Here is a 57,671-nt window from a genome sequence, read left to right as displayed (position 1 = left end):
GTCCGCGGGCACGGCAACTCCGAGGGCATGCCGGGCGACGAGTACGACGAGACCGAACTCGCCGACGGCGAAGCCGTCATCGCCTGGCTCGCCGCGCAGCCCTGGTCGACCGGGAAGGTCGGCATGTTCGGCATTTCCTGGGGCGGGTTCAACAGCCTCCAGCTCGCCGCCCGCGCCCCCGAGGCACTGAAGGCCGTCGTCACCGTCTGCTCCGCCGACGACCGGTACGACAACGACGTGCACTACATGGGCGGCTCCGTCCTCGCCGTCGACATGCACGCCTGGGCGTCCACCATGCTCGCCTTCGTCTCCCGCCCGCCGGACCCGGCGCAGGTCGGCGACGCCTGGCGCGGCATGTGGCGCGACCGGCTCGAAGCCGTCGACCCGTTCATCCACACCTGGCTGGACCACCAGACCCGCGACGACTACTGGAAGCACGGCAGCGTCTGCGAGGACTACTCCGCCGTACGCGCCCCCGTCCTCGCCGTCGGCGGCTGGCACGACCCGTACCGCGACACCGCGCTGCGCCTCGTCGAACAGCTCCCCCGGCACAGCACAGCCCCCGTGCGCGCGCTGATCGGCCCCTGGTCGCACCAGTACCCCGACCGCGGCCTGCCGCCCGGGCCCGCCATCGGCTTCCTGCAGGAGACGCTGCGCTGGTGGGACCACTGGCTCAAGGACGAGGACACCGGCGTCATGGACGAGCCGCTGCTCCGCGCCTGGATCAGCGAATCCCACCCGCCGGCCACCGTCTACCCCGAACTGGACGGCCGCTGGGTCGGCGAGGACCACTGGCCCGACGCCGTCACCATGACCCCGCACACCCTCCCCGGCGCCCCCGGCGAACGCGTCCGGGTGTGCTCGCCGCAGCAGACCGGCCTCGACGCGGGCCGCTACTTCCCCTTCGGCAACGACTCCGACCTGCCGCCCGACCAGCGCGAGGAGGACGGCCGCTCCGTCTGCTTCGACCTGCCCGAACTCACCGGCCGGCTGGAGATCCTCGGCCGCCCCCGCGTCACCCTGCGCCTCACCTCCGAGGTCCCGCGCGGCCAGGTCATCGCCCGGATCTGCGACGTGGCGCCCGACGGCTCCTCCACCCTCGTCACCCGCGGCGTGCTCAACCTGTCCGCGCGGCACGGCCGCGACACCGTCCACACCTGGGAACCGGGCACCACCGAGGACGTCTCCTTCGAACTCAACGGCATCGGGCACGCCTTCCCCGCCGGACACCGCATCCGCGTCGCCCTGTCCTCCGCGTACTGGCCGTGGATCTGGCCGCAGCCCGGCAGCGAAGCCGGCTGGAGCGTCGAACCGGCCGCCAGCGGCGTCGAGTTCCCCGTCCGCGACACCTCCGGCGACGCGGAGCGGGCACCGATCACCTTCGAGGCGCCGGAGCAGGCGGAGCCGCTCGGCGTCGAATACCCGGAGGTGCCCGACCAGCGGCCCGAACGGCTCGTGGTGCGGGACGTCGCCGCCGGCACCTGGAAGCTGGAGGTCGACCCGCGCTACGGCGGCACCCGGATCTACCCGGACGGCCTGGAGTTCACCGAGGACGCGCTGGAGACGTACACCGTCCAGGAGTCCGACCCGCTGAGCGCCCGCACCCGCTCCGACTGGTCGATCCGCCTGCACCGCCCCGACCTCGGCTGGGACGCGCGCGTACGGGTCCGCTCCGAGATCACCACCGACGGCGCCGACTTCATCACCGACAACGAACTGCTGTGCAGCGAGGGCGACCAGGAGTTCTTCCACCGCACCTGGCAGCGCCGCATCCCGCGCACGGCGGGGTGACCCTGCCGTGCGGGGGCCGGCGCCGTCCGGCCCCCGCACGGCCCACTGCCACCGGCCCCGGATAGCGTCCCCGTATGGAGCAGAACGTGGACGGGCCGAGCGACGGCGTGTACGTGGGCAACGCGGGAGCCGACGCGGCGCTGGACCGCGGCTGGCTGCTGGGCCACTTCAAGGACGCCGGCGACCCGCGGCACAGCGAGGACGTCGAGATCAAATGGGGCGTCCACCCGCCCGGCGACGAGCGCGCGCAGTGGGCCACCGGCGAGGTACGCACCGCGCTGCTCGTCCTGATCAGCGGCCGCTTCCGCGTCGAACTCCCCGGCCGCAGCGTGCTCCTGTGCGCACAGGGCGACTACGTGGTGTGGGGCAAGGGCACCGACCACTCCTGGTACGCCGAGGAGGAATCCGTCGTCCTCACCGTCCGCTGGCCCTCCGTCCCCGGCTACCGGATCCCCGACGCACCCGCCTAGCCGTCCCCCTCCGCCCCGGCACCGGCCACCACCGCGAGCACACCCTCGCCGTACGTCGTCAGCTTCTTCTCACCGACCCCGCTCACCTCGCCCATCTCGGCCAACGAAGCGGGACGGCGGACGGCGAACTCGCGCAGCGTCGCATCGTGGAAGATCACGTACGCCGGGACGCCCTGCTCCCGCGCCTGCTCGGCCCGCCAGGCCCGCAGCGCCTCGAACAGGGCGAGATCGGCACCCGACAGATCCTCCGCCGCGGCCGGCGCCGAAGAACGCGAGCGCCGCTCCCGCGGCAGCGCGGCCGCCTTCGCCTCGTGCCGCAGCCGCACCTCGCGGTCGCCCCGCAGCACCAGCTGACTGTCCTCGGACAGCACCAGCGTGCCGTGCTCGCCCTCCACCCGCAGCAGACCGCCCGCCAGCAACTGCCGTACGACACCGCGCCATTCGGCCTCGCTCAGATCGGCCCCGATCCCGAAGACCGACAGCTCGTCGTGCCGGAACTGGCCCACCTTCGCCGTACGCCGCCCCCGCAGAATGTCCACGATCTGGCCCGCGCCGAACTTCTGCCCCCGCTCCCGCTGGAGCCGCACGATCGTCGACAGCAGCTTCTGCGCCGGAACCGTGCCGTCCCACGACTCGGGCGGGTTCATGCAGGTGTCGCAGTTCCCGCAGGAGGTGGCGCCGCCCTCCAGCTCCTGCCCGAAGTAGGCCAGCAGCTGCCTGCGGCGGCACTCGACCGTCTCGCACAGCGCCAGCATCGCGTTCAGATGCGCCGCCGCACGGCGCCGGAACGCCTCGTCGCCCTCACCGCTCTCCGTCAGCTTCCGCTGCTGGATCACGTCCTGGAGGCCGTACGCCATCCACGCCGTCGACGGCAGCCCGTCCCGGCCGGCACGGCCCGTCTCCTGGTAGTAGCCCTCGACTGACTTGGGCAGATCGAGATGGGCGACGAAGCGCACGTCCGGCTTGTCGATACCCATGCCGAACGCGATCGTCGCCACCACCACCAGGCCGTCCTCCCGCAGGAACCGCGACTGGTGCCGCGCACGCGTCCCCGCGTCCAGTCCCGCGTGGTACGGGACGGCCGCGATGCCCTGCCGGGACAGGAACTCGGCGGTCTTCTCCACCGAATTCCGCGACAGGCAGTAGACGATCCCGGAATCGCCCGCGTGCTCCTCCCGCAGCAGCTTCAGCAGCTGCTTCCTCGGGTCGCTCTTGGACACGATCCGGTACTGGATGTTGGGCCGGTCGAACCCGGCGACGAAATGCCGGGCCCGGTCCATGCCGAGCCGCTGCGTGATCTCCTGGTGCGTGGCCTCCGTCGCCGTCGCCGTGAGCGCCACCCGCGGCACGTCCGGCCAGCGCTCGCCGAGCAGGGACAGGGCGAGATAGTCCGGCCGGAAATCGTGCCCCCACTGGGACACGCAGTGCGCCTCGTCGATCGCGAACAGCGAGATCTCGGTGCTGCTCAGCAGCTCCAGCGCCGACTCCGTACGCAGCCGCTCGGGCGCGAGATACAGCACGTCGAGCTCACCGGCCCGGAACTGGGCCTCCATCACCCGGCGTTCGTCCAGATCCTGCGTGGAGTTGATGTACCCCGCGCGGACGCCCAGCGCCTCCAGCGCCTTGACCTGGTCCTGCATCAGCGCGATCAGCGGCGAGACGACGACGCCCGTACCGGGCCTGACCAGGGCCGGGATCTGGTAGCACAGCGACTTGCCGCCGCCGGTCGGCATGAGCACGACGGCGTCGCCCCCGTCGACCACGTGGTCGACGATCGCCTCCTGCTCACCGCGGAACGCCTCGTACCCGAAGACGCGGTGCAGCACCCGCCGCGCCCGGCTCTCCCCGTCCCCCGGCGCCGTCTCCAGCGCCGCGGCCACCGGGCCCGGGGCAGCCGCGCCGGCGTCCGCCTCCGCGCCCGGCCCGTCCGCCCGGCCCCAGTCGGCCTCCGGCACCGGCTCGTCCCACGGGGGTTCCTCACCCCACATCCCGGGGTCGTCACCCCACGTGGCCGGGTCGTCGCCCCACATGCCCGCGTCGTCGTGCACGCCCGCACCGCTCCCGGCTGTCTCGCCCCTGCTACCCATGCCAGCCACCCTAGGCCGCCCGACCGACACCCTTCACACCCTTCCCGCCACACCAGCCGCCCCGGTCACGAGCCGGCCCGGTGCACAGACCCCGCGCCCCAGCGTCCCCACCGGAGCCACCGCACGCACCGCACCGCGACGGAGCCGAAGCCGTCGGCCCGGAGCCCGCCAACGCGCCTCCCCCACAGCCCTGTTGACGCGCCGCCCCGGCGAACGGAGCGCCCGCCCCGCACATACCTCGCCCGCAGCGCACGGCGCGGAGGCCGCACACCACCGGCATGACCACCCGTCTCGCGGAACCGGCCGCACCGCTCCCGCCCGAGCACCAGGACGTCCCGGCGGCCCGGACCGCCGGGCCGCACCCCGCTCCGTACGCGCCTGACCACAGGACGCGACGGCCGGTGAACGATGCCGGACGGTTCCGGTGCGGGACCGGGCGCTGCTTTCCGGTCACGTCGCTTTCTTGTGGGCGGAAACAGCCGAACCAGTAGTGCGCCCACCGCACAGCGGATAGATTCCCGAACTGTCATCGACTCTCTTCCAGTAGTTGAGGGTGACCAGCCCCGGGGCAGTGGCCGCTGCCGCCGGGGCACTCCCGTGCCCAGGGGGCCGGGTGCACCTGAATCGCGAACCTTCGGAACGGGGCGCCAACTCCCCCTATTCGACGGCCGCGTGGGCGCCGAGACCTATGAGCGAGACGCCCGTGACGCGTTCGGCGTTACGCAGGATCTTCGGACGGCGCAGGTACGGCAGGAGCAGCGCCGCCAGCGAGGCGAGGACCGCCATGTAGGCGACGACGACCGCGGCGTCGACGACGGCGAACAGCAGCGTCGAGGACAGGACGGGCGCGTCCTTCGGCAGCACCTGCGGGAGAACCGCGACGTAGAACAGCCCCGTCTTCGGGTTGAGGATCCCCGCTATCAGCCCCGTACGCAGCCCGGACCACGCCGAACCGGACGCCGGCGCCGGACCACCCGCGGACGGCTCCGCCGGTGCCTCCGCCTCGCTCCCGCCGTCCGGCTTCCGGGCGGCGCGGGCCGACCGCCGGGCGTTCCACAGGGTGTGCGCCCCGAGCCAGAGCAGATACGCGGCACCCGCGATCTTCACCACGGTGAAGGCCACCGCCGACTGCTGGAGAACGACGGCCAGACCGAACGCCGCGGCAACACCCCAGGCCAGCGCGGACACGGCCGTACCCGCACCGACCGCGAACGCCTCCGCCCTGCCACGCAGCCCACTGCGGACGACGAGCAAGGTGTCGGGCCCGGGCATGGCCGTCAGAACGAGAGAGACGCCGAGGAATGTCAGCAACATCGACAACATGCCGCCCAGACTGCCTCATCTCCGGCCCCGCAGCACCGAGTTATCCACAGGCAGCCACTTATCCACAGCAAGAGACTCCTCTTCTCCCCCTCCCCAGAAATCCCCGTACGTTGTCCGCATGACGGAGGGGACAACGCGACCGACGCACGGCGCACCGACGGAGAACGACCACAGCACGGATCCCAACAGCGCAGGCCGCGGCCTGCGCCGCTCATCGATCCTGATGGCAGCGGGAACGGTGGTCTCCCGCGCGACGGGCATGCTCCGGACGGTGCTGCAGGCCGCCGCCCTCGGCACGGGCCTGCTCGCCACGACGTACAACCAGGCCAACACCGTTCCGACGAGCCTCTACTTCCTCCTCATCGGCGGCGCGCTGAACTCCGTCCTCGTACCGCAGCTCGTCCGCGCCAGGGCCGAACACGCCGACGGCGGGCGGGCGTTCGAGCAGCGGCTCGTGACCCTCGTGATGTGCGTCCTGGGCGTGGGGACGGCGCTCGCCGTATGGGCGGCACCCCAGATAGTCAGCCTCTACCAGCAGGACACCCCGGAGAACCACGAAGCCTTCGAACTGACCGTCGTCTTCGCCCGGTTCCTGCTCCCGCAGATCTTCTTCTACGGACTGTTCAGCATGCTCGGCCAAGTGCTCAACGCCCGGGAGCGGTTCGGGGCCATGATGTGGACGCCGGTGCTCAACAACATCGTCCTGCTGACCATGTTCGGCATCTACCTCGGCATGATGACCGTGCCCGACAGCGTCTCGGACATCACCCCGGCACAGGTGACCCTGCTCGGCCTCGGCACCACGGGCGCCCTCGCCGTACAGGCCCTCGCCCTCGTGCCCTACACGCGAGCCGCCGGCTTCCGCTTCCGGCCGCGCTTCGACTGGCGGGGCACAGGACTGCGGAAGAGCGTCACCGCCGCACGCTGGACCCTGCTGTTCGTGCTCGCCAACGTCGTCGCCAGCACCCTCGTCACCCGCTACGCCTCGGCCGCCGACCAGGCCCTGCCGAAGGACGGCGTCGGCTTCACCGCGTACAGCTACGCACAGACGATCTGGATGCTGCCGCAGTCCGTCATCACCGTCTCGCTGATCACCGCCCTGCTGCCGCGCATGAGCCGCGCCGTCGTCGAGCACCGGCTGGACGACCTGCGCGCCGACCTCTCGCGGGCCCTGCGGGTGAGCGGTGTCGTCATAGTCCCGGCCGCGTTCTTCTTCGTCGCGTTCGGGCCGCAGACGGCACAGCTGCTCTTCTCGCACGGGACCGCCGACGCGGCCTCCGCCCAGCCACTCGGCCACATGCTCCAGGCGTTCGGGCTCGGGCTGATCCCCTTCTCCGCCCAGTACCTGCTGCTGCGCGGCTTCTACGCCTTTGAGGACACCCGCACCCCGTTCTGGATGGCCGTGTGGATCAGCGGCGCCAACATCCTGCTCGCCACCGGCTGCCACCTGCTGCTGCCCGCCCGGTGGTCGGTGACGGGCATGGCCGCGGCGTACGGCGCCAGTTACGCGATCGGGCTGCTCGTCACGGCGCTGCTGCTGCGGCGGAAGCTCGCCGGCCGGCTCGACGGCAAACGGCTGTGCCGCACCTACGGCAAGCTCACCGCCTGCGCCGCGGCCGCCGCCGGAGCGGGCTGGCTCGTGGCACGCGCCGCCGCGGGCACGGCGATACCGGAGAGCTGGACGGCAGACAAGAGCTGGGAGACGTGGGCACCCGTACTGGGCGTGACCGCGGGCGGCGTCACCATGCTGCTCCTGTTCGTGCTCCTCGCCCGGCTGCTGCGGATCACCGAACTCCGCGCCGTCCCGGGGCTTCGGTAAGGGGGAGGGGCAGAGGGAGGGGGTGGGGGGCGGGGGGGGGGACCCCACCCACCCGACATGCCCGGAATCCGGTACCCCCCGTCCGCCCACAGAACATCCGCCCCCGTGAACCAGTGACCACGACGTGTTCGCGGTCGTAGTCTGAGCTGGCCCGTGACCGACGATCTCGAAGGCGAGGCTGCGCCCATGACGGCCCAGAGGGACACCACGGCGACCGCCGGAGCTCACCCGCTCGACCTGCCCCACGACGACCCCTTCGGCCCGGACAACCTTCCCTACGGTGTGTTCACCACCGGCGGGGAGCAGGATGCCGCGCAGGCCCGGGTCGGTGTCCGGTACGGCGCGTATGTCCTGGACGCGGCGGCGGTCGCCGAGGCGGTCGGTTCCGCGCACGCCCCGCTGCTGCGGCAGCCGCTGCTCAACCCGTTGATGGCCGCGGGCCGCCCCGTCTGGCAGGCCGTCCGGGCCGAGCTGCGCGGCTGGCTGACCGATCCGGCGCACCGTGACACCGTCACCCCGCACCTGCACCCGCTCGAACAGGTCCGGCTGCGCCTGCCTTTCGAGGTCGCCGACTACGTCGACTTCTACGCGAGCGAGCACCACGCCACCAACGTCGGGAAGATTTTCCGGCCGGACAGCGAGCCGCTGACGCCCAACTGGAAGCATCTGCCGATCGGTTACCACGGCCGGGCGGGCACGGTCGTCGTCTCGGGGACGCCGGTCGTCCGCCCGCAGGGCCAGCGCAAGCCGCGGAACGAGGCCGTCCCGTCGTTCGGGCCCTCGCAGCGGCTGGACATCGAGGCGGAGGTCGGCTTCGTCGTCGGCACCCCGTCGGGCATGGGTGAGGCCGGTGTCCCGCTGTCGGGCTTCCGGGAGCACGTGTTCGGCGTGACGCTGCTCAACGACTGGTCGGCGCGGGACATCCAGGCGTGGGAGTACGTGCCGCTCGGCCCGTTCCTCGGCAAGTCCTTCGCCACCTCGGTCTCGCCGTGGGTCACGCCTCTCGACGCGCTGGACGCGGCCCGGACGGCCCCGCCCGCGCGGGACGCCGACGCCCCGCTCCTCCCCTATCTCGACGACTCGGCGAGCGCCGATCCTGAGGGCCTGGACCTGCGGATCACCGTCACCCTGAACGGCCACACCGTCGCCGAGCCGCCGTTCTCCACCATGTACTGGACGGCGGCGCAGCAGTTGGCGCACATGACGGTCAACGGTGCTTCGCTGCGTACCGGCGATCTGTTCGCGTCCGGCACCGTGAGCGGGCCGGAGCCGGGGCAGCGCGGTTCGCTGCTGGAGCTGACCTGGGGCGGCAGCGAGCCGCTCGAACTCCCGGACGCCAAGCGGACGTTCCTGGAGGACGGCGACGAGGTCACCCTCTCGGCCTGGGCGCCGGGCCCGAACGGCACCCGCATCGCTCTCGGCGAGGTCACGGGCACCGTCCACCCGCCCGCGACGGCCTGACACCCCTCCCCCGGGCCCGGGCCGGTCACGGACCGGCGCGGGCCCGGGCGGCAGCCCAACCCCTCCGCGACCAACCCGAGTTCGCCCGGTGTCCCAGCCCCGTCACGGTACGGCTGCGGGCGCACGATCCCGCACGTCCTGTCGGTGCCCGCTGCTAGATTGACGCGTACCTGAAATCCGCCTGACCGGCGCGACGCGGACCCGGCGCCGATGCGGCCCGTCCCGTCCGGCCGACGCGGCGGACGGATGACGCATCACGTACTCAACGGAGGGAAAGACGTGCGCACTTCGGCACGGATCACGGGGGTCGCCGCGGCAGCGGCCGCCGCTGCACTGCTGGTCGGCGGTTGCAGCAGCGGCAGCGACAAGGGCGGTTCCGACTCGCCGGGCGACAGCGGCGGCAGCAGCCAGGGTTCGCAGGAGGGCGGCGGCGGTTCGCACGTCGACGCGAAGGCGCTCCAGGGCGGTTGGGCGACCAGCCTCACGGGGGACTCGTCCAAGGACACCCTGATCCTGGCCGTGGCCAAGGACCGGGTCGTGCTGCTGGGCAAGGCGAGCTGCTCCGGCACGGTCGCCGCCGACAGCAGCCCGGTGTCGCTGGATCTCACCTGCCAGAAGGGCGGGGACTACAGCAAGGGCACCGTCGAGCACGCGGACGCGAAGAAGATGACGGTCAAGTGGGAGTCGGGCGAGACCTCGGAGTTCACCAAGGCGTCCGACACGGAGGGCAACCCGGCCGAGGGTCTGCCCACGGATCTGCCCACCGAGCTGCCCTCGGGCGCCGGCGACCTGCCGTCGGATCTGCCGACCGACGCGGCGCAGCTCCCCAACTGAGCGGGCCCCGGCCCCGGAGAACCAACTGAACCGGCCGGGCAGCGTCCCGACACACGCGTGCCCGGGAGGTCCTGGCGACCTCCCGGGCACGTGTCGTGCGGTGACCGGCGCTCAGCGTGCGGTGTCCAGTACCTCGCTGAGCTTGTCCCAGCGTGCGATCTCGCAGCCGTTGGACCGCTCGAAGTCGGCGTCGACGGGGCGTCCCTGCCAGGTGCCCTCGACGTGGGCGGTCTCGGGGCCGCCGTGGATCATGGTGCACTTCTGGTTCTTGGGCGTGGCGGCGAAGGCGTCCTTGCCCCACTCGGTGTTCTCGTCGAGCTGGTCGCAGGCGCCCTGGGCGTTGGGGTGGTTGCCGCCGACGGGGTGGCACTTGAGCCGGTAGGTCCGCTGGTCGGCGGCCTGGCCGGTCTTCGAGACGGTGACGGTGAGGCTGTCGGGCGCGGCTTCGGAGGGGGCGCCGAGCAGCTGGCCGCCGAGGGACTGCGTGGGTCCGTCCGGTGCGTGGTGGACGGGCGGCAGCGGGAGCGGCGCGGCGGTGGCCGGTGCCAGTGCGGCGGTGAGGGTGGCGGCGGAGGCGAGGACGGTGACGGCGGCGAGTCTGCGGATCAGCATGACGGGTTGCTCCTGGAGCGGGACGTTCCTACGGGACGGTGCGGGGCGCATACACACACCTGGCATGCACACCCCATACGCCCCGTGAACGCCCCGTACCGCCCCCGGTCACGCCCCGGGCCTCCACGCCACCCGAACGTGTCACCCCCGGCGCCGGTTGCCGTCCGCGCATGTCACCCGCCCGTGTCCGTCCGCAAAAACGGGTACGCCCGGCCCCCGCGAGGGGAGCCGGGCGTACCCGTGCCGGTTCAGCGTACGAAGGTGCTCGCCTGGGATGCCAGGTCGAGGAAGTACTGCGGGGCGATGCCGAGGACGAGGGTGACGGCGACGCCGATGGCGATGGCGCTGCTGGTCATCACGGAGGGCACGGCCACGGAGGGGCCGTCGGCCTTCGGTTCGCTGAAGAACATCAGCACGATGACCCGGATGTAGAAGAACGCGGCGATGGCCGAGGCGATGACGCCGACGACGACGAGTGCGCCCGCGCCGCCCTCGGCGGCCGCCTTGAAGACGGCGAACTTGCCCGCGAACCCGGAGGTGAGCGGGATTCCGGCGAAGGCCAGCAGGAACACCGCGAAGACGGCGGCCAGCAGGGGTGAACGGCGGCCCAGTCCGGCCCATTTGGACAGGTGGGTGGCTTCGCCGCCGGCGTCCCGGACGAGGGTGACGACGGCGAAGGCGCCGAGCGTCACGAACGAGTAGGCGCCGAGGTAGAAGAGCACCGAGGAGATGCCCGCGTCCGAGGTGGCGATGACGCCGGCGAGCAGGAACCCGGCGTGTGCGATGGACGAGTAGGCGAGCAGCCGCTTGATGTCGGTCTGGGTGATCGCGATGACGGCGCCGGCGAGCATCGTCAGGATCGCCACGCCCCACATGACGGGCCGCCAGTCCCAGCGGAGGCCGGGGAGGACGACGTACAGCAGCCGGAGCAGGGCGCCGAAGGCGGCGACCTTGGTGGCGGCGGCCATGAACCCGGTGACGGGAGTGGGTGCGCCCTGGTAGACGTCCGGGGTCCACATGTGGAACGGGACGGCGCCGACCTTGAACAGCAGGCCCATCAGGACCATGGCGCCGCCGATGAGGAGCAGCGCGTCGGTGGCGGTGGTGCTGGCGAGGAACGGGGTGGTGGTCTGTTCGGCGCCGGAGATGACGCGGGCGATGCCGCTGTAGTTGACGGTGCCGGCGTAGCCGTACAGCAGGGCGACGCCGAACAGCAGGAACGCGGAGGAGAAGGCGCCGAGCAGGAAGTACTTGACCGCGGATTCCTGGGAGAGGAGCCGGCGGCGGCGGGCGAGGGCGCAGAGCAGGTAGAGCGGGAGGGAGAAGACCTCCAGGGAGATGAACAGGGTGAGGAGGTCGTTGGCGGCGGGGAAGATCAGCATGCCGCCGACGGCGAAGAGGAGCAGCGGGAAGACCTCGGTGGTGGTCCAGCCGGCGCGGTTGGCCTCGCGTTCGCCGTCGCCTCCGGGGACGGCGGCGGGCTGTGCGGCGAAGGAGTCGACGCGGGCGCCGTGCGCGGCGGGTTCGAGGCGGCGTTCGGCGAAGACGAACACGGAGACGAGGGCGACGAGGAGGGTGACGCCCTGGAGGAACAGCGCGGGCCCGTCGACGGCGATGGCGCCCATGCCGGCGACCTGGGCGCGGCTGGTGCCGTGTCCGGCGACGGCGAGTCCGACGACGGCGGCGAACGCGGCGGCCAACCCGAGTGCGGAGAGCAGGAGTTGGCTGACGTACCGGGCGCGGCGGGGTGCGAAGGCTTCGACGAGGATGCCGAGGACGGCGGCGCCGAGCACGATCAGGGTGGGTGAGAGCTGCCCGTACTCGATGCTGGGTGCCTGGAGCTGTTCGGCGCCGAGGGTCCACCTGCCGGGGACGGGTGCTGCTGTGCCGAGGGCGCTGTGTGCGGCGGTGTGGATGTCTGCCGCTGTGGTGAGTGCGCTCACTCGTGGTCACCTCCGGGCGTGTAGTCGAACCAGCCCTTGTCGGCGACTGGATGCTCCGGTTTCGGGTCGGTCTTCCGTACGTCGGACAGGGTGTGTTCGACGGCGGGGTTCACGACGTCGGTGAGCGGCTTGGGGAAGACGCCCAGGAAGATCAGGAAGGCGATCAGCGGGGCGACGACGGCGAGTTCGCGGGCCCGCAGGTCCGGCAGCCGCTTGATCTCTTCCTTCTCCAGCGGTCCTGTCATGGTGCGCTGGTAGAGCAGGAGGACGTAGAGGGCGGCGAGGATGATGCCGGCGGTGGCGACGATTCCGGCGACCGGGTAGCGGCTGAACGTGCCGACCAGGACGAGGAATTCGCTGATGAAGGGTGCGAGTCCGGGCAGTGACAGGGTGGCGAGTCCGCCGACGAGGAAGGTGCCGGCGAGGACGGGTGCGGCCTTCTGCACGCCGCCGTAGTCGGCGATGAGCCGGGAGCCGCGCCGGGAGATGAGGAATCCGGCGACGAGCATGAGGGCGGCGGTGGAGATGCCGTGGAAGACCATGTAGAGGGTGGCGCCGCCCTGGCCCTGGCTGGTCATCGCGAAGATGCCGAGGACGATGAACCCGAAGTGGGAGATCGAGGCGTAGGCGATGAGCCGTTTGATGTCGCGCTGGCCGACGGCGAGCAGCGCCCCGTAGAGGATGCTGACGAGGGCGAGGCCGATGACGACGGGGGTGGCCCATCCGCTGGCGCCGGGGAAGAGGCCGAGGCAGAAGCGCAGCATCGCGAAGGTGCCGACCTTGTCGACGACGGCGGTGATGAGCACGGCGACGGGTGCGGTGGCTTCTCCCATGGCGTTGGGCAGCCAGGTGTGCAGCGGCCACAGCGGGGCCTTGACGGCGAAGGCGAAGAAGAAGCCGAGGAAGAGCAGGCGTTCGGTGCCGGTGGCCATGTCGAGTTCGCCGGAGGCGCGGGCCTCGGTGATGGCCTGGAGGGAGAAGGTGCCTTCGCCGAGCTGGTCGGCGGTGACGACGTACAGGCCGACGACGGCGGCGAGCATGATCAGGCCGCCTGCCAGGTTGTACAGCAGGAACTTGACGGCGGCGTAGCTGCGTTGTTTGGCGCCTTCTTCCTCGCCGGCGCTGTGGGCGCGGTCTCCGAAGCCTCCGATGAGGAAGTACATCGGGATGAGCATGGCTTCGAAGAAGATGTAGAAGAGGAAGACGTCGGTGGCGGCGAAGGAGATGACGACCATCGCCTCGACGGCGAGGATCAGCGCGAAGAAGCCCTGGGTGGGTCGCCAGCGCCGTCCGGTGGGGGCGTCTCCTTCGGCGGGGTCGGCGTCGTGCCAGGCGGCGCCGATGACGAACGGGACGAGCAGGGCCGTGAGTCCGATCAGGGCCGCGCCGATGCCGTCGACGCCGAGTTCGTAGCGGACGCCGAAGTCGGCGATCCAGGCGTGTGATTCGGTGAGTTGGTAGCGGTCGCCGCCGGGTTGGAAGCGGAGCAGTACGGTGGCCGCGAGGGCGAGGGTGCCCAGGGAGACGAGCAGGGCCAGCCATTTGGCGGCGGTGCGCCGGGCCGCGGGTACGGCCGCGGTGGCGACGGCGCCGACTGCGGGCAGTGCGGCGGTGACGGTGAGCAGGGGGAATCCTGCGGTGGCTGTGGACATGACTCAGACCGCCCTCATCAGCAGGGTCGCGGCGACCAGGACGGCCGCGCCTCCGAACATCGAGACCGCGTAGCTGCGGACGAAACCGTTCTGGACCTTGCGGAGCCGTCCGGACAGTCCGCCGAAGGAGGCGGCGGTGCCGTTGACCATGCCGTCGACGGTTTTGTGGTCGATGTAGACGAGTCCGCGGGTGAGGTATTCGCCGGGCTTGACGAGCGCGACGTGGTTGAAGTCGTCCTGGAGGAGGTCGCGTCGGGCGGCGCGGGTGAGGAAGCTGCCGCGCGGCGCGGTCTTCGGTACGGGGCGCTGCCCGTACTGGGTCCAGGCGACGGCGACGCCGGCGAGCAGGACGACGATGGTGGCCGCGGTGACGGTGAGGGCGCTGACGGGCGGGTGTCCGTGCTCGAAGGTGGTGACGGGTTCGAGCCAGCCGACGAAGGAGTCCCCGGCCTTGAAGAGTCCGCCGGCGAAGACGGAGCCGAAGGCGAGCAGGATCATGGGGATGGTCATGGACCTGGGGGATTCGTGCGGGTGCGGTGCGTTGCCTTCCGCGTCGGGTTCCCAGCGCTTCTCGCCGAAGAAGGTCAGCAGCATCACGCGGGTCATGTAGTAGGCGGTGATGCCGGCGCCGAGGAGGGTGACGGCGCCGAGGATCCAGCCCTGGGTGCCGCCCTTGGCGAAGGCGGCCTCGATGATCTGGTCCTTGGAGAAGAATCCGGAGAGGCCGGGGAAGCCGATGATGGCGAGGTAGCCGAGGCCGAAGGTCACGAAGGTGACGGGCATGTACTTCCGCAGGCCGCCGAATTTGCGCATGTCGACCTCGTCGTTCATGCCGTGCATGACGGAGCCGGCGCCGAGGAAGAGTCCGGCCTTGAAGAAGCCGTGGGTGACGAGGTGCATGATGGCGAACGCGTAGCCGATGGGGCCGAGTCCGGCGGCGAGGACCATGTAGCCGATCTGGGACATGGTGGAGCCGGCGAGGGCCTTTTTGATGTCGTCCTTGGCGCAACCGACGATCGCTCCGAAGAGGAGGGTGACGGCGCCGACGATGACGACGACGGTCTGCGCGTCGGGGGCTCCGTTGAAGATGGCTCCGGAGCGGGTGATGAGGTACACGCCGGCGGTGACCATGGTGGCCGCGTGGATCAGTGCGGAGACGGGGGTGGGGCCTTCCATGGCGTCCCCGAGCCAGGACTGGAGCGGCACCTGGGCGGACTTGCCGCAGGCGGCGAGGAGCAGCGTCAGCCCGATGGCGGTGAGCATGCCTTCGCTGGCGGCGCCGGCGTCGGAGAGCACGGGCGCGAAGGCGAAGCTGCCGAAGGTGGTGAACATCAGGAAGATGGCGATGGCGAGTCCGGCGTCGCCGACGCGGTTGACGAGGAAGGCCTTCTTCGCCGCGGTGGCCGCGCTGGGCTTGTGCTGCCAGAAACCGATGAGGAGGTACGAGGCGAGGCCGACGCCTTCCCATCCGACGTACAGCAGCAGGTAGTTGTCGGCGAGGACGAGCAGCAGCATCGCCGCGAGGAACAGGTTGAGGTAGCCGAAGAAGCGGCGGCGGCGTGCGTCGTGCTCCATGTAGCCGACCGAGTAGAGGTGGATGAGTGTGCCCACCCCGGTGATCAGCAGCACGAAGGTCATGGACAGCTGGTCGAGCTGGAAGGCGACGTCCGCCTGGAAGCCGCCGACCGGCACCCAGCTGAACAGGTGCTGGTGCATGGCCCGTCCGTCGGCGGGCCTGCCGAGCATGTCGAGGAAGAGGACCGCGGCGAGGGCGAAGGAGGCGGCCGCGAGCAGGGTGCCCAGCCAGTGCCCGGTGCGGTCGAGTCGCCGCCCGCCGCACAGCAGCACGGCAGCGCCCAGCAGCGGGGCTCCGACGAGCAGTCCGATCAATGACTCCACTGGTTCGTACCCCTTACAGCTTCATCAGGCTGGCGTCGTCGACCGAGGCCGAGTGGCGGGAGCGGTAGACCATGACGATGATCGCCAGCCCGACGACGACTTCGGCGGCGGCGACGACCATGACGAAGAACGCCATGATCTGGCCGTCGAGGTTGCCGTGCATGCGGGAGAAGGCGACGAGCGTCAGGTTGGCCGCGTTCAGCATCAGCTCGACGCACATGAACACCACGATGGCGTTGCGCCGCAGCAGTACTCCGGCGGCGCCGATGGTGAACAACAGGGCGGCGAGGTAGACGTAGTTGACGGGGCTCACTGGCGGGCTTCCTCCTCTGCGGGCGTGTCCGCGCGGGCGCCCGCCGGGGGTGCCTCGACGGGTGTGGCGCCGCTTCCCCTGCCCGCGGTGCCCGGCCGGTCGGGTGCGGCGGTCTTGAGCGGCCGGCGCGACGGGGGCTTGCCCTGGTAGTCGGCGGTGCGCTGTTCGAGGGCGGTGAGCGAGGCCATCTCGTCCTGGGCGACTTCGCGGATCTGGCCGCGTTCGCGGAGGACGGCGCTGACGGTGAGTTCGGACGGGCTGCCGTCGGGCAGGAGTCCGGGGCGGTCGACGGCGTTGTGCCGGGCGTAGACGCCGGGTGCGGGGAGCGGCGGCAGCTGGTGGCCGCGGCGGACCCGCGCTTCGGCCTGTTCCCGCTGGGACTTGCTCTTCTCGATGCGTTCCCGGTGGGTGAGCAGGGTGGCGCCGACGGCCGCGACGGTGAGCAGGGCGCCGACGATCTCGAAGGCGACGACGTACTCGGTGAACAGCAGGGCGGCGAGGGCGTGCACGTTGCCCGGTGCGTTGGCCTGGGCGAGTCCGGCGTAGGAGCCGACGGTGACCTGTCCGATGCCGGCGATGAGCAGGATGCCGAGGCCGAGGCCGCAGGCGGCGGCGAGCCAGCGCTGGTGCTTGAGCGTCTCCTTGAGGGAGTCGGCGGCGCTGACGCCGACGAGCATCAGCACGAACAGGAACAGCATCATGACGGCGCCGGTGTAGACGACGATCTGGACGATGCCGAGGAAGTAGGCGCCGTTGGCGAGGTAGAACAGCGCCAGGATGATCATGGTGCCGGCGAGGCAGAGCGCGGCGTGCACGGCGCGGCGCATCAGGACGGTGCCGAGGGCGCCGAGGACGGCGACGGTGCCGAGCACCCAGAACTGGAGGGTCTCGCCGGAGGAGACGCCGGTCGCCGCGAGGGTGGTGAGCGTGCTGTCGGTCATGACCTGCCCTCCCCGGTGCCGCCGGCGCCGCCGTGGGTGCCGGTGGCGGACTGGGTCTCGGGGCCGCCGGTGCGGGAGCCGCCGAGCACGGTGCCTTCGAGGGGCTCGTGCACGTCGGCCTCGTCGGCGGGTTCGTCCGGGCCGAAGGTGCCGGCGGAGGGCTGCGGGGTGCCGGTGTCGTGCACCGTCTGCTGGACGGTGCCGGGTGCGGCCTCGGTGACCAGGCCCCGGTAGTAGTCCTTCTCGGTCATGCCGGGGTAGATGGCGTGCGGGCTGTCGACCATGTCCTCGGTGAGGCCGGCGAGCAGCTCCTCCTTGGTGTAGATGAGCGATTCGCGGGAGGAGTCGGCGAGTTCGTACTCGTTGGTCATGGTCAGTGCCCGGGTGGGGCACGCCTCGACGCACAGGCCGCACAGGATGCAGCGCAGGTAGTTGATCTGGTAGACGCGGCCGTACCGCTCGCCGGGCGAGTAACGCTCCTCGTCGGTGTTGTCGGCGCCTTCGACGTAGATGGCGTCGGCGGGGCAGGCCCAGGCGCACAGTTCGCAGCCGACGCATTTCTCCAGCCCGTCCGGGTGCCGGTTGAGCTGGTGACGTCCGTGGAAGCGGGGTGCCGTCGGTTTCTTGTATTCGGGGTACTGCTCGGTGAGCCGCTTCTTGAACATGTCCTTGAAGGTCACGCCGAAGCCGGCCACGGGGTTGTCAGGCACCGTCGGCCTCCTTTCCCTGGAGTCCCTCGGAGTTCTGGGGCGAAGTCCCGCCCGGGGAGCCGGAGTTACCGCCCGCGCCGACCAGCGGCCGGTCCGCGTCGTGGGCGCGGGAGCGGCGGCGCGGGACGGGCGGCAGAGTCTGTCCCGGCAGCGGCGGTACGGGGTAGCCGCCGGCCATGGGGTCGAAGACCTCGCTCTTCCGCTCGGCCTCGGCGGCTTCCTCCTCGGCGGCTTCCTTCCTGCCGCGTACGGCGTCGAAGACGAAGGACAGCAGCAGGATCGCGAGTGCGGCGCCGCCGACCCAGTAGACGATGTCGCTGAAGTCGTAGCCCTCGTTCCGCATGGCCCGCACGGTGGCGACGAGCATCAGCCACACCAGCGAGACGGGGATGAGGACCTTCCAGCCGAGCTTCATGAACTGGTCGTAGCGGACGCGGGGCAGGGTGCCGCGGATCCAGACGAAGACGAAGAGCAGCACCAGCAGCTTCGCCATGAACCACAGCATCGGCCACCAGCCGTGGTTGGCGCCCTCCCAGACGGAGGAGATGGGCGCGGGCGCCCGCCAGCCGCCGAGGAACAGCGTCACCGCGAGCGCGGAGACCGTCACCATGTGGACGTACTCGGCGAGCATGAACATCGCGAACTTGATGGACGAGTACTCGGTGTTGAAGCCGCCGACGAGGTCGCCCTCGGACTCCGGCATGTCGAACGGCGCCCGGTGCGCCTCACCCACCATCGACACGAGGTAGATCAGGAAGGACACCGGCAGCAGCACGCCGAACCAGGTGTCGGACTGGGCGTCGACGATCGCGGACGTCGACATGGAGCCGGAGTAGAGGAAGACGGCCGCGAAGCTGAGGCCCATGGCGACCTCGTAGCTGATGGACTGGGCGACGGCGCGGACGCCGCCGAGCAGCGGGTACGTCGATCCGGAGGACCAGCCGGCGAGGACGGTGCCGTACGCGGCGATGGAGGACGTGGCGAGGATGAACAGCAGGGCCACGGGGAGGTCGGTCAGCTGGAGCGCGGTGCGCGTCCCGAAGATCGACACCTCGTTGCCCGGCGGCCCGAACGGGATGACCGCGATGGCCATGAAGGCGGGGATCGCGCCGAGCACCGGGGCCAGGATGTAGACGGCCTTGTCGGCGCCGGAGACGACGACGTCCTCCTTCAGCATCAGTTTGATGCCGTCGGCGAGGGACTGGAGCATGCCCCAGGGGCCGTGCCGGTTGGGCCCGACGCGCAGCTGCATCCAGGCGACGACCTTGCGTTCCATGACGATCGACAGCAGCACCACGACCATCAGGAACGCGAAGCAGAACACTGCCTTGAGGGCGACCAGCCAGAAGGGGTCGGTGCCGAAGACGGAGAGGTCCTCGGCGGCGAGGTGTGCCGGTGCCGCCCCGGCGGGGGCGAGTGCGAGGGCGCTCATGCGTCCACCTCCGCCTGGTCGTCGGTGCCCGGAAGGGGTGCGGGGCCGATGCGGACGAGTTCGCCCTGGCGGGCCCCGGTGTCGCCGGTGACGCCGCCGCCGGTGGAGTTCATCGGCAGCCACACCACCCGGTCCGGCATGGGCGTCACCCGCAGCGGCAGGGCCGTCGATCCGGCGGGTCCGGTGACGGCGAGCAGGTCGCCGTCCTTGACGCCGGTCTCGGCCGCGGTGGCGGCGGACAGCCGGGCGACGGCGGCGTGCCGGGTGCCGGCGAGTGCCTCGTCACCCTCCTGGAGCCGGCCCTGGTCCAGCAGCAGCCGGTGTCCGGCGAGGACGGCCTCGCCCCGGGCGGGCTGCGGGAGTTGGGGCGTGCGGGGTGCGGCCGGGGTGGCGCCGGGGGCGGTGTCGTGGGTGTTCCGTTCCCAGACGCCGATGCGGTCGATCTCGGTGCGGGCCGCGGTGACGTCGGGCAGGCCGAGGCCGCCGTGTCCGGTGCCGCCGCGCTGTTCCTGCGCGTGCGCGAGCGCGTCGGTGAGCATGTGCAGGACCCGGCCGTCGGGCTGGACGTGCCGCCTGGTCATCTGGTCGGGCTTGAGCGCGGCGGCGAACGGCCGTACGCGGCCTTCCCAGTTGAGGAAGGTGCCGTCCTTCTCGGCGACGGCGGCGACGGGGAGGACGACGTCGGCGCGTTCGGTGATCTCGCCGGGCCGCAGTTCCAGGCTGACGAGGAAGCCGACCTCGTCGAGCGCCTGCCGGGCCCGTGCCGGGTCGGGCAGGTCTTCGACGCCGACGCCGCCGACGACGAGGGCGGCGAGTTCGCCGTTGGCCGCGGCCTCGACGATCTGGCCGGTGTCCCGCCCGTATCCGGTGGGGAGTTCGGCGACGCCCCAGGCGCGGGCGATCTCCTCGCGGGCCCGCGGGTCGGTGGCCGGGCGGGCGCCCGGCAGCAGCGAGGGCAGCGCGCCCGCCTCGACGGCGCCGCGTTCGCCGGCCCGGCGCGGGATCCACACCAGGCGGGCCCCGGTCGCGGTGGCGGTGCGGACGGCCGCGGTGAGGGCGCCGGGTACGCCGGCGAGCCGCTCGCCGACGAGGATCACGGAGCCCTCGGCGCGCAGCGCCTCCGCCGCGCGGACGCCGGTCTCGTCGAGGCCGACGCCGCCGGCGAGGGCGTCCAGCCACTCGGTCTCGGTGCCGGGGGCGGCGGGGAGCAGGGTGCCGCCCGTCTTGGCGAGGCCGCGGGTGGTGTGCGCGGCGAGGGAAAAGGTGCGCAGCCCGTGCTTGCGCATGCCCTTGCGGAGCCGCAGGAAGACGCCGGGGGCCTCCTCCTCGGCCTCGAAGCCGACGAGCAGCACGGCCGGGGCGTGTTCGAGCGCGGTGTGGGTGACGCCGTCCCCGTCGAGGTCGCGGCCGCGTCCGGCGACGTGTGCCGCGAGGAAGTCGGCCTCCTCGGCGGAGTGGACGCGGGCGCGGAAGTCGACGTCGTTGGTGCCGAGCGCGATCCGCGCGAACTTGGCGTACGCGTAGGCGTCCTCGACGGTGACCCGGCCGCCGGCGAGGACACCGGCCCGGCCGCGGGCGCCCGCGAGCCCGGCGGCCGCGGCCTCCAGGGCCTCGGGCCAGCTGGCGGGGGCGAGTTCGCCGTCGGTGCCGCGCACCAGCGGGTGGGTGAGGCGGTCGGGGCGCTGCGCGTAGCGGAACGCGAAGCGGCCCTTGTCGCACACCCATTCCTCGTTGACCTCGGGGTCCTCGGCGGCCAGGCGGCGCATGACCTTGCCGCGCCGGTGGTCGGTGCGGGTGGCGCAGCCGCCGGCACAGTGTTCGCACACGGACGGGGAGGAGACGAGGTCGAAGGGGCGGGAGCGGAAGCGGTACGCGGCGGACGTCAGCGCGCCGACGGGGCAGATCTGGATGGTGTTGCCGGAGAAGTACGACTCGAAGGGGTCGCCCTCACCGGTGCCGACCTGCTGGAGGGCGCCGCGTTCCAGGAGTTCGATCACCGGGTCGCCGGCGATCTGGTTCGAGAAGCGGGTGCAGCGGGCGCAGAGCACGCAGCGTTCGCGGTCCAGCAGCACCTGCTTGGAGACGGGCACCGGCTTCTCGAAGGTGCGCTTGACGCCCTCGAACCGGGAGTCCGCCTGCCCCGCCGTCATCGCCTGGTTCTGCAGCGGGCACTCGCCGCCCTTGTCGCAGACGGGGCAGTCCAGCGGGTGGTTGATCAGCAGCAGCTCCATCACGCCGCGCTGTGCCTTCTCCGCGACGGGGGAGGTGAGTTGGGTCCGTACGACCATCCCGTCGGTGCAGGTGATCGTGCAGGACGCCATCGGCTTGCGCTGGCCCTCGACCTCGACGATGCACTGGCGGCAGGCGCCGGCCGGGTCGAGCAGCGGGTGGTCGCAGAAGCGCGGGATCTCGACGCCGATCTGCTCGGCGGCGCGGATCACCAGCGTGCCCTTGGGGACGCTGATGTGGACGCCGTCGATGGTGAGCGAGACCAAGTCCTCGGGCGGGGGCGCCGGTTGTCCACCGGAGGTCTGACCGGTGCTGGTCACTGTCACGCGTTCACCTCCAGGTGAGGGTTGCTGCCGCGGTCGGCCCACGCGGTCGACCTGGCGGGGTCGAAGGGGCAGCCGCGTCCGTTGACGTGCTCCTCGTACTCCGCGCGGAAGTACTTCAGGGAGGAGAAGATGGGGCTGGCGGCGCCGTCGCCGAGGGCGCAGAAGGACTTGCCGTTGATGTTGTCGGCGATGTCGTCGATCTTGTCGATGTCGGCGAGGGTGCCGGTGCCCGCCTCGATGCCGCGCAGCACCTGGACGAGCCAGTAGGTGCCCTCGCGGCAGGGGGTGCACTTGCCGCAGGACTCGTGCGCGTAGAACTCCGTCCAGCGGGTCACGGCGCGCACCACGCAGGTGGTCTCGTCGAAGCACTGGAGGGCCTTGGTGCCGAGCATGGAGCCGGCTTCGCCGACGCCCTCGTAGTCGAGCGGGACGTCGAGGTGTTCCTCGGTGAGCATCGGGGTCGAGGAGCCGCCCGGGGTCCAGAACTTGAGCCGGTGGCCCGGCCGCATGCCGCCGCTGAGGTCGAGCAGCTGCCGCAGGGTGATGCCGAGCGGTGCCTCGTACTGGCCGGGGCTGGCGACGTGCCCGCTGAGCGAGTAGAGCGTGAAGCCGGGGGACTTCTCGCTGCCCATCGAGCGGAACCAGTCCTTGCCCTTGAGCATCAGCATCGGCACGGACGCGATGGACTCGACGTTGTTCACCACCGTCGGGCAGGCGTAGAGGCCGGCGACGGCGGGGAACGGCGGGCGCAGCCTGGGCTGGCCGCGGCGGCCCTCCAGCGAGTCGAGCAGCGCCGTCTCCTCACCGCAGATGTAGGCGCCCGCGCCGGCGTGGACGGTGAGTTCGAGGTCCTTGCCGGGCCCGAGCGCGTCCTTGCCGAGGTATCCGGCCTCGTACGCCTCGCGGACGGCGAGGTGCAACCGCCGTAGTACGGGGACGACTTCGCCGCGCAGGTAGATGAAGGCGTGGCTGGAGCGGATCGCGTGGCAGGCGATCACGATGCCTTCGATCAGGGAGTGCGGGTTGGCGTACAGCAGCGGGATGTCCTTGCAGGTACCCGGCTCGGACTCGTCGGCGTTGACCACGAGGTAGTGCGGTTTGCCGTCGCCCTGCGGGATGAACTGCCACTTCATCCCGGTGGGGAAGCCGGCGCCGCCGCGGCCGCGCAGGCCCGCGTCCTTGACGTAGGCGATGACGTCGTCCGGGTCCATGGCGAGTGCGGTGCGCAGGCCGTCGTAGCCCTCGTGCCGCCGGTAGGTGGCCAGCGTCCAGGGCTCGGGCTCGTCCCAGAAGGAGGAGAGGACCGGGTGCAGGACCTTCTCCGGTGATTCGGTGGTCATCACTGGTTCGTGTCCCTTCCGTCGGCTCCTTCGTCACCGGTGACCGGGCCCGAGGGGTGGGACGGGTCGGATGCGGCGGTGTCGCGGGGCGCGTCGTGCGAGGAGGGGTGGGTCGGCGGGGCCTCGCCGGGTGCGGTGCCGTTCTCGCCGGTGCCGCGGGTGCCGGGCTCGCCGGGCTGCGGTTCGGCGCGGGGGCTGACGACGCGGCCGGTGGGCGCCTCGCCCTTGGCCAGGCGCAGCCCGACGAGGGAGGCGGGGCCGGCGCCGCCGCCGGACTCGACGGCTCCGGCGCGCTGGTCGGGGAAGCCCGCGAGGATGCGCGCGGTCTCCTTGAAGGTGCACAGGGAGGCGCCGCGGGTGGGGACGACCTCGCGTCCGGCGCGCAGGTCGTCGACGAGCCGCTTCGCGGAGTCCGGGGTCTGGTTGTCGAAGAACTCCCAGTTGACCATCACCACCGGGGCGTAGTCGCAGGCCGCGTTGCACTCGATGTGCTCCAGGGTGACCCTGCCGTCGCCGGTGGTCTCGTCGTTGCCGACGCCGAGGTGGTCCTTGAGCTCGTCGAAGATCGCGTCGCCGCCCATCACGGCGCACAGCGTGTTGGTGCACACCCCGACCTGGTAGTCGCCGGAGGGCTTGCGGCGGTACATCGTGTAGAACGTCGCGACGGCGTTGACCTCGGCGGTGGTCAGGCCGAGCGTCTCGGCGCAGAACCGCTGGCCGGTGCGCGTCACATGGCCCTCCTCCGACTGCACCAGGTGCAGCAGGGGCAGCAGCGCGGAGCGGCTGTCGGGGTAGCGGGCGATGATCTCCTTCGCGTCCCGCTCCAGCCGCTCCCGCACCTCGTCCGGGTAGTCGGGCGCGGGCATCTCGGGGATTCCGAGCGGCACTTCGGTCATCGGTCGACGCCTCCCATCACGGGGTCGATGGACGCGACGGCGACGATGACGTCGGCGACCTGGCCGCCCTCGCACATCGCCGCCATGGCCTCCAGGTTGGTGAAGGAGGGGTCGCGGAAGTGGACGCGGTAGGGGCGGGTGCCGCCGTCGCTCACCACGTGCACGCCCAGCTCGCCCTTCGGGGACTCCACGGCCGCGTACGCCTGTCCCGGCGGCACCCGGAAGCCCTCCGTCACCAGCTTGAAGTGGTGGATCAGGGCCTCCATGGAGGTGCCCATGATGTTCTTGATGTGGTCCAGCGAGTTGCCGAGACCGTCGGGGCCGAGCGCCAGCTGCGCGGGCCAGGCGATCTTCTTGTCGCCGACCATCACGGGCCCGGGCTCCAGCCGTTCCATGCACTGCTCGATGATCCGCAGCGACTGGTGCATCTCCTCGACGCGCAGCAGGAACCGGCCGTAGGAGTCGCAGGTGTCGACCGTCGGCACCTCGAAGTCGTAGTTCTCGTAGCCGCAGTACGGCTGCGCCTTGCGCAGGTCGTGCGGCAGTCCGGCGGAGCGGAGGATCGGGCCGGTGGCGCCGAGGGCCATGCAGCCGCTGAGGTCGAGGTGGCCGATGTCCTGGAGGCGGGCCTTGAAGACCGGGTTGCCGCTGCAGAGCTTGTCGTACTCCGGCAGGTTCTTCCGCATCGTCTTCACGAACTCGCGCAGCGCGTCCATCGATCCGGGCGGCAGGTCCTGCGCGAGTCCGCCGGGGCGGATGTACGCGTGGTTCATCCGCAGGCCGGTGATCTGCTCGTACACGTCGAGGACGTGTTCGCGGTCCCGGAAGCCGAAGATCATGACGGTGGTGGCGCCGAGTTCCATGCCGCCGGTGGCGATGGCCACGAGGTGCGAGGAGAGCCGGTTGAGCTCCATCATCAGCACCCGGATGACGTTCGCGCGGTCCGGGATGTCGCCGGAGATGCCGAGCAGTTTCTCCACGGCCATGCAGTACGCCGTCTCGTTGAAGAACGGCGTCAGGTAGTCCATGCGCGTCACGAACGTCGTGCCCTGGGTCCACGTCCGGTACTCGAGGTTCTTCTCGATCCCGGTGTGCAGATAGCCGATGCCGCAGCGGGCCTCGGTGACCGTCTCGCCGTCGATCTCCAGGATCAGGCGGAGCACGCCGTGCGTGGACGGGTGCTGGGGCCCCATGTTGACGATGATGCGCTCGTCGTCGCTCTTCGCCGCCGCGGCGGCGAGCTCGTCCCAGTCACCGCCGCTGACGTCGTAGACGGTGCCCTCGGTGGTCTCACGGATGCCCGCGGTCGCGTGGGTCTGGCTGGTAGACATCAGGTGTACGACCTCCGCTGGTCGGGAGCCGGGATCTGGGCGCCCTTGTACTCGACGGGGATGCCGCCGAGCGGGTAGTCCTTGCGCTGCGGGAAGCCCTGCCAGTCGTCGGGCATGATGATCCGCGTCAGCGCCGGATGGCCGTCGAAGACGAGACCGAAGAAGTCGTACGTCTCGCGCTCGTGCCAGTCGTTGGTCGGGTACACGTCGACGATCGACGGCACGTGCGGGTCGCTGTCCGGGGCGCTGACCTCCAGCCGGATCACCCGGTTGTGGGTGAGCGAACGCAGGTGGTAAACGGCGCGCAGCTCGCGGCCCTTGTCGTCGGGGAAGTGGACGCCGCTGACGCCGGTGCACAGCTCGAAGCGGAGCGCCGGGTCGTCGCGGAGGGTGCGGGCGACGCGGAGCAGGTGGCCGCGGTCGATGTGGAAGGTGATCTCGCCGCGGTCGACGACGGTCTTCTCGATCGCGTTCTCGGGGAGCAGTCCCTGTTCCTCCAGGGCGCCCTCCAGTTCGTCGGCGACCTCGTCGAACCAGCCGCCGTACGGCCGGGAGGAGGCGCCGGGCAGCCGGACCGTACGGACCAGGCCGCCGTAGCCCGAGGTGTCGCCGCCCTGCACCGGGCCGAACATGCCCCGGCGGACGGTGATCGCCTCGGCGGGCTCGCTGCCCCGCGCCGCGGGAACTCCCGCGCCGTTCTGCCCGTTGGCGCCGTTTCCGTTCGCGCCGTTGCCGTTTTCCCCCGGTCCGGGTTTCTTCTCGTCGCTCACCGGAGCAGTCCCTTCATCTCGATCGTCGGGACCGCCTTCTGTGCCGCTTCTTCGGCTTCCCGGGCGGCCTTCTCCCGGTCGACGCCGAGCTTTTCGTTCTGCACGTGCTGGTGGAGCTTGAGAATGGCGTCCATCAGCATTTCCGGACGCGGCGGGCACCCGGGCAGGTAGATGTCGACGGGGACGATGTGGTCGACGCCCTGGACGATCGCGTAGTTGTTGAACATCCCGCCCGAGGAGGCGCAGACGCCCATCGAGATGACCCACTTTGGATTGGGCATCTGGTCGTAGACCTGCCGCAGCACGGGCGCCATCTTCTGGCTCACCCGTCCCGCGACGATCATCAGGTCCGCCTGCCGGGGCGAGCCGCGGAAGACCTCCATGCCGAACCGGGCCAGGTCGTACCGGCCCGCGCCGGTGGTCATCATCTCGATGGCACAGCAGGCGAGTCCGAAGGTCGCCGGGAACATCGACGACTTGCGCACCCAGCCGGCGGCCTGCCCGACGGTGGTCAGCAGAAAGCCGCTCGGCAGCTTCTCTTCGAGTCCCATTACCTATCCAGCCCCTAATCCCATTCCAGGCCGCCGCGACGCCAGTCGTAGGCGTAGGCGACACCGATGAGGGCGACGAAGACCAGCATTTCGAGAAGGCCGAACATCCCGAGGGAATCGAAGTGGACGGCCCACGGGTAGAGAAAAACGATTTCGATGTCGAAGACGATGAAGAGCATCGCCGTGAGGTAGTACTTGACGGGGAAACGTCCACCGCCTGCGGGCTGCGGAGTGGGCTCGATGCCGCACTCGTACGCTTCCAGTTTCGCGCGGTTGTAGCGCTTGGGCCCGACGATCGTCGCCATGACCACGGAGAAGATCGCGAAGGCTGCCGCAAGCGCTCCCAGTACAAGGATCGGCGTGTAGGCGTTCACCGCTCCCCACTCCTTCCCGTCGACCCGGAGTGACCCCCAGGGGCTTCCGGGCCCAGGTCGGGCCCGGAAGGCGAGTCGACGCTCGTCTGCCGGCTGTCTGCTGGGCCCGCGGCCCGCCCCAAGAAGATCGCTCCTATGTGAGGCAGTTCACAAGCCCTCGCCGGAGGCATCTTATGCCCGAGCCATGTGATCTGCGACACGGGGTGCCCCAACAGCTTTGTGATCTCCGCCACCTGACGAACAATCATCCGGTCCGATGAGAGTGGATCTTCACACGCGAAGCACCGGAACGATCACCCCTGGTGATCACTTACCCGTGGTCACACGCCTTTCGATGCGATCGCACTATCAACTCGGCGCGTGCAGTGGCAAATTCGCAATGAGACGGCGGGAGCTGATAGACGCGCGGGCACGCGTTTCAAGACAGAAGGAGGCACCCCGGCACCTCGGGCACTGCCGACGGACACAGGTCACGGGCAGATCACGGCGCACCCCACCCGCCCCAACTCCCCGCTCGCGCCACCGCTGTTCACTCCGCCCGCACCGGGTCGTGAACGCCGGCACAACCTCACGGCCACCCTCCGGGTCACTCCCGCCCCGCACGCGACGGACCTCCTCCGCCCCTCCCCCGGCGGCGATCTGGCGGGGCGTCACCTCTTGCACGGGCCACGCGCACACGGCCGTCACATTCGGACGCCCCGGGATTCACCGCAAACCGGCACAAACACCCACTACGGCCGAAGCGGGCCACCGGTACGTGCCGGATGGTGCGGCTTCGCCGCCCAACGTCCGCTTTGGTACGGGAGTTGAGGAGTATGCCGTGAGCTGCGCCACTGCCTTCCGTGGCAGCCTCTGCCACCTTTGCGCGCCGCCTCACAGGGTGGTAAGCCAAAAGATCAATTCGGTCATACTGGACAACTACGTGGTCAGAGGCGCGTAGTTGGGCATTGATCTTGTCCCGCACACCCCCGGAACAAGATCCACTGACCCCCAACTGGCCGTGTACGCGTCGACTGTGGCGCATCGCACCTTTCTTGAGCGGAACGTCCGGCTCCTGCTACTCATGCACCCATGTCCCCGAGAGCTCAGATACCCAGCCACCGGAAGCCCCGCTCCAGCAAGATGAACAAGGCGCTGCGTGCGGGTATGACGGGCGGCGTCATGGGCACCATCGCCCTGACCGCCGCGGCTGCGCCCGCGTCCGCCGCGGACAAGAACGCCCCCGCCGAGACGGTCGAGATGCCGACCCTCTCCAGCGACATCGCCACCTCCTCCCAGCAGGCGGTGGACTCGCTGGAGAAGTCCGCCCTCCAGTACGAGCTCCAGGACGCTCAGGAAGCGGCCATCGCCGAGGCCAAGGCCCAGGCGAAGGAGACCAAGGAGAAGGCCGAGGCCAAGGCCCGCGCCGAGGCCAAGAAGAAGGCCGAGGAGGCCCGCGAGAAGGCCGAGGCCATGGAGGCCCGCGCCGACCGCAGCAGCGACCGCGCCGACCTCGGTCTCGGCGACGGCTCCGGCTCCTCCGTCGAGGTCCCGTCCGGCAGCGGCAGCGTCTCCAGCGTCATCAGCTTCCTGAAGGCGCAGATCGGCAAGTCCTACGTGCTCGGCGCCAGCGGCCCGTCCGCGTACGACTGCTCCAGCCTGACCCAGGCCGCCTTCAAGCAGGTCGGCGTCGACCTGCCGCGCGTCTCGCAGGACCAGTCCACCACCGGCACCCAGGTCGGCCTGGACTCCCTGCAGCCCGGCGACATCCTCTACTGGGGCGGCGCCGGCTCCGCTTACCACGTCGGTGTCTACATCGGCGACGGCAAGTTCATCGGCGCCCAGAACTCCTCCACCGGCGTGGTCGAGCGCCCGCTCAGCTACGACCAGCCGACCGGAGCGGTCCGCGTCCTGTAAGAACCCCGCGTACGAAGGCCCCGCCCCCACCCAGGGCGGGGCCTTCGTCGTCCGCGGGCGCGCCCGTACGCACAACGCGCCGTCGCCGCCTCCCCGGTGGGGAAGCGGCGACGGCGCGCTGCGGGGATGCCGGGAGGGTGCTCAGGCCCTCGGGGCGACCTTGGTGAGGCCGTTGATGATGCGGTCCATCGCGTCACCGCCGGTGGGGTCGGTGAGGTTCGCCAGCATCTTCAGCGTGAACCGCATCAGCAGCGGGTGGGACAGGCCGCGCTCGGTGGCGAGCTTCATGACCTTCGGGTTGCCGATGAGCTTCACGAAGGCGCGGCCCAGGTTGTAGTAGCCGCCGTAGGTGTCCTTGAGGACCTTCGGGTAGCTCCGCAGGGCGAGTTCACGCTGCGAGGGCGTGGAGCGCGCGTGGGCCTGCACGATGGTCTCGGCCGCGATCGCGCCCGACTCCATGGCGTACGCGATGCCCTCGCCGTTGAACGGGTTGACCAGCCCGCCCGCGTCCCCGACGAGCAGCAGCCCGCGCGTGTAGTGCGGCTGACGGTTGAACGCCATCGGCAGCGCGGCGCCGCGGATCGGCATCGTCATGTTCTCCGGCGTGTAGCCCCACTCCTCGGGCATGGAGGCGCACCAGGCCTTGAGGATCTCCCGCCAGTCCAGCTCCTGGAAGGCGGCGGAGGTGTTCAGGACGCCGAGGCCGACGTTGCTGGTGCCGTCGCCCATGCCGAAGATCCAGCCGTAGCCGGGCAGCAGCCGGTCCTGCGCGCCGCGCCGGTCCCACAGCTCCAGCCACGACTCCAGGTAGTCGTCGTCGTGTCGCGGGCTGGTGAAGTAGGTGCGCACCGCGACGCCCATCGGGCGGTCCTCGCGCCGGTGCAGGCCCATCTTCAGCGACAGCCGCGTGGAGTTGCCGTCGGCGGCGACGACCAGCGGGGCGCGGAAGGTGACCGGGGTCTTCTCCTCACCGAGCTTGGCGTGCACGCCGATGATCCGGCCCGTCCGCTCGTCGAGCACGGGCTCGCCGACGTTGCACCGCTCGTACATCCGCGCGCCGGCCTTCTGGGCCTGGCGGGCGAGCTGCTCGTCGAAGTCGTCGCGCTTGCGGACGAGTCCGTAGTCCGGGTAGCTGGCGAGGTCGGGCCAGTCGAGCTGGAGCCGCTGGCCGCCGCCGATGATGCGCAGGCCCTTGTTGCGGAGCCAGCCCGCCTCCTCGGAGATGTCGATCCCCATGGCGACGAGCTGCTTCGTCGCGCGCGGCGTGAGGCCGTCGCCGCACACCTTCTCGCGCGGGAACGCGGTCTTCTCCAGCAGCAGCACGTCCAGGCCGCTGCGGGCGAGATGGTAGGCGGTGGTGGCCCCCGCTGGGCCCGCCCCGACGACGATCACATCGGCGGTCCGCTCGGAGCTGACGTTCTCGGCGGTCTCGACGGTCTCGGTCACGAGGGCTCCCGCAAGCTAGGCACTGGACAGGTTTGCAGTCTAAGAGGCACCGGGGCGCGGACGGAGCGGGGTCACCCGCGCCGATCCGGCACCGCGGGACCGGAGTTCACCGCGCGCACGGCGTACGCGCGACCCGGTCAGCGGCGGATGCCGCGGTGCAGCGCGACGATGCCGCCGGTGAGGTTCCGCCAGGCCACCTTCGACCAGCCCGCCTGCTGCAACAGCCGGGCCAGCGCGGGCTGGTCGGGCCACTCGCGGATGGACTCGGCGAGGTAGACGTACGCGTCGGGGCTGCTGGAGACGGCCTTGGCGACCGGCGGCAGCGCCCGCATCAGGTACTCGGTGTAGACGGTGCGGAACGGGGCCCAAGTGGGCTGGCTGAACTCGCAGATGACGACCCGGCCGCCCGGCTTGGTCACGCGGTGCAGCTCGCGCAGCGCGGCGTCGGTGTCCTGCACGTTGCGCAGCCCGAAGGAGATGGTGACGGCGTCGAAGACCTCGTCCCGGAACGGCAGCCGCGTCGCGTCGCCCGCGGTCAGCGGCATCCAGGGCTGCCGCTTCTTGCCCTCGGTGAGCATGCCGAGGCTGAAGTCGCAGGGCACGGTGTACGCGCCGGCGGCGGCGAAGGGCATGGACGAGGTGCCGGTTCCGGCCGCGAGGTCGAGTACGCGTTCGCCGGGGCGCGCGTCGACCGCCTGCGCGACGGCCTTGCGCCACAGCCGCGCCTGCCCGAGGGAGAGCACGTCATTGGTGAGGTCGTAGCGGGCGGCGACGTCGTCGAACATCGCGGCGACTTCGTGCGGCTGCTTGTCCAGGGATGCGCGGGTCACCCGCCCATTGTCACCGCTGCCCCCGGGCGCCGGGCCCGCGGGGTGCCGCCCGGCGCGCTGCGCGGACTACCTGCGGTGCACGATGCGGCCGCCGAGCACCGTGGCCAGGCAGCCGCCGTCCTCGGTGCGCACCGCGAAGTCCGCGGCGCCGGACGGCAGCAGCGCCCGCTCGCGCGGCGCGGACAGCACCCGGATGCGGGAGCGTTCGACGGCGATCCGGACGGTGCCGCGGCTGAAGTGGCCCGACATCGCGGTCGTCCCGCAGGCCATCAGCCGTTGCAGGCCGCGCCGCGCGCTCGCGCCCCAGCGGGTGTCCGTCATCTCCAGCGCCGCCAGCGCGGCGCCGGTCAGCGGCTCGTCGCCGAGTTCGGCCGCCTCCCGCGGGTCCGGGTGGTAGGCGGCCTCCAGCCAGGCGCCGGCGTCCGGTTCGTACCGGCCCGGGGTGAGCTCACCGGCCCACTCGCGCACCCGGGCACGGGCGCCGTAGCGCTCGTACAGCTCGTCGTACGGGCCGACTTCGGCGAGCCGGTCACCGTTCACCAGCAGGGCGTGCCCGGGGTCGAGGGGGCAGTCCTCCTTGGAGGAGACCCTCACGCCGGTTCCCTTGTGCAGCGTCAGCATGGCGGCTCCTCGCCCGGTGGCTTCAGTTCGCTTCGATGAGCGTGAGCTCGGGGTGCGCGGAGCCTCCGTCGATCGCCGTCGAGGAGAAGTGCGAGACGACCTTGTCGTCGACCGGGTCCATCGCCGGGTCCTCGTGCACCACGAGGTGCTCGTAGGTGGTGGCGCGCTGCGCGGGGACGCGGCCGGCCTTGCGGATGAGGTCGATCAGCTCCATGCGGTCGGAGCGGTGCTTGGCACCGGCGGAGGAGACGACGTTCTCCTCCAGCATCACCGAGCCGAGGTCGTCGGCGCCGTAGTGCAGGGACAGCTGGCCGATCTCCTTGCCGGTGGTCAGCCAGGAGCCCTGGATGTGCGCGACGTTGTCGAGGAAGATCCGCGCGATGGCGATCATCCGCAGGTACTCGAAGATGGTCGCCTGCGTCTGACCCTTCAGCGTGTTGTTCTCCGGCTGGTAGGTGTACGGGATGAACGCGCGGAAGCCGCCCGTCCGGTCCTGCACGTCGCGGATCATGCGGAGGTGCTCAATGCGCTCGGCGTTGGTCTCGCCGGTGCCCATGAGCATCGTCGCGGTGGACTCGACGCCGAGCCCGTGCGCCGTCTCCATGATCTCCAGCCAGCGCTCGCCGGACTCCTTCAGCGGGGCGATCGCCTTGCGCGGCCGCTCGGGCAGCAGCTCGGCACCGGCGCCGGCGAACGAGTCGAGGCCCGCGTCGTGGATGCGGCGGATCGCCTCCTCGGGCGTGACGCCCGAGATGCGCGCCATGTGCTCGACCTCGGAGGCACCGAGCGAGTGGATCACCAGCTGCGGGAACGCCTTCTTGATCGCGGCGAAGTGCTCCTCGTAGTACTCCACGCCGTAGTCCGGGTGGTGACCGCCCTGGAACATGATCTGCGTGCCGCCCAGCTCGACCGTCTCGGCGCAGCGGCGCAGGATGTCGTCGAGGTCGCGGGTCCACACCTTGTCGCTCTTGGGCGAGGCGTAGAAGGCGCAGAACTTGCAGGCCGTCACGCAGGCGTTGGTGTAGTTGATGTTCCGCTCGATGATGTACGTCGCGATGTGCTCCGTACCCGCGTACCGCCTGCGCCGCACCGCGTCGGCCGCCGAGCCGAGCGCGTGCAGGGGCGCCGACCTGTACAGGTCGAGCGCCTCTTCCGGGGTGATCCGGCCGCCCTCGGCGGCACGGTCGAGTACGGACTGCAGGTCGGCGTTCTCGGGCACCGGGGCGTCCCTCCGAAGTGACAAGTGGGCGTGCATCGACCGATCCAGCGTACGCCAGGGGGTCCGGGCCGGTTCGTGTCGCCCGGTCCCTCACCGGCGGTGTCCCACCGCACGGCTCAGTCGCCGGTCCGGACCGCTTCGGGCGGCGTGACCTCGTCAGTCGTCGATGCGGGTGAGGTTCGCGGTGGGGCGCCCCGCGGTCTCGCTGTCCGAGGCGTACCGCATCCGTCCGTCCTTCAGCAGGGTCAGCGTCATCGGGGACGGGTCCTCCGTGCAGACCTTGATCCCCAGGACGGTGGGCGAGGGGCCGACGGGCCGGTCCGTCAGCCGCAGCTGCTTCTCCCCCGCCTTGTCGAGCTTGGCCGCGCCGTGGCAGACGGCCTCCTGGCCGCCGGCGGAGACGTCGACGGCCAGCTTGAGCACGTCCTCGCCCTTCTCGCCGCCCTTCATACGGATGGTGAGCATCCCGTTCGTCATGCCGTTGCGGGTGCGCACCTCTCCTTCCCAGACGCCGAGGAACGCCTCGGGCACCTCGTCGGTGTCGGCGCCGCCACCGCCGGGGCGCGGGGAGGCGCTGGGGCTCGCCCGGTCGGCGGGCCGTTCCGCGGCGGGCGGCACCGGCTGCACGTTGTTGAGGATGCTCACCAGTTCCACGGTCCCCAGGGCGACCAGCGCCGTCGCCACGACGACGACCACGGCACAACTCACCTTCCGGGCCCGCTTCTTCTTGGGGGCTCTTCCGGTTCCGTTTCCGGGCGGGAAGGCCGGGCGGAAGGGGTTGCCGGTGGGGGCGTCGCCCGGTGCGGCACCGGCGGGGCCCGACGTGGGGGCGTCGGCGAGGCCGGGGTCCTTCCCGGGCGGGGGTGTGGACGGCACGGACGGGGCCTCGCCACCGGCCGGCTCCGGCGTGTCCGAGTGGCCGGTGAACTCCACGAGCCCGGACGCCGGTTCGCTCTGCGGGACGGGGCCGGTTCCGGTTTCCGCCGCGTGGCCCGTTCCGCCTGCGGGCGTGCCCGCCGTCGCGCGGCTGTCGCCGTCCGTGACGGTGGGGGTGTGCTGGTCCGCCGTGGAGCTGGCGGCCTCGTCCGTGGTCTCCGGTTCGAGGCTGAGCAGGGCGACGGCGCTGCGGCTGACCTGCTGGACGACGGGGCCCGGCAGCCAGCCCGCGTTGACCAGGCCGGCGGCGCCGCCCTCCGCGCCACCGGCCTCCGGCGGGGCCAGGCGGTCGGCGATCTCGCGGGGCGAGGGGCGGTCCGCCGGCTCCTTGGCGAGGCAGCTCGCGACGAGCTCCCTCATCTCGCCGTCCAGCCCGTCGAGTTCGGGCTCCTCGTAGATGACCTTGTAGAGCAGCGCGGCCGGGTGGTCGCCGACGAAGGGGGCGCCGCCGTTCGCGGCGAAGGCCAGCACCGCACCCAGGGAGAAGACGTCGGAGGCGGCCACCACGTCCTTGCCCATCGCCTGCTCGGGCGGCATGTAGCCGGGCGAGCCGACGGAGGCGCCGCTCGCGGTGAGGGAGGCGGTGCCGTCGGTGGCGCGGGCGATCCCGAAGTCGATCAGCCGGGGCCCGTCCACCGTGAGCAGCACGTTGGACGGCTTCACGTCCCGGTGGACGAGGCCGAGCCCGTGCACATGTTCCAGCGCCTCGGCGAGGCCCGCGCCCAGCGCGCGGACGGAGTGCTTGGGCAGCGCCCCGTGCTCGATGACGGCCCGGGTCAGATCGGGGCCCGCGACATAGCCGGTGACCACCCACGGAACGGAGGCTTCCGGGTCGGCGTCGAGCACCGGTGCCGTCCAGTCGCCGCCGACGCGTCGCGCCGCCGCGACCTCACGCCGGAACCGCCTGCGGAACTCCTCGTCCACGGCGAAGTGCGGATGCACGACCTTGACCGCGACCGTCCGGCCGCTCGCCGAACGGGCCAGATACACCAGCCCCATACCGCCCGAGCCGAGACGGCGCAGCAGTCGGTACTCCCCGATCACCTGCGGGTCGTCGGGCGCGAGCGGCTGCATGAGTGATCCCCCACCTCTGGTCTGCGCGGTGCACCACCCTATGCCGAACTCGCCCACGGGCCAGCCCCCTTCCTCGCCACCGGCGGAAGGGGAGGGCGGGCGTCAGTCGTGCGCGGGCACCGGGGGCAGCAGCCGCACGTCGACCTGCTCCGGGTAGTCCTGGCCGCCGGTGCGACGGGTGAACTCCGTGACGCCCTCCAGCTGCCGCTCCGAGAACCGGAAGTCGAGGGTGGTGAAGTACCGCTCCAGGACCGGCGGCTCGAAGACCTCCCAGCGGGACGCGTGTTCGGCCACCTTCCCGACCTCTTCCAGCGACAGGTCGCGCGAGGCGAGGAACGCCCGGTGCACGTCGCGCACCATCTCGGGCTCCCGCGCCAGGTAGTCGCGGCGTACGGCCCAGATCGCGAAGACGAAGGGGAGCCCCGTCCACTCCTTCCACAGCTCACCGAGGTCGTAGACGTACAGCTCGTCATCGGGAAGATCACGGAGGTACGCGCGCAGACCGAGGTCGCCGATCACCACGGCCGCCTGGGCCTCGCTCATCATGGCCGCGAGGTCGGGCGCGCACGTGTAGTACTCGGGCTGGACGCCGAACCTCTCCGCCAGCAGCAGCCGCGCCAGCCGGACCGAGGTACGGGAGGTGGACCCGAGGGCGACCTTCTCTCCGTCCAGCTGGTCGAGCGGGACCCGGGAGACGATCTCGCAGGACATCACCTGGCCGTCGCATCCGACCGCGATATCCGGCAGTGCGACGAGGTCGTCAGCATTCTTGAGGAATTCAACAAGTGTGACGGGCCCGATATCGAGATGGCCGTTCACCAGCTGTTCACTCAGCTTTTCAGGAGTGTCCCGGGTCAGCTCCAGATCGAGCAGGGTGCCGGTGTGGACGAGGCCCCAGTAGAGCGGCAGACAGTTCAGGAACTGGATGTGCCCGACTCGGGGGCGAGAACTCGGTTGCGCAGTCACCCTTCGGAGGGTACGCCTGGGCACGGAGCTGCCGGTGCAGGGGTCTCGGGGATCTTGGCTCTTCCCCCTCCCAAGTGCACCGTGCTACGCTCGCCGCAAGTTGCAGTTTGGTTTCCCTTGCAGTACAGAGCCTGCGGAGCATGTGACCGCGGGCTCTTGCCGTTTTCAGAGACTTCTTAGCGGGGTTCTGGGAGCAGGGCGACCCTTATAGGCCCAAGGAGGGCTTATGGCTACCGGAACCGTCAAGTGGTTCAACGCCGAGAAGGGCTTTGGTTTCATTGCCCAGGACGGCGGCGGTCCCGATGTCTTCGTCCACTACTCCGCGATCAACGCGACTGGTTTCCGCTCCCTGGAGGAGAACCAGATCGTGACGTTCGACGTCACCCAGGGCCCCAAGGGCCCGCAGGCGGAGAACGTCACCGCACAGTGAGCTGAGAGCACCACCCAAGGAGCCCCCGCCGGTCACCGGCGGGGGCTCCTGCCTTGTACGGGGCTACTCCGCCGGCGCGGCGACGCTCCACCGGCCGACCTCGCGGTACTGCGAGTCGTACACGGCCGACCCGTCCCCCGGCTTCAGTTCGTAGTGGTGCAGGTTGCCGCCCCAGTACCGCAGGATGCGGCCCAACTCCTGGGCCGCATCGCCGTCGAAGCCCGTGGCACCCATCTCGACCTCGAGAACGAACTTCACCCTCGCCTCCCTGCCGTTCCGCTCGCACCGCGAGACCGGGAAACGGCTCGCGGGCCACGCTTCCCTGTCCGCGCGGCACGGCTTCGAGAGTCTCATTGAACTGCTGGCCGAGACTTTGCCCGGCCTGCGGCCCCGAATCGGGCGGGTGCGGCCGGGCGAAGTCTCAAACCGCAGGTCAGCAGGAGCGTTCGTAGCCGCTGATCGCGGCGACCTTCTCGGCCGAGGCGGAGCGCTCGTCGAAGCGCTGGTCGAGCCACTCGTCGACGAGGGTCCGGGCCAGCTCCAGGCCGATCACACGCTGGCCGAAGCACAGCACCTGGGCGTTGTTGCTCAGGACGGAACGGCGCACGGAGTAGCTGTCGTGCGCCGTGACCGCGCGTATGCCCGGGACCTTGTTGGCGCTGATGGCCACCCCCAGGCCCGTGCCGCAGATGAGGAGGGCGCGGTCCGCCTCGCCCTCGGCAACCCGGCGGGCCGCCTCGACGGCCACATGCGGATAGGCGGTGTGCTCGTCGCTGCCGACGCCGACGTCGGTGACCTCCACGACCCGGGCATCGCTCTTGAGGTCCTGCTTGAGGGCCTCCTTGTACTCGAGGCCCGCGTCGTCACAGCCGACGACGATCCGGAACGGGCGGGGGCCGGAGGCGTTCTCGCTGGTCATTGGGCTACCTCAGCTCTGCTGCGGAACGGTACGGGCGGGCTGCCGGGCCTCGGCAGCGACGGTGGTGAGGACGGCGGCGAGGGAGACCGCGCCCGGATCGGGGGTGCCGATGCTGCGCTCGGCGAGCGGGCGGGCCCGGCCCAGGCGCGGGCGGAGCCCCGCCGTCTCCTCGGCCGCCGTACGGGCCGTCTCGGCCGCGCCGGTGAACGCCTCGGTGACGGTGGTGCCGTCGCGGAGCGCCTCCGCGAAGGCCGTCACGAACGGGGCGAGGGCGTCGACCAGCGTCTTGTCGCCCGGCTCGGCCTTGCCGAGGCCGGTGACGGCGGCCAGCGCGGACTCGGCGGCGAGGGCCAACTCCTCGGTCCCGGGCGCGCGGTCGTCGGGAAGCCCCGCGCCGACCGCGCGGAGGCCCGCGCCCCACAGGGCGCCGGAGGTGCCGCCGGCCTCGGCCGCCCAGGCGTCACCCGCTGCGGCCAACACCGCTGCGGGCGCGGCCCGTTCGGCGTGGGCCTGCTCGGCGGCGGCGACCGCGGCGTCGATGCCCTTGCACATGCCCCGGCCGTGATCACCGTCGCCCGCGACGGCGTCCAGCCGTCCGAGGGCCTCCTCCTGGTCGTGCAGGACGGTGTGCGCGGCGTGGAGCGCGCGGACGGCCAGGGCCGCGGTGCCGGCTGCTTGCCCCTGTGCGAGGGGGACGGCCGGGCGAACGGGCTTGCCGTCACGGGCCGTTGACGTGGCGGGGACGCCGGCGCGCGGCTGCGGGGCGGTGCCCTGGCGCGGGGTGCGGGCCGGGTCGCCGCGGCGGAAGGCGGGGGTGTCGGTGGGGGCCAGCCAGTACCGTTCGAGTGCGTCGTCGAGCCAGGTCAGGGTGAGGGAACAGCCCGCCATGTCGAGGCTGGTGACGAGTTCGCCGACCTCGGGGCGTACCGGCTCCAGCCCCGCCTCGGCGAGCAGCCGGGAGACGCTGGCCCACAGGACGTACAGCTCTTCGTACTTGGTGGAGCCCAGGCCGTTGAGGATGACGGCCACCCGCTCTCCGCCGGCGGCGGGGCGTTCGGCGAGGAGACCGTCGACGAGGGTGTGGGCCAGCTCCTCCGCGGTGGTCAACTCGCTCTCGCTGACGCCGGGTTCGCCGTGTATGCCCAGGCCGAGACCGAGCTTGCCCTCAGGGACGGTGAACAGGGGCTCGCTCTGGCCGGGGAGCGTACATCCGGCGAAAGCGACGCCGAGGGTGCGGGTGCGGGCGTTGGCGTGCTCGGCGACGCGCACCACCTCCTCCAGCGTGGCCCCCTCCTCGGCGGCGGCCGAGGCGGCCTTGAAGACCACGAAGTCGCCGGCTATGCCGCGCCGCCTGACGGCGTCCTCAGCCGGGGCGCTGGCGATGTCGTCGGTGATGGCGAAGCAGCGTGCCGGTACGCCCTCGGCGGTCAACTGCTGTGCCGCGAGGCCGAAGTTCATGACGTCCCCGGCGTAGTTGCCGAAGAGGAAGAGGACGCCGCCGCCGGTCTCGGCCGCGGTGGCGACCGCGTGCGCCTGGGCCGCGGACGGGGAGGTGAAGACGTTGCCGATGACGGAGCCGTCCGCGAAGCCGGGGCCGACGACGCCGCAGAAGGCGGGGTAGTGGCCCGAACCGCCGCCGGTGAGCACCGCGACCTTGCCGTCGCGCGGGCGGTCGGCGCGGACGACGCCGCCGTGCACTGCCGTGACGTGTTCGGGGTGGGCGGCGGCGAAACCGGCGACCATGTCGTCCGCGAAACGCGCCGGGTCGTTGAACAGCCTGGTCATGTGGTGCTCCAGCTCTCGCGGGCCGTGGTGAGGGTGCGCTGGTAGGCGGCGTATCCGTCGGCGTAGTGGGCGACGGCCGCGCGGTCCGCCGTGACGAGGCGGCGCCTGGCCCGCCACTCCTCGGCGTCGACGGGGCTGCCGAGGGCGTCCCAGGCCGCCTGGGCGGCGCCCCGGATGCCGACGGCTTCGTCGGAGACGTACAGATCGCGGCCGAGGACCCCGGCGAAGATCCGCGCCCATTCCCCGGAACGTGCGCCTCCGCCACAGGCGGTGACCGCTCCGTCGATGCCGAGGGTCTCCATGCAGTGCCGTGCCGAGTAGGCGACGGACTCGCACAGGGCGCGGACGAGGTCGGCCCGGCCCGTGCTCGGGGTGAGGCCGTCGAGCCGGCCCCTGGCGCGGGCGTCCACGAAGGGGGCGCGCTCCCCGCTGGCGGAGAGGAAGGGCAGTGCGGTGACGCCGTTCGCGCCGTACGGGGACTGGGCGAGCAGTGCGTCGAGTTCCTCGATCTTCACGCCGAGGAGCTTGATCAGCCAGTCCAGTCCGGCGGTGCCGATCATGGCGGGCATGACGCGGAGGTAGCGGTCCGGGTACGGGGTGGCCAGGAGCATCCCGGCGGGTTCCTCGCTGAACGCGGGCGAGGGATCGTCGGTCAGTACCTGGCTGGCGAGGGTGGTGCCGATGATGAGGTTGCCGTCGCCCGGCTCGGCGAGTCCGGAGCCGAATCCGCAGGCCGGGATGTCGAACGGGCCCATGGAGACGGGCAGTCCGGCGGGCAGCCCGAGCTCGGCGGCGACCTCGGGCAGCAGGGGCAGGAGGGTGCCGGGCCGGGCCGGAGGGGCGAGCAGCCGTCGGTACGGGGCGAGGCCGCACAGGGCGAGGGCCTCGTCGTCGTACGTCAGGCTCGCCACGTCGAGGAAGGGCATGGAGGCGTCGGACGCGCTGACGGTGATCTCGCCGGTGAAACGCTGGACTATGGCGTCCACGCAGTACCCGGCGACGGCGGCGCGGCCGAGCAACTCCGGCTCGTGCTCGGCGAGATGGGCGAGCAGCGGGGCGGCCGAGCCGGGGAAAAGGCCGACGCCGGTGCGCCGGTGGACGCGGGCGGCGGTGCCGTCCGCCGTCCAGCGCTCCAGGACACCGGCGGCGCGGCCGTCCATCCAGGACAGGGCGCGGCCGACGCTCCGGCCCGCGGAATCCCGCAGCCAGAGGCCGTCACCCTGCCCCGTGATGGCGAGGGCCTCGACCGGTTCGTCCGGGGCGAGTTCCGACGCGTCGGCGACGGCGGCCCGTACGACGGTGACGACGGTGCCGAGGACCTCCTCCAGATCCTGCTCGACGCGCTGTCCGGGCAGGGTGTAGACGGTGCTGCGGGCTTCGTGCGCCGGCGTGGTGCGGCCGTCGCGCCCGATCAGCTGGACCTTGGTGACCGAGGTACCGACATCCACCCCGACGATCATGACCGCTGTCCTCCCGGGAGTGCCTCGGGGTTGGCGACGAAGCGCAGTTCCTCGCCGCGCAGGAAACGGGCGGCCTCGCCGGCGGCGATGGCGGCGGCGCGGTCGGCCGTCTGGCGGGTGGCTCCGGCCAGATGCGGGGTGGTGATGACGTTCGGCGCGGAGTGCAGCGGCCAGTCGGCGGGCGGCGGCTCGATGTCGTAGACGTCCAGGGCGAGGGCACCGAGGTGGCCGGACTCGAGGAGCCCGGGCAGCGGTGCGTAGTCCAGCAGGTCGCCGCGCGCGGAGTTGACGAGGACGGCGCCCTGCGGGAGCAGCCGGAGGTTGTCGGCGTTGAGCATGTGCCGCGTCTCGGGGGTGACGCGGGCGTGCAGGCTGACGACGGAGCTGCGGCGCAACAGCTCCTCCAGCACGACGAGTTCGACGCCGTCGCTGAGGGCCTTGTCCTTGTCGGTGTAGGGGTCGGCGACGAGGACGTGCGCACCGAAGGCCTTGAGGACGCGGGCGACGATGGAGCCGATCGCGCCGTATCCGACGAGGCCCACGGTGGCGCCGTCGAGTTCGAGGCCGGCGTTCTCGTACGCGTAGAAATCGCCGCGCCAGATGTTCTTCTTCAGGTCGGCGTCGGAGGCCGGGATGCGGCGCATGGCCGCGAGCATCAGTCCGACGGCGAACTCGGCGGCAGCGGCGGCGTTCCGCCCGGGGGCGTAGGTCACGGGGATACCGGCCGCGGTGGCGGCGGCCAGGTCGATGTTGACGGGGCCTCCGCGGCAGCAGCCGATCATCCGGAGGTTCGGCGCCTGCTTGATCACCTCGGCGGTGAACGGGGCCATCTGCGTGAGCGCGATCTCCGCGTCCCCGAGGGCCTCGATCACCTGCTCCTCGGTGCCGCTGGCCTCCTTCACCCCGCCGACCGGCCCGAAGGGCTCGACGGGCCAACCGGTGCGCAGCGTACGGAAGTCGAGGGTGTGGCCCGGGGCGGCGCCGATCAGGGCGTCCGCGAAGAGCTCGGGGGCGACGAAATCGTCACCCGCCACGAGAACCTTGGTCATGCCCGGTCTCCTTCCTTGAGGCGCTCGGTCAGATAGGCGGTCACGGAGGCGTGCTCCGAGGCGGAGAAGGAGGCCCCGGCCAGGGCGTCCTCGGCCGGCGGATACTGCGGGTTGGGGATGGCCACGACGGTCATGCCGGCGGCGGCCGCGGCACGCAGGCCGTTGCTGGAGTCCTCCACGGCGAGGCACTTGGCCGCGGGGACGCCGAGCTTCTCCGCCGCGGCGAGGTAGACGTCGGGGCTGGGCTTGCCGCGGGGCACCTCGGCGCTGGAGACGGTGGCCTTGAAGTGGTGGTCCACCTCGTGGTGCACGAGCACGCCGTCGATCACGCGGCGGGGCGCGGAGGAGGCGAGGGCGATCGGGCCGAGCGAGGCCGCCTCGGTGACCATCTCCCGGGCGCCGGGGAGCAGTTCGATGTCGCCGCCCTCCAGCTTCGCGATCATCCCGTCCACCACGGCGCGTTCGGTGTCCTCGGCGCTGTCGCCGCCGCCGGCGAACTCGGTGAGGAACGCCGCCCACTCGGGGGCGCTCATGCCCTGGCAGCTCTTCGTCTGCTCGGGGCCCCAGGCGGCGCCCCGCTCCGCGGCGAAGGCGGTCCACAGCTCTTCCCAGAGGTGCTCGCTCTCGACGAGCACGCCGTCCATGTCAAACACCACTGCTTCGGCCACGGCCGACACTCCTTAACGTCGCGGTACCGGTAAATTAACACCACGGCTGTTACCTGTCACCACCCTTTTGGTAGATACTTGGGATCTGGACGGGATTCCCGGTGATGCCGGCAGGGATGCACAGGAGGCAGGATGGTGCGCATGACCCCCCAGCCCGCACGCGCCACGCGCCAGAAGCGACAGCAGATGATCATCGACCACGTCCTGGAGCACGGGGACGCCACGATGACGGAGCTGGTCGCCCTGACCGGCGTGAGTGTCATGACCGTTCACCGGGACATCGCCGAGCTGTCGGGGCAGGGCATCCTCCGCAAGTACCACGGCGGCGTCTCGGCCCAGCCATCCACGGTCTTCGAGTCCAGCTCCGACTTCCGGCTGCACGCCGCGACCCAGGACAAGCAGGCCCTCGCGAGGGCCGCGCTCGCCTTCATCTCGCCGGGCATGTCCCTGATGCTGGACGACTCGACCACCGCGCTCTCGCTGGCCCGGATGCTGCCCGAGGTCGGCCCGCTGACGGTGGTCACCAACTACCGCCTGATCCTGGAGGAGTTGCGGAGCGTCGAGGACATCCGCCTCATCTGCATCGGCGGCGAGTACTCCCGCACCCACGACTCCTGGCTCGGCCTGCCGGCGCTGGAGATGATCAGCAGCTTCTCGGTCGACCTGTCGGTGCTCTCCACCTCCGCGATGACGGCGGGCATGACCTACCACCAGGAGCAGGAGATCATCACGGTCAAGCGCGCGATGCGGAAGGCCGGGGCGAAGAGCATGCTGCTGATGGACCACAGCAAGGTCGGCCGCAGCGCACTGCACCGGCTCGAACCGGTGGACTCCTTCGACCACGTCCTGCTGACGGGCCCGGCCGACGAGGAATTGCTGACCGCCATGGGCAAGCTGACCGACGTACGGACGATCGACGCGGACTGACCGCGCCCGGCGCCCGGGACCCGCCCACGCGCCCCCGCTCACCACCCGGCCGCCGCCCCGGACTTGCGGCATTTTCCGCCCCTCCGACCCCTCTTTGAACCCGCCCCCGGCGCCGTACGCAGGCACGAGCGCGGCGGAGGTCACGGCTCCGGATACGGGAGGGTTAACACCCTCGGAAGTTATCCTTCACATCCCCCTTGATATTTATCGCAGGAGGGGTGAAGCTCTGCGGTGTATCAAGCGTTCACCTCGGAGTGGAGGCCGCGATGGCGGGAAACGCTGCGGATTCCCCCGCACGTGCGGGGGAAGAGCAGGGGCCGGGACAGGGCCGGGAGCGGAGCGCGGGCTCCGGTGCCGGGGGCCAGGGGGCGGGCAGCCGTCTCCTCGACCGCATCGGCCTGCCGAAGACCCTCCTGCTCGGGTACATCGGTGTCCTGCTGTTCATGATCGGCGACGGCGTGGAGAGCGGCTTCATCGCGCCGTACATGGCGGACCACGGCGCCGGTACGGACGTCCGCGCCGGGTACGTGATCACGGTCTACGGCATCGCCGTGATGCTGGCCTCCTGGTTCTCCGGGGCGCTCTCCCAGGTCTGGGGCCCGCGCCGGGTGATGTGGGTGGGGCTCGTCATCTGGGCCGTGTTCGACGTCCTCTACCTCGTCTTCGCGCTGGGCACCGAGAACTACCCGATGATGCTCGTGCTGTACGGCATCCGCGGCTTCGGCTACCCGCTCTTCGCCTTCGGCTTCCTCGTCTGGATCACGGACACCGCGCCAACGGCCCGTATGGGCACGGCAGTCGGCTGGTTCTACTTCGCCTTCACCGGCGGGCTTCCCACGCTCGGCTCCCTCTGGTCGAGCCTGACGATCCCGGCCATCGGCGAGCTCGGCACCCTCTGGTCCGCGCTGCTGCTCATCCTCGCGGGCGGCGCCTTCGCCCTGCTCGGGGCGCGCAAGCGGGCCGGCGGTGACCGGCTGGCGCCGCCCGAGGTCACCACCGGCCAGTCCCTGCTCAACAGCGTCTCGATCATCAAGACGCATCCGCGGGTCCTGGTGGGCTGCCTGGTGCGCATCATCAACACCGCGCCGCAGTTCGGCATGCTGGTCTACCTGCCGCGGATCTTCTCCGACGACGTCGGCTTCGGCACCGACAAGTGGCTCCAGCTGCTCGCGATCATCTACGGCACGAACATCTTCTTCAACCTCATCTTCGGCGCCCTCTCGGACAAGATCGGCTGGCGTACGACCATCGCCACCTTCGGCGCGCTGGGCTGTGCCATCAGCGTCTCCGTCCTGTACTTCGTGCCCACCTGGCTCGGCCCGGACTACTACTGGGTCGCCGTCATCGCGGGCATGCTCTACGGCGCGACGCTCGCGGGCTTCGTCCCCATCTCGGCGCTCATACCCTCGCTCGCGCCGGAGAACAAGGGCGGCTCGATGGCGCTGCTCAACCTCGGCGCGGGCGGAGCGACCTTCGTCGGCCCGGCTGTCGCGAGCCTCTTCTTCCCCCTGGTGGGCGCGGCCGGCGTGACGCTGATCTTCATGGCCCTCTACCTGCTGGCCCTCGTGCTCACGCTCTTCCTCAAGCGGCCGGAGGAGCAGGGCACTTCGACCCCGGACGCGAGCTCGACCGACAGCGCCACTCCCCCGGCGTCGACCGAGCCCGCCTCCGCCGCGGCGCCGGCCCCGTAACAAGGGGCCGTCCCACGCCGCAGCGGCCGACGGGTGGGGGCAGGGGCACAGAGCCCCGGCCCCCGCCCGCGACGGTGCTCACAGCGTTACGGGCCCGTCGGGTCCGGTCGGCCGGTGGCGCCGTCCCGTCCGGGAGCACCGGCGCTCGTGGTTCCGGAGCCGTGGGCGGCGGGTGGAAGATCGCCGGTGAGTGGGGCGGTGGAGGCCGCACCCGAGGGGCACGGGAAGGGGAACGGCATGACACATCTGGGGATCGTGGCGCACAGCGTGGAGGGGGCGGCGTTGTGCTTCCGGGAGTTCGCGCAGCAGGGCTTCCGGGCGCTGGGCCCGCACGACCATCCGGACGTCACGCTCGACTGCATCCCGCTGGCCCGTTCCATGCCGGGCTGGGAGGCGGGCACCCCGGAGGGGACGGCGTCGGTGCGGGAGATCCTGACGGAGAGCGTGCGCCGTACGGAGCGGGCGGGGGCGGACTTCTTCGTCTGCCCGGACAACACCGCCCATCTCGCCTTCGAGCTGCCCGGGGACGAACTGCCGCTGCCGGGGCTGCACATCGCGCAGGTGGTCGCCGAGCGGGCGGCGGCGGACGGGCGGAAGCGGGTGGGCGTACTGGGTACCCGCTTCACCATGGACGGCCACGTCTACCCGGAGGCGCTGGCCGCGCAGGGCCTGGAGGCGGCGGTTCCGGGCGCCGTCGACCGCGAGGCCGTCGACCGGATCATCTTCGAAGAGCTGGTGAACGGCGTGTTCACCGACGCGTCCAGGGAGGAGTACGTCCGGATCATCGGAAGGCTCGCGGCGGACGGGTGCGACGCGGTGGCGCTCGTCTGCACCGAGATCCCGCTGCTGATCACACCCGAGGTCTCACCACTGCCGACGCTCGACTCGACCCGGCTGCTCGCGCGGGCGGCCTTCGAGGTCTGCGTGGGCCGGCGCCCCCTCCCGACCTGGCGAGGCGGCACACCCCACTGACCGGCCGCACCGGAAGCCGCCCCACGGAAGCGGCCCGGCGCAGCCCGGACCCGACCGACCCCGGCCATGCCCCGGCCCCTGACCAGCCCGAAACCATCACCACGCCGCGCCGGCCCCGCCCCTAGACCGGCCCGGCACCGACCTCAGCCCCGCCCGGAATCTCCGTCCCCCGTTGGGGAGACCGGCGCAGGGAAGGTCGGTGCCGGGCCACCCGAAACCCGTTGAGCTGCTGACTTTCTCATCAGTCAGGACCTCAATCCTCACCACTCTTCACCCGAAAAGACCGTGATTGCAGGGTTCTGCTCCACGACAACTCCCGAAAGAGGATTGCGCTTATCTCAACACTGCTCTAGAGTCACTGACCATGCAGCAACAGCCCGGGAGCCGCGTCGCCGACAACGGCGGGGACGTGGCGGAGCGCGTACGGCAGGTGATCGGCGAAGCCGGTTGCAGCCAGCGGGAGTTCGCCCGGCAGATCGTCATGGATCCGTCGAAGCTCTCCCGTTCGCTGAGCGGCAGCCGCCGCTTCACTGTCGCCGAGCTCGCCCGCATCGCCGATGCGGGCGACGTGGACGCCGCCTGGCTGCTCGGTTCCGGCGCGGGGACGGCCCCCGAGCCCGCCCCCGTGCCGGAACCGTCGAGTGCTGCACGTGCTGCGGCGGCCGCCGCCCCCGACGGCGGCCGCCCGCTGCAGATCGTGCGGGAGACCGTTCGTCTCATCGCGGAGAACGGGTTCCACGCCGTGCGCGTCGCGGACATCGCCGAGGCGTGCAGGACGAGCACCGCTGCCATCCACTACCACTTCCCCGGCCGTGCCGAACTGCTCGAAGCAGCAGTGCGGTTCTGCATGGACGAGGACACGGCGCGCCGCGACGAGCGGACCGCCGAGGTGGCCAACGCCGCCGATGAACTGCGCCAGTTGATCGAGCTGCAGATGCCCCGTACGGAACAGCAGCGCCAGCAGTGGATGGTGTGGCTGGACCTGTGGGCGGAAGCGGTCCGCTCGACGGCGCTGGGCCAGGTGCACGCGCACTACTACGGGCAGTGGCGTACGACCGTCGCCGACGTGATCCGGCGGGGCGTCGCCCAGGGCGTCTTCCGTGGCGTCGACCCGGAGTTCACCGCGCTGCGCCTGACCGCGTTGATCGACGGTCTCGCCGCTCAGGTGCTCGCGGCCGCCCCGGCGGGCGGTGGCGGCACGAGTTGCGAGGACATGCACACCGCACTGACCGCCTACGTCGACACGGAGCTGTCCACGTAACGGCGCGCCCGCGCGCCCGCCACGGCACCCGCCGTACCCCGAGACCCCCGGCCCGAGACCGCACTCACCACCCGCACCTCGACACGTCACGCCGCACCACGTCACGCCTCGACGCCCCGCGTACCGAGCCCCGCTCCGTACCGCTCCGCAGCACCGCATCCCCACGCGTCACGCCGCGCCGCTCCATCACACTCCGCATATCGCACGCGCCCCCGGCAGGCCCGATTCACGCCTTTTGTGACGTGAGCCGGCCGTCGTCGCCGGGCCGCACCACGCACGCGTCACCCCGCCGAACGCCCTTGCCCTGGCACCCCCTTGCCCGGGGCGGCCGGCCCGTACAGCCAGATGTCCGCACACCCCGCACACCCGTCACGGAGGTATTGCCATGCCCATGAACGACTCGGTCATCATCACCTGCGCCCTGACCGGCGCCGGTGACACCGTCAGCCGCAGCCCGCACGTCCCGGTCACCCCGGAGCAGATCGCCGCCTCCGCGGTCGAGGCCGCCGAGGCGGGCGCCGCGGTCGTGCACATCCACGTCCGCGACCCCGAGACCGGCGCGCCCTCCCGCGACCCGAAGCTGTACCGCGAGGTCGTGGAGCGGGTGAAGGAGACCGGCACCGACGTCGTCATCAACCTGACCGCCGGCATGGGCGGCGACCTCGTGCTCGACGCCGACCAGCCGCTGGAGAAGGGCGCGCAGCCCGGCACCGACCTGGTGGGCGGCCTGGACCGGCTGCCGCACGTCGAGGAGCTGCTCCCCGACATCTGCACGCTGGACTGCGGCTCGCTGAACTTCGGCGACAACCTCTACATCTCCACGCCGGAGATGCTCCGCAAGGGCGCCAAGCGCATCCAGGAGCTGGGCGTGCGGCCCGAGTTGGAGATCTTCGACACCGGCCAGCTGTGGTTCGCCAAGCAGCTGCACGCCGAGGGCCTGCTGGACGACCCGTCGGTGTTCCAGCTGTGCATGGGCATCCCGTGGGGCGCCCCGCCGGAGCCCGAGGTGCTGCAGTCGATGGTCAACTTCCTGCCCGAGGGCGCCCAGTGGGCCAGCTTCGCGCTGGGCCGGATGCAGATGCCGTGGGTGGCGCAGTCCATCCTGCTCGGCGGCAACGTCCGCGTCGGCCTGGAGGACAACCTGTACCTCAGCAAGGGCGTCAAGGCGACGAACGGCCAGCTGACGGAGCGCGCGGTGCAGATCACCGAGCTGCTCGGCGCGAAGGTCGCGACGCCGGCCGAGGCCCGCGAGCGCCTCGGCCTCAAGCCCCGCAAGTAAGCCCCGCGGGCAACTCCCGCACCCTTCCCCGTACGTGAGGAGGCCGGGGCCGCCCCGCCCCCGGGCGCCCCGGCCGTCTCCGGGGCACGCACCGCCCCGTCACACCCCGCATCCCCGTTAGGACTCACTCACCATGTCTGACACCCCGAACCTCTTCCCCCGGCCCGAGGACGTCCGCCGCGTCGCCTGTGTCGGCGCGGGCGTCATCGGCGGCGGCTGGGTCGCCCACTTCCTGGCCCGCGGTTACGACGTGACCGCCTGGGACCCGGCGCCCGACGCCGAGGCCAAGCTGCGCTCCCTGGTCGACGCCGCCTGGCCCGCGCTGGAGCAGCTCGGCCTGGCCGAGGGTGCCTCGGCGGACCGGCTGACGGTCCTGCCCACGCTCGAAGAGGCCGTCACCGACGCGCAGTTCGTGCAGGAGAGCGCCCCGGAGAAGCTGGAGCTGAAGCGCGACCTGCTGGCGAAGCTGGACGCGGCCACGCCCAAGGGCGTCGTCATCGCCTCGTCGACCTCCGGCTACCCGATGACGGACATGCAGACGGAGGCCGCGGACCCGAGCCGGCTGCTCGTCGGTCACCCGTTCAACCCGCCGTACCTGATCCCGCTGGTCGAGGTCGCGGGCGGCGAGAAGACCGACTCGGCGGCCGTCGAGTGGGCCTCGCGCTTCTACGACGTCGCGGGCAAGTCGGTCATCACCATGGAGCGCGAGCTGCCCGGCTTCATCGCGAACCGGCTGCAGGAGGCACTGTGGCGCGAGGCCCTGCACATGGTCGCCAACGGCGAGGCCACGGTGAAGGAGATCGACGACTCGATCACCGAGGGCCCGGGCCTGCGCTGGGCGTTCATGGGCCCCTGCCTGACGTTCGCGCTCGCGGGCGGCGAGGGCGGCATGGGCCACATGCTGGACCACTTCGGCCCCTCGCTGAAGTCGCCGTGGACCCGGCTGGAGGCCCCGGAGCTGGACGCCTCGCTGCGTGACGCGATGGTCGACGGTTGCGACGAGGCGGCCGCCGGGCGCACCATCGCGGACCTCGTCGCAGAGCGCGACCAGGGCGTCATCGACGTCCTGCGCGCCACCGGCCGCCTGCCGCAGCAGGCGGGCAAGCAGAGCAGTGAGGGAGACGCATGAGCGACGCAGCACCGGCCACCCGGCTGCCGTTCTTCGAGCAGACCGTGCGGCCCGAGTGGATCGATTACAACGGGCACATGAGCGAGGCGTTCTACGTCCTCGTCTTCGGGCACGCCACGGACGCCATGATGATCGAGACGGGTCTCGACTCCGCCTACCGCGAGCGCACCAACTGCTCGCTGTACACGGCCGAGGCGCACGTCCGGTATCTCGACGAGGTCAGCGAGGGTGCTGAACTCACCGTCCGTACGCGGATTCTCGGCGTCGACGCGAAGAAGGTCCGCTTCGCGCACGAGATGTACGTCGGCACCCCGGAGGAGTCCGAGGGCCCGGTGGCGACGACGGAGCTGCTCGGCATCCACGTCGACCAGGGCGCCGGACGCGCGGCGCCGCTGCCCGAGGAGGTACGCGAGCGGCTCGCGGCCCTGACGGAGGAGCTCCCCGAGTGGGCGGGCCGCTCCATCGCCACGGTCCCGCGCCCCCGCGCCTGACCCGGCATCGCCCGCCCGGTCCGAAGCGACCCGCCCCGCGGCCCCCGACGCGTCCTCGCGCCGGGGGCCGCGGCCGTGTGTGACGGACGTCCGGTTGACGGCGGCTCGGCGGGCCTTCCTAGAATGGGGCGCATGACGGCGCACACCTCTTCCCCGCTCGGACGCTTCGGCGTGCCGTGGCGGCGCGGGTGTGAGCGCTCCGGTCGGTAGCTGCGCGACAGCGTCATCCCAGCTGTCCCCAGACCCACCGGACCGTGCTCTTGGCCGTTCCGGGCCGCTCTTCCCGGCCCGTTCCCGGCCGATCCCGGTTCCCTGACCCCGGACCATTCCGGCGCCCGACGCCCTCGGCCCCACCTCCTCGGCACCCGCCGTGACCCTCCGCGACGGCCTTTGCGGCCCGTCGCACCGGTCGCCGGTGCCGTGCGGACCGCCGTCGTCGTCGGCCGCCGTGAGACGAAGGATCACCATGAGCCTCACCACCCACGCCACGACCACCCCCGCCTCCGTATCCCCCGCCGCCCCCGGCACCCCGGATTCCGCCCCGGCGTCCGAGCCCGCCCCCGTCCGGCAGCAGCAGCCCCTGCGGGAGGCGCGGGTGCCCGAGGGCGGGATGTACGAGGGGCGCCGTACGCTCCGTCGGGTGCCCGAGGGGTGGGAGGACCGCCCGTACGAGCGCTTCGAACTCGTCCCGCAGGGGCGCATCATCGGTGCCGAGATCCGCGGCATCGACCTGTCGACGCCGGTGACGCCCGCGCTGCGCGAGGAGTTGAACCGTGCCCTGCTGGAGTGGAAGGTGCTCTTCTTCCGCGGCCAGAACATCACCTCCGAGCAGCAGCGGGACTTCGCCGCGCACTGGGGCGAGCTGGAGACCAACCCGCTGCTGGCGCGCGGCCAGTCGGAGCAGGTCGCCCGGTTCGACAAGGGCGGCGACGCGACGCCGACGTTCGAGAACGTCTGGCACGCGGACGTCACCTTCCGTGAACGCCCGGCGCTGGGCGCGGTGTTGCAGCTGCGCGAGGTCCCGGAGGTCGGCGGCGACACCATGTGGGCCGACATGGCCGCCGCGTACGACAACCTGCCCGAGGAGGTGAAGGAGCGGATCGACGGCGCCACCGCGATCCACGACTTCATCCCCGGTTTCACCCGCTTCTACGGCCCGGAGAAGCTGGCCCCGCTCCAGGACGAGTTCCCGCCCGTCGAGCACCCGGTGGTGCGGCGGCACCCGGAGACGGGCCGGAAGATGCTCTTCGTCAACACCTCCTTCACGACCCGCATCGTCGGCATGGACCGTACGGAGAGCGACCGGCTGCTGAGCTATCTGACGCGGCAGGCGCACGTGCCGGAGTACCAGGTGCGGTTCCACTGGCAGGCGGGCGACATCGCGTTCTGGGACAACCGCGCGACGCAGCACTACGCCGTCGACGACTACGCGCCGCAGCGCCGCGTCGCCGAGCGCGTGGCCATCGCGGGCGACCGCCCGTTCTGACGGGTGAGAGCGCGGCGGCCTCCGTGTCTCAACGGCCCGGGGGCCGCTGCGCCCCGTCGCCCATCTCCCGCATCACCTCGGCGAATTCCTCCGCCGTGAAGGGCGGCGCGGGCAGCGGCCCGGCGTCCGCGCGGGCGGGCGTGCGGAGCCCGTCGAGCAGCAGCGCGAGGTGGCGCCGCCAGGCGCCGGGGACGACGGCGGCGGTGGCGGGGACGGCGCGGCCGAGTGCGGCGAGCGAGAAGAGCAGGTCCTCGGGGGTGACGTCCTCGCGCATCGTGCCCTGTTCCTGGGCCCGGGCCATGAGTCCGCCGACGGTGGCGCCGTGGTGTTCGCGCAGCCGTTCCAGCGAGGGGACGCCGGAAAGTCCCGTCGTCATCAGGTCGTTGGCGCCCTTGTCGAGGGCGAGCCCCTCGAAGATGTACTCCAGGTAGTCGGCGAGGCCCTGCCAGGCGTCCTCGGCCGCGCGGGCCTGCTCGCCGCGTTCCAGGGTGGCGCCCAGCGACTCGTGGAAGACGGCCTCGATCAGCGCGGCGCGGTCGGGGAAGCGCCGGTAGACGGTGGCGTTGCCGACTCCGGCGCGGCGGGCGACGGCGTCCAGCGGGGCCTCGACGCCCTGTTCCGCGTAGATCTCCCGGGCCGCGGCGAGGATCAGTTCCCTGTTGCGCTGCGCGTCCCGTCTCATGAGCGGCAACCCTACCGCAAGCGAGGACCACTCCCCACTTCCTGTTACGCTCACTGCGTCAGCGAAACGGGGACGGCTCCCCGTTTCGTCCGGGCGTTGCGGCCGCACGGCCGAGAGGGGACCGCACCATGACCGACCAGCCGAACCCGAACGGGCACGCGCAGCAGGCGGGTTCACCGCATCCGGCCCTGCCCGAGCCCGTCGATCTCGGCGCGCTCGCGCGGGAGCTCGGCGAGGCCGGCGACTTCCTCGCCGACCCGCGCCCCGCCTTCGCCGAGCTCCTCTCCCGGGGCCCGGTGCACCGCGTCCTCGTACCGGAGGTCGCGGACCCGGCCTGGGTCGTCGTCGGGCACGCCGAGGCCCGCGCCGCGCTCGCCGACCCGCGCCTGTGCAACGACATCCGCCACTCGCGCGGCTGGCAGGACGACGGGGGCCACGCCGTCGGACGGAACCTGCTCCAGGTCGACCCCCCGGACCACACCCGGCTGCGCAGGCTGGTGGCCGGAGAGTTCACCGCGCGCCGCATCGGCCGGCTGCGGCCCCGCGTCCAGGAGATCACCGACGAGCTGCTCGACGCCGCGCTCCCGGCGGGCCACGGCGACCTCGTCGAGGCGCTGGCCGAGCCGCTGCCGATCATCGTGATCTGCGAGCTGCTGGGCGTCCCGGCGGCGGACCGGACCGAGTTCCGCGACTGGTCGCAGGAGATCGTCGCACCCACCAGCCCCGAGGCGGGCGGCGCCGCCTCGCAGCAGATGGCGGTCTACCTCTCGGGGCTGATCGAGGAGAAGCGGAAGCACGGCGGCGACGACCTCCTCGCCGCCCTCGTCCGCACCCACGACGCCGACCCCGCCGGGGAAGGGGAGCCCGAGCAGCTGTCGGACGCCGAACTGCTCGGCATGGCCTTCCTGCTGCTCGTCGCGGGGTACGAGACGACCGTCGGCCTCATCGGCAACGGCGTCCGCTCGCTGCTGGAGCACCCGGAGCAGCTGGCCGCGCTGCGCGCCGACCCCACGCTGACCGAGAGCGCGGTGGAGGAGATGCTGCGGTACGACGGCCCGGCGCTGATATCGGCGTTCCGCTTCCCCTCCGAGCCGGTGGAGCTGGGCGGCGCGCACATCCCGGCGGGCGATCCGGTGATCGTCGCGTTCGGCGCGACGGGCCACGACCCGGAGCGGTTCGCGCGCCCGGAGAGCTTCGACATCCGGCGCGCGCAGGGAAGCGGCGGCCACCAGGGCTTCGGGCACGGCGTGCACCACTGCCTGGGCGCCCCGCTCGCGCGCCTGGAGGCGACGGTGGCCGTCGGCACGCTGCTGCGCCGCTGCCCGGACCTGGCCCTGGACGCCGACCCGGCGGACCTGACCTACCGGCGCCCCGGCCTGCTGCGCGCCCTGACCACCCTGCCCGTACGCTTCGGCGCCTGACCCGCGGCGGGGCTTTCGTCCGGCCGCTTCCGGCTGACCGGTTTCTGTCCGGTTCCCGCCGGTTGCGGCCGGATCTGACCGAAGAGTGAGATCGGGCGGCCATTCGGCGTTGCGCCCGTGGCGCGGGCCGCGCGGCGTCAGTACGTTCATCCCAACGAACCCAGCGTTCCTGCCGGTTGGGAGAGCCGAATGCCGTTGACCGTCCCGCCGTCGTCGTCCCCCCGCGTCGTGGCACCCCCACCCGCCCGTGCGGGGCGCGCCGTCCGGCGTCCGGGCGCGGTGGCCACCGCCGTCGTGGTGGTGACCGCCTCGCTGGCGCTGACCAGTCCGGCCGCCGTCGCGGCGCCCGCCGCCGGCGGCCCGGCGGACGGGGCGCGGGGCGGGGCGCCGGGCGATCTGGTGTCCGTCGAGCGCAGCGGGTTCCGCACCTCGCCCAACGCGCCCTCGTCGACGGCCGCTTGGAAGATCCGCTACCGCTCGACCGACGCGCGGGGACGGCCGAACATCGTCTCCGGCACCGTCATCGTCCCCTCGGCGACGCCGCGCGACCGCCCGGCCGGCCCGCGCCCGCTGGTCTCGTACGCCGTGGGCACCGTCGGCATGGGCGACCAGTGCGCGCCCTCGCGCACCTTCCCCCGGGGCAAGGCCGTGGAGGCCCCGTTGATCAACGGCGCGCTGGCCCGCGGCTGGGCCGTCGCCGTCACCGACTACGAGGGGCTCGGCACCCCGGGCGACCACACCTACACCGTCGGCAGCGCGGAGGGCCACGCGGTGCTGGACGCGGCGCGCGCCGCCCAACGCCTGCCGCAGGCACAGCAGTCGGGCGTCTCCAGTACCTCGCCGGTCGGGCTGATGGGCTACTCGCAGGGCGGCCAGGCGAGCGGCTGGGCCGCCGAGCTGCACCGTGCCTACGCGCCGGAGCTGGACGTGCGGGGCACGGCGAGCGGCGGCGTACCGGCCGATCTGGCGCAGCTGGTCGAGGACAACGACGGCGGGGACGACGCGGGCCTGGTGCTGATGGCGGCGCTGGGCCACGACGCCGCGTTCCCCTCGCTGAAGCTGCACAGCTACCTGAACGACGAGGGCAGGCGCCTCGCGACGTACATGCGCACCCACTGCGTGGCCGACAGCACCGAGGCGGGCGCGGGCAAGCGCATGGCGGACCTCACCGAGGGCGCTCCGCTGGACCGCCCGGAGTGGCAGCGCAGCCTCCGCGCCGACCTGCTCGGCACCAAGGGCCCCGACCACCCGGTGTACGTCTACCACGGCACGGGGGACGAGCTGATCCCGTCCGAGCTCGGCGAGCGGCTGCGGGACTCCTGGTGTGCGCGGGGCGTCGCGGTGCGGTGGCAGACGTACCCGAAGCAGAAGCACTTCGCGACGGCGTTCATGGGTTCGGGCCCCGCGATGAACTGGCTGGCGAAACGGTTCGCGGGCCTCCCGGCCGACGACAACTGCCGCTGACGGGCCCGCGACGACGGCCCGGAGCAGGGACGGCACCCTGCTCCGGGCCGTCGTCGCGCCGGGTTCAGCGGCTGCCGTACAGCTTCTCGATCCGGTCCGCGTAGTCGCGGGCGATGGCGTCCCGCTTGAGCTTCATCGACGGGGTCAGGTGGCCGCCCTCCTCGGTGAAGTCCTCCGGGAGCACGGCGAAGGCGCGGATGGACTCGGCGCGGGAGACGAGCGTGTTCGCCTCGTCGACGGCCTGCTGGAGGTTGCGCAGCAGGTCCTCGTCCTCGGCCAGTTGCGCCGGGGACAGCGCCTGCTTCTTGTGCATCTGCTGCCAGTGCGCGAGCCCGTCCGGTTCGAGGGTGATCAGTGCCGTGATGTACGGCCGGTTGTCGCCGACGACGAGGCACTGGCTGACCAGCGGGTGGGCGCGCAGCCAGTCCTCCAGCGGCGCGGGGGCGAGGTTCTTGCCGCCGGAGGTGATGATCAGGTCCTTCTTGCGGCCGGTGATGGTGAGGTACCCGTCCTCGTCCAGCGCGCCGAGGTCGCCGGTGGCGAACCAGCCCTCCTCGTCGGTCCCCGGCACGGCGGTCTGCCGGGCCGCGTCCCAGTAACCGGCGAACACGTTGCCGCCCTTGAGCAGCACCTCGCCGTCGTCGGCTATCCGCACGGCGGTGCCCGGCATGGGCCAGCCGACCGTCCCGATCCGGGGTTTGAGCGGCGGGGTGCAGGTGGCGGCCGCGGTGGTCTCGGTGAGCCCGTAGCCCTCGTACACCGAGATGCCCGCGCCCTCGTAGAACGCGCCGAGCCGGTGGCCGAGCGGGGAGCCGCCGCAGATGACGTGCCGGCAACTCCCGCCGAGCGCCGCCCTGATGCGGCGGTAGACCAGGACGTCGTACAGCCCGCGCGCGGCACGCGTCCCCGCGCCCGGCCCCTTGCCCCGTCCGTGCTCGCGCTCCTCGACGGCCTGCCCGTAGCGCTGCGCGATCCGCGAGGCCCGGTCGAAGGAGGCCCCGCGGCCCATCTTCTCCGCGGTGGCCCGGCCGGTGTTGTAGACCTTCTCCAGGACGTACGGGATGCCGAGCAGGAAGGTCGGCCGGAATCCGGCGAGGTCGGCGAGGAGGTCCTCGGTCTGGATGCTGGGCGCGTGCCCGAGGCGGACCCGGGCGCGCATGCAGCCGATGGCCACCATCCGGCCGAAGACGTGCGAGAGCGGCAGGAAGAGCAGCGTGGCGGCGGTTTCCGCGCTGACGGTCCGGAACACCGGGTGCAGGAACTCGATGTTGTTGTCGACCTCGGCGAAGAAGTTGCCGTGCGTGAGCACGCAGCCCTTGGGCCTGCCGGTGGTGCCCGAGGTGTAGATCAGCGTGGCGACGTCACCGGGGCCGCGTGCCGCGCGGGCGCGGGTGACGGCGTCCGCGTCGAGCGCGCGTCCGGCGTCGGCGATCTGGGCGAGCGCCCCGGTGTCCAGCTGCCACAGGTGCTCCAGGGCCGGGACGTTGCCGCGCTCGGCGGACAGCATCCTGGCCTGCTCCACGTTCTCGACAGCGCAGGCCCGCACGCCCGCGTCCTGCAGGATGTGCCGGGCCTGCGCGGCGGACGAGGTCGGGTAGACGGGGACGGTGACGAGCCCGGCGGCCCAGGAGGCGAAGTCGAGCAGCGTCCACTCGTACGTCGTCCGCGCCATGATGGCCAGCCGGTCGCCGGGGGCGAGCCCGTACGCGATCAGGCCGCGCGCCAAGTCGCTCACCTCGACGGCGAATTCGGCGGCCGTCACGTCCTGCCAGGTGCCGTCGGGCCGCTTGCGGCTGAGCACGGTGTCGCCCGGGGCCTCGGCGGCGTTCCGGAAGGGGATGTCACCGAGCGTGCCGCGGGTGACCCGCGGCGCGAGGGGCGGCACGGAAGCTTCGCGGACGGTGCCGTTCCGCACCTCCTTCGCCGGTTCGACGAGCGCGGGAACGGCGGCGGACGGTGCGGCACTTGCCTGCTGTGACGACACGGGCGGCTCCTCTCGATGACGTGCACGATCTGCTGCTACGAGGCCGCGGGCCGGGGCGTGAGGCCCCGGGCCGGGGTATGGAGGCCCCGGGCCGGGGGCGTGCGGGGTACGGGCACGCCCCCGGCCCGGGACGTTTCAGCGGGCCGGAGGGGTCAGGCCCGTTCGAGGACGGCCGTCACCCCCTGGCCCCCGGCGGCACAGAGGGAGATCAGGCCACGTACGGGCGCGGGTTCGGGCGCCTCGTCGGGCTCCGCGTCCTCGGCTGCGTCCGCGCCCTCGTCCTCGGCGGCGGAGGTCTCCTCGGCGTCCTCCGCGTCCTCGTCCGGGTGCTCCGCGAGGAGCTTGGCCAGCGTGGCGACGATCCGGGCGCCGGTGGCGGCGAAGGGGTGGCCGGTGGCGAGCGAGGAGCCGGTGACGTTGAGGCGCTCGCGGTCGACGGGTGCCAGGCCCTGCTTCTCCCAGGCCGCGAGGGTGGCCAGCA

The 57,671-nt window shown here is 71.8% G+C and carries 49 protein-coding genes (2 of these 49 only partly in view); 17 read left to right on the top strand and 32 right to left on the bottom strand.

The genetic code is table 11. From position 1 onward, the window contains the following. Both HCC30_RS24175 and HCC30_RS24170 read left to right on the top strand, forming a co-directional pair. Positions 1–1,791: the 3' portion of a CocE/NonD family hydrolase gene (locus tag HCC30_RS24175; RefSeq protein ID WP_169444875.1), read on the top strand. Its footprint begins 234 nt before the window's first position; the window shows 1,791 of its 2,025 coding nt (coding positions 235–2,025); its start codon lies beyond the left edge, outside the window; the stop codon is at positions 1,789–1,791. Positions 1,792–1,865: 74 nt separating this feature from the next. Then, entirely contained in the window at positions 1,866–2,261 is a 396-nt protein-coding gene (locus HCC30_RS24170; protein WP_169444874.1) for a signal peptidase I, read from the top strand. On the opposite strand, the gene recQ is transcribed toward HCC30_RS24170, so the two are convergent. After that, positions 2,258–4,291 (bottom strand): DNA helicase RecQ, encoded by a 2,034-nt coding sequence (gene recQ / locus HCC30_RS24165; RefSeq protein ID WP_240979853.1) that lies wholly within the window; start codon positions 4,289–4,291, stop codon positions 2,258–2,260. The genes HCC30_RS24170 and recQ overlap by 4 nt on opposite strands. Before the next feature lie 714 nt (positions 4,292–5,005). Beyond that, a complete protein-coding gene (locus HCC30_RS24160; protein ID WP_169444873.1) occupies positions 5,006–5,671 on the bottom strand; it encodes a LysE family translocator in 666 nt (221 codons plus the stop codon). Positions 5,672–5,789: 118 nt separating this feature from the next. Here HCC30_RS24160 and murJ point away from each other — a divergent pair, with 118 nt between their 5' ends. The 3 genes from murJ (at position 5,790) to HCC30_RS24145 (ending at position 9,785) form a co-directional block, all read left to right on the top strand. Next, positions 5,790–7,490: a murein biosynthesis integral membrane protein MurJ gene (gene murJ, locus HCC30_RS24155; RefSeq protein WP_169444872.1), complete on the top strand. Its 1,701-nt coding sequence runs from the start codon at positions 5,790–5,792 to the stop codon at positions 7,488–7,490. A 186-nt stretch (positions 7,491–7,676) separates the two neighbouring features. Continuing rightward, complete coding sequence (fahA, locus tag HCC30_RS24150) at positions 7,677–8,951, top strand: fumarylacetoacetase (protein WP_169444871.1); 1,275 nt, start codon at positions 7,677–7,679, stop codon at positions 8,949–8,951. Positions 8,952–9,230: 279 nt separating this feature from the next. After that, positions 9,231–9,785 (top strand): hypothetical protein, encoded by a 555-nt coding sequence (locus HCC30_RS24145; protein ID WP_169444870.1) that lies wholly within the window; start codon positions 9,231–9,233, stop codon positions 9,783–9,785. Between the two features lie 111 nt (positions 9,786–9,896). Here HCC30_RS24145 and HCC30_RS24140 read toward each other — a convergent pair whose 3' ends face one another. The 15 genes from HCC30_RS24140 to HCC30_RS24070 all read right to left on the bottom strand — a co-directional run bounded on the left by HCC30_RS24140 (position 9,897) and on the right by HCC30_RS24070 (position 27,104). Next, positions 9,897–10,397 (bottom strand): SSI family serine proteinase inhibitor, encoded by a 501-nt coding sequence (locus HCC30_RS24140; protein WP_206324253.1) that lies wholly within the window; start codon positions 10,395–10,397, stop codon positions 9,897–9,899. A gap of 248 nt (positions 10,398–10,645) precedes the next feature. Continuing rightward, entirely contained in the window at positions 10,646–12,313 is a 1,668-nt protein-coding gene (nuoN, locus tag HCC30_RS24135) for an NADH-quinone oxidoreductase subunit NuoN (RefSeq protein ID WP_169444901.1), read from the bottom strand. Positions 12,314–12,336: 23 nt separating this feature from the next. Continuing rightward, positions 12,337–13,992 (bottom strand): NADH-quinone oxidoreductase subunit M, encoded by a 1,656-nt coding sequence (locus HCC30_RS24130; protein ID WP_169444869.1) that lies wholly within the window; start codon positions 13,990–13,992, stop codon positions 12,337–12,339. 3 nt (positions 13,993–13,995) lie between these two features. After that, positions 13,996–15,891 carry an NADH-quinone oxidoreductase subunit L gene (nuoL, locus tag HCC30_RS24125; RefSeq protein ID WP_169444868.1) on the bottom strand — a complete coding sequence of 632 codons (1,896 nt, stop codon included), beginning with the start codon at positions 15,889–15,891 and terminating at the stop codon, positions 13,996–13,998. 13 nt (positions 15,892–15,904) lie between these two features. After that, positions 15,905–16,204, bottom strand: coding sequence for an NADH-quinone oxidoreductase subunit NuoK (gene nuoK, locus HCC30_RS24120; protein ID WP_169444867.1), 300 nt, complete (start codon positions 16,202–16,204; stop codon positions 15,905–15,907). Further along, the gene (locus HCC30_RS24115) at positions 16,201–17,145 is read right to left on the bottom strand and encodes an NADH-quinone oxidoreductase subunit J (RefSeq protein WP_169444866.1); all 945 of its coding nucleotides are present in this window, start codon (positions 17,143–17,145) and stop codon (positions 16,201–16,203) included. The genes nuoK and HCC30_RS24115 overlap by 4 nt, the downstream gene beginning before the upstream one ends. Further along, positions 17,142–17,855 (bottom strand): NADH-quinone oxidoreductase subunit NuoI, encoded by a 714-nt coding sequence (nuoI, locus tag HCC30_RS24110; RefSeq protein ID WP_346776781.1) that lies wholly within the window; start codon positions 17,853–17,855, stop codon positions 17,142–17,144. The genes HCC30_RS24115 and nuoI overlap by 4 nt, the downstream gene beginning before the upstream one ends. Beyond that, positions 17,848–19,287 carry an NADH-quinone oxidoreductase subunit NuoH gene (nuoH, locus tag HCC30_RS24105; protein WP_169444865.1) on the bottom strand — a complete coding sequence of 480 codons (1,440 nt, stop codon included), beginning with the start codon at positions 19,285–19,287 and terminating at the stop codon, positions 17,848–17,850. The genes nuoI and nuoH overlap by 8 nt, the downstream gene beginning before the upstream one ends. Then, positions 19,284–21,842 (bottom strand): NADH-quinone oxidoreductase subunit G, encoded by a 2,559-nt coding sequence (locus HCC30_RS24100; RefSeq protein WP_169444864.1) that lies wholly within the window; start codon positions 21,840–21,842, stop codon positions 19,284–19,286. The genes nuoH and HCC30_RS24100 overlap by 4 nt, the downstream gene beginning before the upstream one ends. Then, positions 21,839–23,182, bottom strand: coding sequence for an NADH-quinone oxidoreductase subunit NuoF (nuoF, locus tag HCC30_RS24095; protein WP_169444863.1), 1,344 nt, complete (start codon positions 23,180–23,182; stop codon positions 21,839–21,841). Before nuoF ends, HCC30_RS24100 begins: the two co-directional genes overlap by 4 nt. Beyond that, complete coding sequence (nuoE, locus tag HCC30_RS24090; RefSeq protein WP_169444862.1) at positions 23,182–24,078, bottom strand: NADH-quinone oxidoreductase subunit NuoE; 897 nt, start codon at positions 24,076–24,078, stop codon at positions 23,182–23,184. The genes nuoF and nuoE overlap by 1 nt, the downstream gene beginning before the upstream one ends. After that, entirely contained in the window at positions 24,075–25,409 is a 1,335-nt protein-coding gene (locus HCC30_RS24085; RefSeq protein ID WP_169444861.1) for an NADH-quinone oxidoreductase subunit D, read from the bottom strand. The genes nuoE and HCC30_RS24085 overlap by 4 nt, the downstream gene beginning before the upstream one ends. Then, positions 25,409–26,179: an NADH-quinone oxidoreductase subunit C gene (locus HCC30_RS24080; protein ID WP_169444860.1), complete on the bottom strand. Its 771-nt coding sequence runs from the start codon at positions 26,177–26,179 to the stop codon at positions 25,409–25,411. Before HCC30_RS24080 ends, HCC30_RS24085 begins: the two co-directional genes overlap by 1 nt. After that, a complete protein-coding gene (locus HCC30_RS24075; RefSeq protein ID WP_169444859.1) occupies positions 26,176–26,730 on the bottom strand; it encodes an NADH-quinone oxidoreductase subunit B in 555 nt (184 codons plus the stop codon). The genes HCC30_RS24080 and HCC30_RS24075 overlap by 4 nt, the downstream gene beginning before the upstream one ends. A gap of 14 nt (positions 26,731–26,744) precedes the next feature. Then, positions 26,745–27,104, bottom strand: a complete 360-nt coding sequence (locus tag HCC30_RS24070) for an NADH-quinone oxidoreductase subunit A (RefSeq protein ID WP_169444858.1) — start codon at positions 27,102–27,104, stop codon at positions 26,745–26,747. 1,071 nt (positions 27,105–28,175) lie between these two features. Here HCC30_RS24070 and HCC30_RS24065 point away from each other — a divergent pair. After that, positions 28,176–29,000: a C40 family peptidase gene (locus tag HCC30_RS24065; RefSeq protein WP_169444857.1), complete on the top strand. Its 825-nt coding sequence runs from the start codon at positions 28,176–28,178 to the stop codon at positions 28,998–29,000. Positions 29,001–29,141: 141 nt separating this feature from the next. On the opposite strand, the gene HCC30_RS24060 is transcribed toward HCC30_RS24065, so the two are convergent. From HCC30_RS24060 to HCC30_RS24035, 6 genes are all read right to left on the bottom strand, one after another. Beyond that, positions 29,142–30,446, bottom strand: a complete 1,305-nt coding sequence (locus tag HCC30_RS24060; protein WP_169444856.1) for a geranylgeranyl reductase family protein — start codon at positions 30,444–30,446, stop codon at positions 29,142–29,144. A 137-nt stretch (positions 30,447–30,583) separates the two neighbouring features. Further along, positions 30,584–31,276 (bottom strand): demethylmenaquinone methyltransferase, encoded by a 693-nt coding sequence (locus HCC30_RS24055; protein ID WP_169444855.1) that lies wholly within the window; start codon positions 31,274–31,276, stop codon positions 30,584–30,586. Between the two features lie 66 nt (positions 31,277–31,342). After that, positions 31,343–31,897, bottom strand: coding sequence for a hypothetical protein (locus HCC30_RS24050; protein ID WP_169444854.1), 555 nt, complete (start codon positions 31,895–31,897; stop codon positions 31,343–31,345). A gap of 22 nt (positions 31,898–31,919) precedes the next feature. After that, a complete protein-coding gene (gene mqnC, locus HCC30_RS24045; RefSeq protein WP_169444853.1) occupies positions 31,920–33,116 on the bottom strand; it encodes a cyclic dehypoxanthinyl futalosine synthase in 1,197 nt (398 codons plus the stop codon). 156 nt (positions 33,117–33,272) lie between these two features. Then, positions 33,273–35,126, bottom strand: coding sequence for a serine/threonine-protein kinase (locus HCC30_RS24040; protein WP_169444852.1), 1,854 nt, complete (start codon positions 35,124–35,126; stop codon positions 33,273–33,275). Between the two features lie 102 nt (positions 35,127–35,228). Beyond that, positions 35,229–36,092 (bottom strand): menaquinone biosynthesis protein, encoded by an 864-nt coding sequence (locus tag HCC30_RS24035; protein ID WP_169444851.1) that lies wholly within the window; start codon positions 36,090–36,092, stop codon positions 35,229–35,231. Between the two features lie 226 nt (positions 36,093–36,318). On the opposite strand from HCC30_RS24035, the gene HCC30_RS24030 reads away from it, so the two are divergent. Further along, positions 36,319–36,522 carry a cold-shock protein gene (locus HCC30_RS24030; RefSeq protein WP_169444850.1) on the top strand — a complete coding sequence of 68 codons (204 nt, stop codon included), beginning with the start codon at positions 36,319–36,321 and terminating at the stop codon, positions 36,520–36,522. Positions 36,523–36,585: 63 nt separating this feature from the next. On the opposite strand, the gene HCC30_RS24025 is transcribed toward HCC30_RS24030, so the two are convergent. From HCC30_RS24025 to HCC30_RS24000, 6 genes are all read right to left on the bottom strand, one after another. Next, entirely contained in the window at positions 36,586–36,780 is a 195-nt protein-coding gene (locus HCC30_RS24025; RefSeq protein ID WP_169444849.1) for a hypothetical protein, read from the bottom strand. A 175-nt stretch (positions 36,781–36,955) separates the two neighbouring features. Beyond that, positions 36,956–37,441 carry a ribose-5-phosphate isomerase gene (locus tag HCC30_RS24020; protein ID WP_169444848.1) on the bottom strand — a complete coding sequence of 162 codons (486 nt, stop codon included), beginning with the start codon at positions 37,439–37,441 and terminating at the stop codon, positions 36,956–36,958. 9 nt (positions 37,442–37,450) lie between these two features. Then, positions 37,451–39,226: a dihydroxyacetone kinase family protein gene (locus HCC30_RS24015; RefSeq protein ID WP_169444847.1), complete on the bottom strand. Its 1,776-nt coding sequence runs from the start codon at positions 39,224–39,226 to the stop codon at positions 37,451–37,453. Continuing rightward, a complete protein-coding gene (locus HCC30_RS24010) occupies positions 39,223–40,686 on the bottom strand; it encodes an FGGY-family carbohydrate kinase (protein ID WP_169444846.1) in 1,464 nt (487 codons plus the stop codon). The genes HCC30_RS24015 and HCC30_RS24010 overlap by 4 nt, the downstream gene beginning before the upstream one ends. Further along, positions 40,683–41,735: a 2-hydroxyacid dehydrogenase gene (locus tag HCC30_RS24005; RefSeq protein ID WP_169444845.1), complete on the bottom strand. Its 1,053-nt coding sequence runs from the start codon at positions 41,733–41,735 to the stop codon at positions 40,683–40,685. Before HCC30_RS24005 ends, HCC30_RS24010 begins: the two co-directional genes overlap by 4 nt. Then, entirely contained in the window at positions 41,732–42,403 is a 672-nt protein-coding gene (locus HCC30_RS24000) for an HAD family phosphatase (protein WP_169444844.1), read from the bottom strand. The genes HCC30_RS24005 and HCC30_RS24000 overlap by 4 nt, the downstream gene beginning before the upstream one ends. A gap of 141 nt (positions 42,404–42,544) precedes the next feature. Between HCC30_RS24000 and HCC30_RS23995 the strand changes: the two genes are divergently transcribed. The 8 genes from HCC30_RS23995 (at position 42,545) to HCC30_RS23960 (ending at position 51,639) form a co-directional block, all read left to right on the top strand. Next, complete coding sequence (locus tag HCC30_RS23995; protein WP_169444843.1) at positions 42,545–43,330, top strand: DeoR/GlpR family DNA-binding transcription regulator; 786 nt, start codon at positions 42,545–42,547, stop codon at positions 43,328–43,330. Between the two features lie 266 nt (positions 43,331–43,596). Further along, on the top strand, positions 43,597–45,021 hold the full coding sequence (locus HCC30_RS23990; protein ID WP_169444842.1) for an MFS transporter: 1,425 nt from the start codon (positions 43,597–43,599) through the stop codon (positions 45,019–45,021). Between the two features lie 237 nt (positions 45,022–45,258). Continuing rightward, positions 45,259–45,993, top strand: a complete 735-nt coding sequence (locus HCC30_RS23985) for an amino acid racemase (protein ID WP_169444841.1) — start codon at positions 45,259–45,261, stop codon at positions 45,991–45,993. 364 nt (positions 45,994–46,357) lie between these two features. Then, entirely contained in the window at positions 46,358–47,254 is an 897-nt protein-coding gene (locus HCC30_RS23980) for a TetR/AcrR family transcriptional regulator (protein ID WP_169444840.1), read from the top strand. A gap of 385 nt (positions 47,255–47,639) precedes the next feature. After that, a complete protein-coding gene (locus HCC30_RS23975) occupies positions 47,640–48,533 on the top strand; it encodes a 3-keto-5-aminohexanoate cleavage protein (RefSeq protein WP_169444839.1) in 894 nt (297 codons plus the stop codon). 133 nt (positions 48,534–48,666) lie between these two features. Then, on the top strand, positions 48,667–49,662 hold the full coding sequence (locus HCC30_RS23970) for a 3-hydroxyacyl-CoA dehydrogenase NAD-binding domain-containing protein (RefSeq protein ID WP_169444838.1): 996 nt from the start codon (positions 48,667–48,669) through the stop codon (positions 49,660–49,662). Continuing rightward, a complete protein-coding gene (locus tag HCC30_RS23965; protein ID WP_169444837.1) occupies positions 49,659–50,153 on the top strand; it encodes a thioesterase family protein in 495 nt (164 codons plus the stop codon). Before HCC30_RS23970 ends, HCC30_RS23965 begins: the two co-directional genes overlap by 4 nt. A gap of 610 nt (positions 50,154–50,763) precedes the next feature. Then, on the top strand, positions 50,764–51,639 hold the full coding sequence (locus tag HCC30_RS23960; protein WP_169444900.1) for a TauD/TfdA family dioxygenase: 876 nt from the start codon (positions 50,764–50,766) through the stop codon (positions 51,637–51,639). Positions 51,640–51,667: 28 nt separating this feature from the next. Here HCC30_RS23960 and HCC30_RS23955 read toward each other — a convergent pair whose 3' ends face one another. Then, positions 51,668–52,321, bottom strand: coding sequence for a TetR/AcrR family transcriptional regulator (locus HCC30_RS23955; RefSeq protein WP_169444836.1), 654 nt, complete (start codon positions 52,319–52,321; stop codon positions 51,668–51,670). A 128-nt stretch (positions 52,322–52,449) separates the two neighbouring features. On the opposite strand from HCC30_RS23955, the gene HCC30_RS23950 reads away from it, so the two are divergent. Next, positions 52,450–53,742 (top strand): cytochrome P450, encoded by a 1,293-nt coding sequence (locus HCC30_RS23950; RefSeq protein ID WP_169444835.1) that lies wholly within the window; start codon positions 52,450–52,452, stop codon positions 53,740–53,742. 228 nt (positions 53,743–53,970) lie between these two features. Further along, positions 53,971–55,206 (top strand): lipase family protein, encoded by a 1,236-nt coding sequence (locus HCC30_RS23945; RefSeq protein ID WP_346776780.1) that lies wholly within the window; start codon positions 53,971–53,973, stop codon positions 55,204–55,206. A gap of 64 nt (positions 55,207–55,270) precedes the next feature. Here HCC30_RS23945 and HCC30_RS23940 read toward each other — a convergent pair whose 3' ends face one another. Then, complete coding sequence (locus HCC30_RS23940; protein WP_169444833.1) at positions 55,271–57,190, bottom strand: AMP-dependent synthetase/ligase; 1,920 nt, start codon at positions 57,188–57,190, stop codon at positions 55,271–55,273. Positions 57,191–57,342: 152 nt separating this feature from the next. After that, on the bottom strand, positions 57,343–57,671 hold the end of the coding sequence (locus tag HCC30_RS23935; RefSeq protein ID WP_169444832.1) for an acetyl-CoA C-acetyltransferase. It continues 1,075 nt past the right edge of the window; the window shows 329 of its 1,404 coding nt (coding positions 1,076–1,404); its start codon lies off the right edge, out of view; it ends in the stop codon at positions 57,343–57,345.

This window comes from Streptomyces sp. HNM0574 (assembly GCF_012726235.1).
Classification (GTDB): domain Bacteria; phylum Actinomycetota; class Actinomycetes; order Streptomycetales; family Streptomycetaceae; genus Streptomyces.
The sequence above is the reverse complement of the archived record's forward strand: the minus strand, read 5'-3'. Positions and strand labels throughout refer to the sequence as shown.

What these genes read in the sequence shown, in the direction of transcription:
- HCC30_RS24020 (WP_169444848.1), bottom strand. Translation starts at nt 37,441, where the DNA reads ATGACCAGCGAGAACGCCTCCGGCCCCCGCCCGTTCCGGATCGTCGTC.
- HCC30_RS24065 (WP_169444857.1), top strand. Translation starts at nt 28,176, where the DNA reads ATGTCCCCGAGAGCTCAGATACCCAGCCACCGGAAGCCCCGCTCCAGC.
- HCC30_RS23975 (WP_169444839.1), top strand. Translation starts at nt 47,640, where the DNA reads ATGCCCATGAACGACTCGGTCATCATCACCTGCGCCCTGACCGGCGCC.
- HCC30_RS23980 (WP_169444840.1), top strand. Translation starts at nt 46,358, where the DNA reads ATGCAGCAACAGCCCGGGAGCCGCGTCGCCGACAACGGCGGGGACGTG.
- nuoE (WP_169444862.1), bottom strand. Translation starts at nt 24,078, where the DNA reads ATGACCGAAGTGCCGCTCGGAATCCCCGAGATGCCCGCGCCCGACTAC.
- HCC30_RS24010 (WP_169444846.1), bottom strand. Translation starts at nt 40,686, where the DNA reads ATGATCGTCGGGGTGGATGTCGGTACCTCGGTCACCAAGGTCCAGCTG.
- HCC30_RS24085 (WP_169444861.1), bottom strand. Translation starts at nt 25,409, where the DNA reads ATGTCTACCAGCCAGACCCACGCGACCGCGGGCATCCGTGAGACCACC.
- HCC30_RS24170 (WP_169444874.1), top strand. Translation starts at nt 1,866, where the DNA reads ATGGAGCAGAACGTGGACGGGCCGAGCGACGGCGTGTACGTGGGCAAC.
- HCC30_RS23965 (WP_169444837.1), top strand. Translation starts at nt 49,659, where the DNA reads ATGAGCGACGCAGCACCGGCCACCCGGCTGCCGTTCTTCGAGCAGACC.
- HCC30_RS23970 (WP_169444838.1), top strand. Translation starts at nt 48,667, where the DNA reads ATGTCTGACACCCCGAACCTCTTCCCCCGGCCCGAGGACGTCCGCCGC.
- HCC30_RS24075 (WP_169444859.1), bottom strand. Translation starts at nt 26,730, where the DNA reads ATGGGACTCGAAGAGAAGCTGCCGAGCGGCTTTCTGCTGACCACCGTC.
- HCC30_RS24160 (WP_169444873.1), bottom strand. Translation starts at nt 5,671, where the DNA reads ATGTTGTCGATGTTGCTGACATTCCTCGGCGTCTCTCTCGTTCTGACG.
- HCC30_RS24050 (WP_169444854.1), bottom strand. Translation starts at nt 31,897, where the DNA reads ATGCTGACGCTGCACAAGGGAACCGGCGTGAGGGTCTCCTCCAAGGAG.
- nuoF (WP_169444863.1), bottom strand. Translation starts at nt 23,182, where the DNA reads ATGACCACCGAATCACCGGAGAAGGTCCTGCACCCGGTCCTCTCCTCC.
- nuoH (WP_169444865.1), bottom strand. Translation starts at nt 19,287, where the DNA reads ATGAGCGCCCTCGCACTCGCCCCCGCCGGGGCGGCACCGGCACACCTC.
- HCC30_RS23985 (WP_169444841.1), top strand. Translation starts at nt 45,259, where the DNA reads ATGACACATCTGGGGATCGTGGCGCACAGCGTGGAGGGGGCGGCGTTG.
- HCC30_RS24015 (WP_169444847.1), bottom strand. Translation starts at nt 39,226, where the DNA reads ATGACCAGGCTGTTCAACGACCCGGCGCGTTTCGCGGACGACATGGTC.
- murJ (WP_169444872.1), top strand. Translation starts at nt 5,790, where the DNA reads ATGACGGAGGGGACAACGCGACCGACGCACGGCGCACCGACGGAGAAC.
- HCC30_RS23995 (WP_169444843.1), top strand. Translation starts at nt 42,545, where the DNA reads ATGACCCCCCAGCCCGCACGCGCCACGCGCCAGAAGCGACAGCAGATG.
- HCC30_RS23960 (WP_169444900.1), top strand. Translation starts at nt 50,764, where the DNA reads ATGTACGAGGGGCGCCGTACGCTCCGTCGGGTGCCCGAGGGGTGGGAG.
- HCC30_RS24005 (WP_169444845.1), bottom strand. Translation starts at nt 41,735, where the DNA reads ATGACCAAGGTTCTCGTGGCGGGTGACGATTTCGTCGCCCCCGAGCTC.
- fahA (WP_169444871.1), top strand. Translation starts at nt 7,677, where the DNA reads ATGACGGCCCAGAGGGACACCACGGCGACCGCCGGAGCTCACCCGCTC.
- HCC30_RS23955 (WP_169444836.1), bottom strand. Translation starts at nt 52,321, where the DNA reads ATGAGACGGGACGCGCAGCGCAACAGGGAACTGATCCTCGCCGCGGCC.
- HCC30_RS23950 (WP_169444835.1), top strand. Translation starts at nt 52,450, where the DNA reads ATGACCGACCAGCCGAACCCGAACGGGCACGCGCAGCAGGCGGGTTCA.
- HCC30_RS23990 (WP_169444842.1), top strand. Translation starts at nt 43,597, where the DNA reads ATGGCGGGAAACGCTGCGGATTCCCCCGCACGTGCGGGGGAAGAGCAG.
- recQ (WP_240979853.1), bottom strand. Translation starts at nt 4,291, where the DNA reads ATGTGGGGCGACGACCCGGCCACGTGGGGTGACGACCCCGGGATGTGG.
- HCC30_RS24030 (WP_169444850.1), top strand. Translation starts at nt 36,319, where the DNA reads ATGGCTACCGGAACCGTCAAGTGGTTCAACGCCGAGAAGGGCTTTGGT.
- HCC30_RS24040 (WP_169444852.1), bottom strand. Translation starts at nt 35,126, where the DNA reads ATGCAGCCGCTCGCGCCCGACGACCCGCAGGTGATCGGGGAGTACCGA.
- HCC30_RS24115 (WP_169444866.1), bottom strand. Translation starts at nt 17,145, where the DNA reads ATGACCGACAGCACGCTCACCACCCTCGCGGCGACCGGCGTCTCCTCC.
- HCC30_RS24140 (WP_206324253.1), bottom strand. Translation starts at nt 10,397, where the DNA reads ATGCTGATCCGCAGACTCGCCGCCGTCACCGTCCTCGCCTCCGCCGCC.
- HCC30_RS24130 (WP_169444869.1), bottom strand. Translation starts at nt 13,992, where the DNA reads ATGTCCACAGCCACCGCAGGATTCCCCCTGCTCACCGTCACCGCCGCA.